Annotated in this window: 54 protein-coding genes and 2 tRNA genes (1 of these 56 running past the window's edge); 31 read left to right on the plus strand and 25 right to left on the minus strand. The window is 38.2% G+C overall.

Annotated elements, in window-relative coordinates; translation table 11 throughout:
• The first annotated feature begins 532 nt into the window (after positions 1–532).
• The 4 genes from J2756_RS09410 to J2756_RS09425 are packed head-to-tail and all read left to right on the plus strand — an operon-like array spanning position 533 to position 3,179.
• Positions 533–781 (plus strand): FeoA family protein, encoded by a 249-nt coding sequence (locus tag J2756_RS09410; RefSeq protein WP_209585023.1) that lies wholly within the window; start codon positions 533–535, stop codon positions 779–781.
• Complete coding sequence (locus J2756_RS09415; RefSeq protein WP_209585024.1) at positions 759–2,480, plus strand: ferrous iron transporter B; 1,722 nt, start codon at positions 759–761, stop codon at positions 2,478–2,480. The genes J2756_RS09410 and J2756_RS09415 overlap by 23 nt, the downstream gene beginning before the upstream one ends.
• A 27-nt stretch (positions 2,481–2,507) precedes the next feature.
• Positions 2,508–2,684: a hypothetical protein gene (locus tag J2756_RS09420; RefSeq protein ID WP_209585026.1), complete on the plus strand. Its 177-nt coding sequence runs from the start codon at positions 2,508–2,510 to the stop codon at positions 2,682–2,684.
• A 39-nt stretch (positions 2,685–2,723) separates the two neighbouring features.
• Positions 2,724–3,179 (plus strand): metal-dependent transcriptional regulator, encoded by a 456-nt coding sequence (locus J2756_RS09425; RefSeq protein ID WP_209585028.1) that lies wholly within the window; start codon positions 2,724–2,726, stop codon positions 3,177–3,179.
• A 136-nt stretch (positions 3,180–3,315) separates the two neighbouring features.
• On the opposite strand, the gene J2756_RS09430 is transcribed toward J2756_RS09425, so the two are convergent.
• From J2756_RS09430 to J2756_RS09445, 4 genes are all read right to left on the minus strand, one after another.
• Positions 3,316–4,287 carry an alpha/beta fold hydrolase gene (locus J2756_RS09430; protein ID WP_209585029.1) on the minus strand — a complete coding sequence of 324 codons (972 nt, stop codon included), beginning with the start codon at positions 4,285–4,287 and terminating at the stop codon, positions 3,316–3,318.
• A gap of 266 nt (positions 4,288–4,553) precedes the next feature.
• Positions 4,554–5,027 carry an HIT family protein gene (locus J2756_RS09435; protein WP_245316020.1) on the minus strand — a complete coding sequence of 158 codons (474 nt, stop codon included), beginning with the start codon at positions 5,025–5,027 and terminating at the stop codon, positions 4,554–4,556.
• 212 nt (positions 5,028–5,239) lie between these two features.
• On the minus strand, positions 5,240–5,995 hold the full coding sequence (locus J2756_RS09440) for a ZIP family metal transporter (RefSeq protein ID WP_209585031.1): 756 nt from the start codon (positions 5,993–5,995) through the stop codon (positions 5,240–5,242).
• A gap of 154 nt (positions 5,996–6,149) precedes the next feature.
• Positions 6,150–6,689: an FHA domain-containing protein gene (locus J2756_RS09445; protein ID WP_209585033.1), complete on the minus strand. Its 540-nt coding sequence runs from the start codon at positions 6,687–6,689 to the stop codon at positions 6,150–6,152.
• Positions 6,690–6,883: 194 nt separating this feature from the next.
• On the opposite strand from J2756_RS09445, the gene nucS reads away from it, so the two are divergent.
• Together nucS and J2756_RS09455 are read left to right on the plus strand one after the other, a co-directional pair.
• A complete protein-coding gene (gene nucS, locus J2756_RS09450; RefSeq protein ID WP_209585036.1) occupies positions 6,884–7,642 on the plus strand; it encodes an endonuclease NucS in 759 nt (252 codons plus the stop codon).
• A gap of 70 nt (positions 7,643–7,712) precedes the next feature.
• The gene (locus J2756_RS09455) at positions 7,713–8,666 is read left to right on the plus strand and encodes an ABC transporter substrate-binding protein (RefSeq protein ID WP_209585038.1); all 954 of its coding nucleotides are present in this window, start codon (positions 7,713–7,715) and stop codon (positions 8,664–8,666) included.
• A 100-nt stretch (positions 8,667–8,766) separates the two neighbouring features.
• Here the strand turns inward: J2756_RS09455 and J2756_RS09460 are convergent, their stop codons facing one another.
• Positions 8,767–10,260 (minus strand): MFS transporter, encoded by a 1,494-nt coding sequence (locus J2756_RS09460; RefSeq protein WP_209585040.1) that lies wholly within the window; start codon positions 10,258–10,260, stop codon positions 8,767–8,769.
• A 234-nt stretch (positions 10,261–10,494) separates the two neighbouring features.
• On the opposite strand from J2756_RS09460, the gene J2756_RS09465 reads away from it, so the two are divergent.
• Positions 10,495–11,268, plus strand: coding sequence for a metallophosphoesterase (locus tag J2756_RS09465; protein ID WP_209585042.1), 774 nt, complete (start codon positions 10,495–10,497; stop codon positions 11,266–11,268).
• An 8-nt stretch (positions 11,269–11,276) separates the two neighbouring features.
• Here the strand turns inward: J2756_RS09465 and J2756_RS09470 are convergent, their stop codons facing one another.
• The 6 genes from J2756_RS09470 to J2756_RS09495 all read right to left on the minus strand — a co-directional run bounded on the left by J2756_RS09470 (position 11,277) and on the right by J2756_RS09495 (position 15,311).
• On the minus strand, positions 11,277–11,828 hold the full coding sequence (locus J2756_RS09470) for an FHA domain-containing protein (protein ID WP_209585044.1): 552 nt from the start codon (positions 11,826–11,828) through the stop codon (positions 11,277–11,279).
• A 199-nt stretch (positions 11,829–12,027) separates the two neighbouring features.
• Entirely contained in the window at positions 12,028–13,194 is a 1,167-nt protein-coding gene (locus tag J2756_RS09475) for a vWA domain-containing protein (protein WP_209585046.1), read from the minus strand.
• Between the two features lie 81 nt (positions 13,195–13,275).
• Positions 13,276–14,148: an AAA family ATPase gene (locus tag J2756_RS09480; protein WP_209585048.1), complete on the minus strand. Its 873-nt coding sequence runs from the start codon at positions 14,146–14,148 to the stop codon at positions 13,276–13,278.
• A 104-nt stretch (positions 14,149–14,252) separates the two neighbouring features.
• Positions 14,253–14,474 carry a hypothetical protein gene (locus J2756_RS09485; protein ID WP_209585051.1) on the minus strand — a complete coding sequence of 74 codons (222 nt, stop codon included), beginning with the start codon at positions 14,472–14,474 and terminating at the stop codon, positions 14,253–14,255.
• A gap of 93 nt (positions 14,475–14,567) precedes the next feature.
• Positions 14,568–14,984, minus strand: a complete 417-nt coding sequence (locus J2756_RS09490) for a TIR domain-containing protein (protein WP_209585054.1) — start codon at positions 14,982–14,984, stop codon at positions 14,568–14,570.
• 27 nt (positions 14,985–15,011) lie between these two features.
• Positions 15,012–15,311 carry a ferredoxin gene (locus tag J2756_RS09495; protein WP_245316021.1) on the minus strand — a complete coding sequence of 100 codons (300 nt, stop codon included), beginning with the start codon at positions 15,309–15,311 and terminating at the stop codon, positions 15,012–15,014.
• Between the two features lie 186 nt (positions 15,312–15,497).
• Between J2756_RS09495 and J2756_RS09500 the strand changes: the two genes are divergently transcribed.
• A complete protein-coding gene (locus J2756_RS09500; RefSeq protein WP_209585056.1) occupies positions 15,498–16,340 on the plus strand; it encodes a carbon-nitrogen hydrolase family protein in 843 nt (280 codons plus the stop codon).
• Between the two features lie 72 nt (positions 16,341–16,412).
• Here J2756_RS09500 and J2756_RS09505 read toward each other — a convergent pair whose 3' ends face one another.
• Positions 16,413–16,997, minus strand: coding sequence for a HEAT repeat domain-containing protein (locus J2756_RS09505; RefSeq protein ID WP_245316022.1), 585 nt, complete (start codon positions 16,995–16,997; stop codon positions 16,413–16,415).
• A gap of 436 nt (positions 16,998–17,433) precedes the next feature.
• Between J2756_RS09505 and J2756_RS09510 the strand changes: the two genes are divergently transcribed.
• The 9 genes from J2756_RS09510 to J2756_RS09550 all read left to right on the plus strand — a co-directional run bounded on the left by J2756_RS09510 (position 17,434) and on the right by J2756_RS09550 (position 31,121).
• Positions 17,434–18,177 carry a metallophosphoesterase gene (locus tag J2756_RS09510; protein ID WP_209585058.1) on the plus strand — a complete coding sequence of 248 codons (744 nt, stop codon included), beginning with the start codon at positions 17,434–17,436 and terminating at the stop codon, positions 18,175–18,177.
• 40 nt (positions 18,178–18,217) lie between these two features.
• The gene (locus J2756_RS09515; RefSeq protein ID WP_209585060.1) at positions 18,218–20,797 is read left to right on the plus strand and encodes an ATP-dependent helicase; all 2,580 of its coding nucleotides are present in this window, start codon (positions 18,218–18,220) and stop codon (positions 20,795–20,797) included.
• Positions 20,798–21,357: 560 nt separating this feature from the next.
• Positions 21,358–22,335 (plus strand): peptidoglycan-binding domain-containing protein, encoded by a 978-nt coding sequence (locus J2756_RS09520; protein ID WP_209585062.1) that lies wholly within the window; start codon positions 21,358–21,360, stop codon positions 22,333–22,335.
• A gap of 359 nt (positions 22,336–22,694) precedes the next feature.
• Complete coding sequence (locus tag J2756_RS09525; RefSeq protein WP_209585064.1) at positions 22,695–24,104, plus strand: M48 family metalloprotease; 1,410 nt, start codon at positions 22,695–22,697, stop codon at positions 24,102–24,104.
• Positions 24,105–24,247: 143 nt separating this feature from the next.
• Positions 24,248–24,955 carry a class I SAM-dependent methyltransferase gene (locus J2756_RS09530; protein WP_209585067.1) on the plus strand — a complete coding sequence of 236 codons (708 nt, stop codon included), beginning with the start codon at positions 24,248–24,250 and terminating at the stop codon, positions 24,953–24,955.
• Positions 24,956–25,074: 119 nt separating this feature from the next.
• Positions 25,075–26,796 carry an ABC-ATPase domain-containing protein gene (locus J2756_RS09535; RefSeq protein ID WP_209585070.1) on the plus strand — a complete coding sequence of 574 codons (1,722 nt, stop codon included), beginning with the start codon at positions 25,075–25,077 and terminating at the stop codon, positions 26,794–26,796.
• Between the two features lie 258 nt (positions 26,797–27,054).
• Positions 27,055–28,191, plus strand: coding sequence for a TIGR04083 family peptide-modifying radical SAM enzyme (locus tag J2756_RS09540; RefSeq protein ID WP_209585073.1), 1,137 nt, complete (start codon positions 27,055–27,057; stop codon positions 28,189–28,191).
• A gap of 406 nt (positions 28,192–28,597) precedes the next feature.
• Positions 28,598–30,880: a DEAD/DEAH box helicase gene (locus tag J2756_RS09545; RefSeq protein WP_245316023.1), complete on the plus strand. Its 2,283-nt coding sequence runs from the start codon at positions 28,598–28,600 to the stop codon at positions 30,878–30,880.
• A 166-nt stretch (positions 30,881–31,046) separates the two neighbouring features.
• Positions 31,047–31,121, plus strand: a tRNA-Glu gene (locus tag J2756_RS09550).
• A 126-nt stretch (positions 31,122–31,247) separates the two neighbouring features.
• On the opposite strand, the gene J2756_RS09555 is transcribed toward J2756_RS09550, so the two are convergent.
• From J2756_RS09555 to J2756_RS09565, 3 genes are all read right to left on the minus strand, one after another.
• A complete protein-coding gene (locus J2756_RS09555; protein WP_209585075.1) occupies positions 31,248–33,689 on the minus strand; it encodes a histidine kinase N-terminal 7TM domain-containing protein in 2,442 nt (813 codons plus the stop codon).
• Positions 33,690–33,903: 214 nt separating this feature from the next.
• Positions 33,904–34,299 carry a tRNA (N6-threonylcarbamoyladenosine(37)-N6)-methyltransferase TrmO gene (tsaA, locus tag J2756_RS09560; RefSeq protein ID WP_209585076.1) on the minus strand — a complete coding sequence of 132 codons (396 nt, stop codon included), beginning with the start codon at positions 34,297–34,299 and terminating at the stop codon, positions 33,904–33,906.
• A 94-nt stretch (positions 34,300–34,393) separates the two neighbouring features.
• Entirely contained in the window at positions 34,394–34,774 is a 381-nt protein-coding gene (locus J2756_RS09565) for a hypothetical protein (protein ID WP_209585078.1), read from the minus strand.
• A gap of 251 nt (positions 34,775–35,025) precedes the next feature.
• Between J2756_RS09565 and J2756_RS09570 the strand changes: the two genes are divergently transcribed.
• The 5 genes from J2756_RS09570 to mcrD all read left to right on the plus strand — a co-directional run bounded on the left by J2756_RS09570 (position 35,026) and on the right by mcrD (position 39,811).
• On the plus strand, positions 35,026–35,751 hold the full coding sequence (locus tag J2756_RS09570) for a TetR/AcrR family transcriptional regulator (RefSeq protein ID WP_209585079.1): 726 nt from the start codon (positions 35,026–35,028) through the stop codon (positions 35,749–35,751).
• Positions 35,752–35,855: 104 nt separating this feature from the next.
• Complete coding sequence (locus J2756_RS09575; protein WP_209585081.1) at positions 35,856–36,662, plus strand: metallophosphoesterase; 807 nt, start codon at positions 35,856–35,858, stop codon at positions 36,660–36,662.
• A 243-nt stretch (positions 36,663–36,905) separates the two neighbouring features.
• Positions 36,906–37,316 carry a hypothetical protein gene (locus tag J2756_RS09580; RefSeq protein WP_209585084.1) on the plus strand — a complete coding sequence of 137 codons (411 nt, stop codon included), beginning with the start codon at positions 36,906–36,908 and terminating at the stop codon, positions 37,314–37,316.
• Between the two features lie 264 nt (positions 37,317–37,580).
• Entirely contained in the window at positions 37,581–39,002 is a 1,422-nt protein-coding gene (locus tag J2756_RS09585) for a DHA2 family efflux MFS transporter permease subunit (protein WP_209585086.1), read from the plus strand.
• Between the two features lie 374 nt (positions 39,003–39,376).
• Positions 39,377–39,811: a methyl-coenzyme M reductase operon protein D gene (gene mcrD, locus J2756_RS09590; RefSeq protein WP_209585088.1), complete on the plus strand. Its 435-nt coding sequence runs from the start codon at positions 39,377–39,379 to the stop codon at positions 39,809–39,811.
• A 118-nt stretch (positions 39,812–39,929) separates the two neighbouring features.
• Here mcrD and J2756_RS09595 read toward each other — a convergent pair whose 3' ends face one another.
• From J2756_RS09595 to J2756_RS09605, 3 genes are all read right to left on the minus strand, one after another.
• The gene (locus J2756_RS09595) at positions 39,930–40,631 is read right to left on the minus strand and encodes a S24/S26 family peptidase (RefSeq protein ID WP_245316024.1); all 702 of its coding nucleotides are present in this window, start codon (positions 40,629–40,631) and stop codon (positions 39,930–39,932) included.
• Positions 40,632–40,648: 17 nt separating this feature from the next.
• Positions 40,649–41,137: a tetratricopeptide repeat protein gene (locus J2756_RS09600; RefSeq protein WP_209585090.1), complete on the minus strand. Its 489-nt coding sequence runs from the start codon at positions 41,135–41,137 to the stop codon at positions 40,649–40,651.
• Positions 41,138–41,243: 106 nt separating this feature from the next.
• Positions 41,244–41,780: a zinc dependent phospholipase C family protein gene (locus J2756_RS09605; RefSeq protein ID WP_245316025.1), complete on the minus strand. Its 537-nt coding sequence runs from the start codon at positions 41,778–41,780 to the stop codon at positions 41,244–41,246.
• A 333-nt stretch (positions 41,781–42,113) separates the two neighbouring features.
• Here J2756_RS09605 and J2756_RS09610 point away from each other — a divergent pair, with 333 nt between their 5' ends.
• The 4 genes from J2756_RS09610 to J2756_RS09625 all read left to right on the plus strand — a co-directional run bounded on the left by J2756_RS09610 (position 42,114) and on the right by J2756_RS09625 (position 45,483).
• Positions 42,114–42,635 carry a DUF308 domain-containing protein gene (locus tag J2756_RS09610; RefSeq protein ID WP_209585092.1) on the plus strand — a complete coding sequence of 174 codons (522 nt, stop codon included), beginning with the start codon at positions 42,114–42,116 and terminating at the stop codon, positions 42,633–42,635.
• Between the two features lie 898 nt (positions 42,636–43,533).
• Positions 43,534–43,842: a hypothetical protein gene (locus J2756_RS09615; RefSeq protein ID WP_209585094.1), complete on the plus strand. Its 309-nt coding sequence runs from the start codon at positions 43,534–43,536 to the stop codon at positions 43,840–43,842.
• Between the two features lie 185 nt (positions 43,843–44,027).
• Entirely contained in the window at positions 44,028–44,642 is a 615-nt protein-coding gene (locus J2756_RS09620) for a DUF4013 domain-containing protein (RefSeq protein WP_209585096.1), read from the plus strand.
• 130 nt (positions 44,643–44,772) lie between these two features.
• On the plus strand, positions 44,773–45,483 hold the full coding sequence (locus J2756_RS09625; RefSeq protein WP_209585098.1) for a hypothetical protein: 711 nt from the start codon (positions 44,773–44,775) through the stop codon (positions 45,481–45,483).
• A gap of 99 nt (positions 45,484–45,582) precedes the next feature.
• On the opposite strand, the gene J2756_RS09630 is transcribed toward J2756_RS09625, so the two are convergent.
• Positions 45,583–46,377 carry a potassium channel family protein gene (locus J2756_RS09630; protein ID WP_209585100.1) on the minus strand — a complete coding sequence of 265 codons (795 nt, stop codon included), beginning with the start codon at positions 46,375–46,377 and terminating at the stop codon, positions 45,583–45,585.
• Positions 46,378–46,579: 202 nt separating this feature from the next.
• Complete coding sequence (locus J2756_RS09635; RefSeq protein WP_209585102.1) at positions 46,580–47,056, minus strand: DUF2124 family protein; 477 nt, start codon at positions 47,054–47,056, stop codon at positions 46,580–46,582.
• 381 nt (positions 47,057–47,437) lie between these two features.
• Between J2756_RS09635 and J2756_RS09640 the strand changes: the two genes are divergently transcribed.
• The 5 genes from J2756_RS09640 to J2756_RS09660 all read left to right on the plus strand — a co-directional run bounded on the left by J2756_RS09640 (position 47,438) and on the right by J2756_RS09660 (position 50,405).
• The gene (locus J2756_RS09640; protein ID WP_209585103.1) at positions 47,438–48,502 is read left to right on the plus strand and encodes an ABC transporter permease; all 1,065 of its coding nucleotides are present in this window, start codon (positions 47,438–47,440) and stop codon (positions 48,500–48,502) included.
• On the plus strand, positions 48,495–49,160 hold the full coding sequence (locus J2756_RS09645) for an ABC transporter ATP-binding protein (protein WP_209585105.1): 666 nt from the start codon (positions 48,495–48,497) through the stop codon (positions 49,158–49,160). Before J2756_RS09640 ends, J2756_RS09645 begins: the two co-directional genes overlap by 8 nt.
• Positions 49,161–49,457: 297 nt before the next feature.
• Entirely contained in the window at positions 49,458–49,766 is a 309-nt protein-coding gene (locus tag J2756_RS09650) for a hypothetical protein (protein ID WP_209585108.1), read from the plus strand.
• A 41-nt stretch (positions 49,767–49,807) separates the two neighbouring features.
• Positions 49,808–50,089 carry an ArsR/SmtB family transcription factor gene (locus J2756_RS09655; protein WP_209585110.1) on the plus strand — a complete coding sequence of 94 codons (282 nt, stop codon included), beginning with the start codon at positions 49,808–49,810 and terminating at the stop codon, positions 50,087–50,089.
• 25 nt (positions 50,090–50,114) lie between these two features.
• The gene (locus tag J2756_RS09660; protein ID WP_209585112.1) at positions 50,115–50,405 is read left to right on the plus strand and encodes a hypothetical protein; all 291 of its coding nucleotides are present in this window, start codon (positions 50,115–50,117) and stop codon (positions 50,403–50,405) included.
• Positions 50,406–50,533: 128 nt separating this feature from the next.
• Here the strand turns inward: J2756_RS09660 and J2756_RS09665 are convergent, their stop codons facing one another.
• The 5 genes from J2756_RS09665 to J2756_RS09685 all read right to left on the minus strand — a co-directional run.
• Positions 50,534–52,615: a hypothetical protein gene (locus J2756_RS09665; RefSeq protein ID WP_209585115.1), complete on the minus strand. Its 2,082-nt coding sequence runs from the start codon at positions 52,613–52,615 to the stop codon at positions 50,534–50,536.
• A gap of 465 nt (positions 52,616–53,080) precedes the next feature.
• Positions 53,081–54,268 carry a PD-(D/E)XK nuclease family protein gene (locus tag J2756_RS09670; RefSeq protein WP_209585117.1) on the minus strand — a complete coding sequence of 396 codons (1,188 nt, stop codon included), beginning with the start codon at positions 54,266–54,268 and terminating at the stop codon, positions 53,081–53,083.
• A gap of 42 nt (positions 54,269–54,310) precedes the next feature.
• Complete coding sequence (locus J2756_RS09675) at positions 54,311–56,659, minus strand: ATP-dependent helicase (RefSeq protein ID WP_209585118.1); 2,349 nt, start codon at positions 56,657–56,659, stop codon at positions 54,311–54,313.
• A 253-nt stretch (positions 56,660–56,912) separates the two neighbouring features.
• Positions 56,913–56,995: transfer RNA gene (locus J2756_RS09680), tRNA-Leu, on the minus strand.
• A 138-nt stretch (positions 56,996–57,133) separates the two neighbouring features.
• Positions 57,134–57,671, minus strand: partial view of an AAA family ATPase gene (locus tag J2756_RS09685; RefSeq protein WP_209585120.1) — the final stretch only. 2,147 nt of this gene lie beyond the right edge of the window; only the last 538 of its 2,685 coding nucleotides appear in the window; the start codon falls outside the window, past its right edge — the gene reads right to left on this strand; it ends in the stop codon at positions 57,134–57,136.

The raw sequence follows: 57,671 nt of genomic DNA on the forward strand, positions 1-57,671 counted from the left end.
TTTTTGATTGTACTGTAGACGGGAGTCTATGGGAACTCTTTAACGCTGCCGGCCATACCCTTTAAAATTATATTACTAAAATAAAACACATTTTTCTAAACTTTAAAACAATTAAAATACTTTATTTTATGTTAAAAATTATTTTTAACCCCATTTAAATTATCCAGGTGATTTAACACCTGTGATCCACTTCATAGTATCTATCATTTGGTAGTGCTATGAACGTGGAACCCCCTTTAATTAATATAATTTATTTTAAAACTGAAACTTAACTTCAAGATTTGAGGATCCATTTTTTTTTATTCACTGATTTTTAATTATTAATTCACCAAGTATTCTGTAGATCAAATTTTAAATTAAGCCACTTACAGATACCTGCTATTTTCTTACCCTAATAAAAACACAAAATTTATATATCATAAAAATGTTAGGTTTACCTAATGGGGTTAGGTTTACCTAACACTTGTGATTTGAATTAGATTACCCAGTAGAATTATCAAATTTATCAAAATTATATATGGAAGGAATGGTAATGATCTCACTTACAAAACTCTCAGTAGGCGAAAATGCAGTTATAGTGGAAATAAAAGGCGGGCTTGGTTTCAAAAAACGTCTTGAATCTTTAAATTTAAGGAAAGGTAAATCTCTTCGTAAGATATCTTCAGCACCCTTCCATGGACCTGTTGTAATTGAAATTGGAGGATGTAAAATAGCCATAGGTCAAGGAATGGCTTCAAAGATACTGGTGGAGGTTGCCCATGAAAATACTTTTAATGGGTAATCCCAATGTGGGTAAAAGTGTTGTATTCTCAAGACTCACAGGTGTTCATGTAGTATCCTCAAACTACCCTGGAACAACTGTGGGTTACACCAAGGGAAAAATAAATGTTGGAACTGAAGAAGCAGACATGATGGATGTCCCGGGCACCTACTCATTAACTCCATCCTGCAAAGCTGAAGAAGTTGCAAGGGACATGTTCTTTGATGAAAAACCTGATCTCGTTGTGAATGTCCTTGATTCAACCAACCTTGAGCGAAACTTGTTTCTCACACTACAGATACTTGAGTCTGGAATTCCAACTGTGATAGTTCTCAACATGTGGGATGCAGCAAAGAGGAAAGGAGTTCACATAAATCTGGAGAAACTCACAAAATCACTTGGAGTTCCTGTTATACCTGCAACAGCAGTAACTGGTGAGGGAATAAATGAAACAGTATCCAAAATAAATGAAGTTTCAAAGGGTATGGATAGTTACAAGCCTAAGATCACTTCCATGAATGGTGATGAGAGATGGGCATTTATAGGCAATATCTTGGATGATGTTCAGAGAATAGAGCACAGACATCCAACCATACTTGAAAGGTTAGAAGACGCATCTGTACATCCAGTTTTTGGATTTGTCATTGCAGCCGTAGTTCTTTACATAACCCTAGAAGTTGTTGTGGGATTAAGCAACATGATGATAACCTACATCATGGATCCCTTCTACTACAACTACTACGGACCATTCATAACCAATCTGATTTCAGGGTGGTTCCCAAACAGCATAGTACAGTCAATTCTTGTGGGAACAGGATACCAAGATGCAACATCCTTTGGAATCCTAACAACTGGGGTGTACGTGGAATTTGCAGTTGTACTGCCATACATACTGTTCTTCTACTTCATGCTGGGAGTTCTTGAGGATTTTGGATACCTTCCAAGACTCGCAGTGCTCATCGATAGTTTGATGCATAAAATAGGGCTTCACGGATACTCAGTAATACCAATAATACTCGGATTCGGTTGCAATTTTCCTGCAGTCATGTCAACAAGGATACTTGAGGGTAAACGTGAAAAATTCATAGCTGCAACATTGATAGCAATTTCAGTACCATGCATGGCCCAAACCGCAGTTATAATTGGCCTTTTAGGTCCCTACGGTCTGCAGTATATTGCAATAGTTTATGGAACCCTCTTCTTAATATTCATATTTGTGGGAATGCTCCTTAACAGACTGATCAAGGGTGAAAGTCCTGAGGTGTTCCTTGAAATACCTCCATACAGAATCCCACACCTTAACACCCTCCTGAAAAAGACATGGTTCAGGGTTAAGGCTTTTGTAATTGAAGCTGTACCCTTTGTTTTCCTTGGAGTTCTTGCAATCAACCTCCTCTACATATTCGGTATTATGAATGTTATTATTGCAGCACTTTCCCCTGTACTTTCAAACCTCTTTGGACTTCCAAACGATGCAATAGGTGCCCTTGTAATGGGACTCTTAAGAAAGGATCTTGCAACTGCAATGCTTGCACCATTGAACCTTGGAATCAACCAGCTGGTTGTTGCATCAACAGTTCTTGCAGTGAGTTTTCCATGTATCGCAACCCTTGTTATCCTCCTGAAGGAAATTGGAATTAAAGATACTCTGAAAACACTTGCACTCATGATGGGCATGGCGCTGGTTGTTGGAACCATACTCCACCTTATACTTGGATAAAAAAAATCGATATTATATGGTGATCAAATGAAAATTCTTGATTTATTGAAAAGATCCCTTAAAAAAACCCTTAAACACGACTGTGAAAGTTGTGGAATGTGCAGTAATGACTCTGTTCATGTAAAATGGGTTACTAAAGAATCTGACAAGGACAGAGATGATGATGCAGAGGATGCTTCTGCAGATGAAGGGGAAAATAATTAAATAGAGAACAAGATAATGAATGAAGAGGAGGTTAATTAGATGAGCAGTTCTCTGAAACTTACCAAGAGTATTGAAGACTATCTGGAGGTCATGTACAACCTTCAAAAAAACAATGGAACCATAAAAGTTAAGGATATTGCATTGAATCTTAACGTTAAACCTCCGAGTGTTGTTGAAGCAATCAAAAAACTTTCTGAAAGTGAACTTGTCTCATACGAACGTTACGGGGATATAAATCTCACCAAAAAGGGGTTTGAGATAGCAGAGAATGTTATACACAAACATGATATAATTAAAAACTTTTTAAATATCCTAGGTGTAGATATGGATACTGCAGATGAAGAAGCATGTGCAATGGAACATATTTTGAATTCTTCAACCATAAACAAACTTAAAAAATTTGCAGATTTCGCGAAGATGTATCCTGAAGCTCCAAATTTTTTTGAATCATTCCATCACTACGAGAAATATGGGGAATTACCTGATAATGATTGATTCAGATTTCAAAATCTATCTCAATCCTCATTTTTATTAATCCCCTATTTTAAACAACTTTTTATCAATACCTTACTGAAACAACTCTTTTAATAAAAAAAAATAAAAATATATTAATATATTCTCATAGGAACATCTAAAATTGAGATAAAAAATTTTCAATGGGGGTTTCCATTTTTTCAACTTCATTGATACCCAGATGGCCCAGTTTAGATTTATACAAAACCAGTTCTGAATTATCTATAGCTTTTGAAAGTGGAATAGCATCCAATTCTGGTGGGAAGAAATTATCCTCTTCAATACCAATAATAAGGGTTTTTGCTTTGATCTTAGATAACTCTGGTTCCAGGTTGTAGGAAATTGCAGCATCATTCCTCCAGACAACATCGTTGGCATCCATTTTTCTACCTTCAATTCCCTGTTCATTAAAAGCATGGAGCAACTCAGCATTATCACTGAACTCATGATGATAGTAAGAATCTGAGAAGACAAATAAGAACTCGAGCTTGTTAACCTTTTCAAGTGCATCTTCTGGGTTGTGAATGTACCTGCCCCTTTGATAATCTGGATCTTTCTGGATTATGGAGTTGCAAAGCTCAGACATTAACAGATTCCTGCCCTTAACAGATGGACCCGTTACAATGGGTACAATAAAATCCATAAAATCAGGGTGTCGCACTGCCCATTCAAGACTCTGAAAACCGCCCATGGATGTTCCAACCACACCTTTAAGATGTTTGATGTTTAATTTTTCATTTAAAAGACGGTACTGTGCATTAACCATATCTTTCACTGTGTACCTCGGAAAATCAGCACCCAAACCCGAGTTTGATGGTTTGGACGATCCTCCAGATCCCAGGGAAGTTGTGCAGATTATGAAATATTTATCAGTATCAATGGCCTTCCCAGGCCCCATAATGGGCTTGAAACGCTTTACAGATCCGTAGTCACCAGAGGATCCATGGATGAAAAGTACTCCATTGGTTATATTACCATGGGCATCCTTCCTGGCAGTTCCAAAACTGGCGTACTCCATCTTCAATTCTTCCAAAACATCTCCAGATTTGAATTCAAAGTCTTTCAAGTATTCAAATGACGGTTTTAACATGGGAATTCCAGCTCTCCTCTAACTTCATTATTAACCTTTAATTTTAAAAGAATTTTTTTAAAAAAATAGTTACAGATCCTTTTTAATCAAATTTCAACCATTTTTTTTACTATGAACTAAAAAAATATTATAAAATAGGGTAAACAGTGTATCAAGTTCATATTAAGAATTTTTACATTTTAATTGATATAACACAACATTATTTTTTTTATAAAGCTTTTTATAGGTACTGCCCATTTACTGTTGGATATAACTTCAATTCAATCTCAAAGATTCTCCCTTATTTTGTCTGAAATAATTTTTCTGGTTTGGAGAGATATGTTCTTAATGGGTTGGGGTTTCATATGGCCGAAGTATACATCTTCAAATGTTAAACCATTCAATTTCACTTCATGGTTGTAACGAGGTATTAAATGCCAGTGAAGGTGTGGTTCTGGGGGGTTCTTCAGGTAAGATGCATTCATCAAACAGCCCCAGTTGAACATGGTGGCATTGAAGGCCCCCTTTAAAGTATGTTCCATTCTTTTAACCAGAAATGCGAAATCCTGCCATTCCTCCAGTTCAAGGCCTGATAAATTCTCTAAATGTCTATTCAACGCCAAAACACAGGTTCCAATGAGACTCTGGTTGGGTGCTAAAAAAACTATCCAGTGACGAGTTTCTAAAAGAAGATCCCCGAAGTTCTCCTTTTCCAGAATTTTACAGTACTTGCATTCCATGTTAGTAGTATGTGAATTCATGTAAATAATTTGAATGAATTTTGAACTCATAATTGACTTCAATGAACGCCTTCTTCAAAATCCAATGAAACAATTTTTCATAAATAAAAATCATCATTAACTCCAAATGTAGCACAGTTAAAAAGGTAGATTTGAAAATAATTTTATGAGAAGTTTCAATCTTAAACCAATTCAAACCTTTAAATTTAATTCATAAACTTTAAAATCAAGTTTTAACCTAACTTCGATAGAATGAAGGAAATTATGAACCCCAGTACCGTTATCATACCTGCAAGGTTATGTGTTTCTGAAAAAGCTTCAGGAATCATGGTGTCAACGAGCATGGCAAGGATACCACCTGCTGAAAGAGATAAAACAATTGCTATAACTCCAGGATCGAAATGACCGAATATGGTGTAACCTGCAAGGGATGAAAAACCTGTGCAGATGGTTACTCCAATCCAGAGGAGAAATACAGGCGCTGCACGCCAGCCCATTGTTTTGAGTCCTGCAGAACTTGAAAGACCTTCAGGTATGTTTGAGAGAAATATTGCAACAACTGTTGCAGTGCTCACAACACCTCCCTCGATCATGGTGAGTCCTATGGCTATGGATTCAGGTATTCCATCGATGATGGAACCCACTGCAATTGCAGGGCCGCTGCTTTCAAAACCATTTCCTGATAACATCTTTTTATCGGAACGTTTACGATGCTTGGCACCGCTGCGTGCAAGGTAGATATTTGCAGCTGTAAAAATGGTTGCTCCAAGGAGAAATCCAAGGATAACATTGTAAACTCCTCCAACAGTGTAGGCTTCACTGAGAAGTTCGAATGAAACTGCGGACATCAGAACTCCTGCACCAAATGCCATTATGGCTGCGATGATACGCTGTGGAATTTTGAAGAAGTACCCTGCAACAGCACCAACGAGCAGTGCTGAGCCTGCAAACAAACCCCATATTCCTGCCATCATCCATGTTGGAAACATTTTATTAACCCTTCACCATTCATTACTTAAGATTGAATCTAACTCAATGGATTATTGTCAGAGGATTCTTATAATTTTTCTTATTTAACACAGTTAATGCAAAATAATCAGAGTGTACTTTCAAGGAGTTATATATTTAAATAGAAACTTTGAATTAAGTTAAGGAATTCTCCTCCAGATAATGGAGATTCAAAACCTTTGCAACACATATTTCATCTCCATCTCCCAGTTTTATTTTTCCAAGACCCTTTATGTTACGTCCATTGATCATGGTCCCATTCTTAGTGTGGAGATCCTCAATGTAAACCCCATCATCAAACTTTGTGAGCCTGAAATGAGTTTTTCCTATAAATAAAAGCTTTTCAGATGAAACAAGACCTAAAAAATCTTCCCTTCCAAGTACATGTTCATAGTTTTTTATAACGACCTCATTTTTATTATCCAAAACAAGCTTTGCAAGTAGATTTTGGGGTTTTATCAATACTGTATCTTCTTCCATTTTCGGCTTTGATTCAAGCCTTCTTTGAAGGTATATTAAACCAAAACCAATTATAATTGCTGTTATAACTGCATAAAAGAAGCTTTTCAGAGGATTTTTAGACCAGTTGTAGAGTATGCTGCTTAACAATATCAGTAAACTAATTACAAGGAGTATGTAAATTAAGATCATCTTCCAATGAGATTTTGTCTTCAAATTTAACACCTGAAGCTCTTAATGACTTCATCAGAACTTTTAAGTAATTTATAAGCACTATTATTATCTATATTTGGGGGATTATATATTTGATTGGACTGTTTTTTGACCTGGAAATACTGAATAATTATTAAAAATAATGTAAAACATATTATAGGTGAGGTATTTCTGTCAGTTCCGTTAAAAATGATTCTATGAAATTTTTATCAGAGAAAAATCCAGATATCCAGCGCACATTTGAAATCATAAATGAAGGAATATCAAAAAGAGCTTTCATAGTTCTAATGGCATGTTGCAAGGTTTTATATCAGGGCAGGGCCCGGAGCCGTTTGGGATCCGGTGATAGATTCATCATAATCAAGCCAGACGGATCATTCATGGTTCACCAGGACAGAAACCTGGAACCTGTAAACTGGCAGCCACCTAAATCCAACTGCAAGGCAAATCTGAAAAACGGCATCCTCCATATCACAGGCTCAAGAAGAAACCCACCTGAAAGTCTGGAAGTGGAAATCCACTCCACCTACATGGCATCATATTTCATTGGGGAAGATTCCAAGGAACTGGAACTTGCAGGTTACGAGGAAAACATGAGGGAAATGGTTTTTGAAAGCCCAGAACTCATTGAAGAAGGGTTCAGACCAACAAGCAGGGAATATCAAACAGAAAACGGATTCATTGACATACTTGGAAAGGATAAAAATGGCACATTAATGGTTCTTGAACTTAAAAGCCGACGTGCAGGTGTTAACGCTGTGAAACAGCTGAAGAAGTACATGGACTGCTTCATGGATCACAAGGAATTCGTCAGGGGCATGCTGGTTGCACCATCGGTAACAGACGATGCAATGGAACTATTGGAGGAATACCAGCTTGAATTCAAGGAACTTAAACCTCCAATGGAACTTGGTGGGGGTAAAAATCTGACTCTGGACTTTTTCAGCTCCAGTTAACGCATCTTATTTTAATAAGATGAAAATAGAAAGATTTTATCAGATTTTATAAAAAATCAGGTTGGTTCACATGGAAAGGTATATAATAATTTTATTTGCAACGATCTTAACAGTATGCCTTGTTGGGGGCACATATAACTATTACACAGTTTCAGAGGAAACTATCACTGTAGGCTACCTTCCCACTAACCATGATTCTGCACTCTTTGTTGCAGATGCAAAGGGAATGTTTGAGAAGGAAGGAGTAAATATGCAGTTGGTTCCATTCAGGGATGGTTCAAGCCTTGTAGATGCATTAAATGATGGAAAGATCGATATTGGTTACTGTGGAGTTACACCAGTTACAACTGCCATCAGCCAGAAAAAACCCATAAAAGTTGTTGCAGCGGTGAACGAAGAAGGAAGTGGCATAGTTGTTGCTAAAAATCTTAGTGTGACTTCTGTCAATTATCTTGAAGGGAAAACAATTGCAGTACCTAAGAATGGTTCAATACAGGATGTTCTCTTGAATTATCTCTTTTGGAAGAATGGTTTAAACATTAGTGAAGTTAAAATCCATGAAATGGAGGTACCACTCATGCCAGGAGCCTTGAAAAGTGGAGAAATTGATGGATTTATAGCGTGGGAACCCTACGTGTCCATTTCAAACCTTTCAAGTACTGGGAATGTGTTTATGTATTCGGGTGACATATGGAAGAACTATCCATGTTGTGTTGTTGTTGCAAGTGAAAGTTTCATAAATAAAAAGCCTGAACTTCTCAGAAAATTCTTAAGGGTACATATGGAAGCAACAGATTACGTCAACAACCATAAAGATGAAACAGCAAAAATTGTGTCAAAAAAATTAGGAGTTAACCTTAAAAGTGAGGAAGTAGCTGTGGAACATGTTAAATTTGTGGCAATCCCTTCAGATCAATTTGAGACAGACACATTAAAGATAATAGACATTCAAAAACGTATTGGTTATATTAAAGACAATATTACACCAAATGAAGTATTTGATCTGCAGTACCTTCCTACATAACTATCCTTAAAATTAGAATTCAAGTTTAAACTTTTTTTTTATCTTCTTTTTTTATTTTAGATATATTCAAAAATTATATTCAATATCCTATTGGTGGATTTTAGAGATCTTCGGGTTTTGATGGAACCTCTGAATTTTCAATTTCTGAATTTTCATGGGACAGTAGTATGAAGATCAATATTAAAATACTTATCACAACCCCCATTAGGAATGCATCATGAAAACCTGTTAAAAGAGTGTTTACAGGTGCACTCATCTGAAAGGCACCATTTGAGGTCATACCTTCAATATTTGAAGAATTAGTTTTTATAGTTGCTTCAAAGACTGTTTCGAACAATACAACACCCATTACAAGGCCCAAATATTTGCCTGTGTTCAAGAGGCTTGAAACAGAGCCCATTTTTTCAGCTTTACTGTGGCTCATTACCTGTTTGGTATTTGCAGGTGAAAATATTCCCTCTGAAAGTGATCTAACAGCAAGTGCAATGAATATGAACACAATACCAATAGTCTGGTTTAGAAGGGTAAAAAGAATCAGTGCAACAGTCAGTGTTATGCCCGCTATGATTGTGGGGATACGTGAACCAAACTTATCTGATATGCGGCCGGAAATTGGGCCTGCAAAGATGATGAGCAGGGTTGGTGCAAGGATCAGAAGACCTGCAAAATCTGTACTGTAACCCATAACAAGTTCCAGGTAAAATGGCAGTAAAAAAATCGTTCCAGTAAGGACTGTGCTTATCAGGAAAGCTGCAGTTATTGAAAAGCTAAGCTGCAAATTTTTTAAGAGTGAAACATCAAAGAGAGGACAGGCCTGCCTGGACTCCCACACAAAGAATATCACTGTAATGATAACTGAAAGTGAAAATGTGCCCATAATAAGTGGAGAAGTCCATCCTATTGTTTTACCAAGTTCAAGTGGCAGGATCAGGTTCATAACTGCAAGAAAAACCAGAAGTGAACCTGCCAAATCAAATTTGGGCCGTTTTTTGGTTATTTCCTCATGGGGAATCACAGTTCTAACCATGTAAATTGCAAAGATTCCCATTGGTACTGTGCTGAAAAAGATCCAGTGCCATCCCATATTTTCTGTTATAAAACTTCCAACACCGTATCCAAGTGCAAGTGCAAGGGTTGTTGCAAGTGAGATGTATCCAAAGGCCCAACCTCTTCTATGGTGTTCGAAATTGGATGATACAAGTGCTGGGGTCATTGAAAGCATCATTGCGGAGCCCACACCCTGAAATATTCTTGAAGCTATGAGCTGAAAAATATCAAGGGATATGCCACAGAAGTAAGATCCAATTGTAAATAATAGGATTCCATAAAGAAAAACCTTTTTATAACCTATGTAATCTCCAAGCCTTCCAAATATCAAGAGAAAACTTGTTAAAATAATTAAATGGGCCACAACAACCCATGAAACCATTCCAGTACCAATATCCAGATATTGGGAGATTGTTGGAAGGGATATGGTTACAATTCCTGCGCTGAAGGACCATATAAACATGGGTAATGCAAGAGTAAAAATTGTTAGCCTTTCACGGGTTTTGGAGTTTTTTACATTATTTTTACCATAATCCACGTTTCCCACACAATCTCTCCTTCTATAAACTCCCTTAATCTTTATTATATTTAATATAACCTATGTAAATTTCAAGTAAAGCTAATTCATATACTTTCATTGAAGAAGATAGGATATATTTTTTTAATTTAAATCCTTGAATCCCCATGAGGGTTATAGGTATGTGATCTTATTCTCAAAATAATAATCCAGTTTCCAACAATTCCTACAAGTACAAATACTAAAAAAACACAAATTAATATTATGGGTCTGTACAATGGAAAACTTATAGAACTACCTAAAAAGGGCCGTGCACTTATTGTAACGGACTTACATGGTAACTTAGAGGATTTCAACAGATTTATTCAGATATGGAAAGATTTTAAGGATGTTAATGATTACTTCATAATAACCGGCGATCTCATACATGCCATGGGTGCTGAAGACGACAGATCCCTGGAACTTCTGGATTATGTGAAGTCCCACTGCGAAACCTTCAGAAACTTTCACTTACTCCTTGGAAACCATGAATGGGCAACCATTTCAGATGTTTCAATTTACAAGGGCGGAGTTAACCAAACCCTGAGCTTCGAAGTTCTCCTCAAGGGAAAATTTGGAGCTAAGTGGAGGGAAAAATTGGATGAATACACAGATTTCCTGGAAAAACTTCCAGTAGCAGTTAGAACTCAAAACAAAGTGTTTATAAGCCATGCAGGACCTCCTAAGGATGTTAAAAGTGTCAAAAACCTTGTGAACATTGCAGATGGGGGTTACCTTGGAAATACTAATCTATTTCAGATACTGTGGAACCGCTATGGAGATTACTCCAAAAAAGATTTGGACTGTTTTTTAAAGGTTGTAAATTGTAATGCCATGATAGTGGGCCACACACCAGTTGATGGAATTAAGTTGATTGGTAAAAAACAGTTGATAGTTTCCTCAAGCTACAGCAGGGGTAAAAAGGCTTATGTTGAACTGGATCTTAGAGAAAAAATAGGAGATGCTGAAGATCTGTTGAAAATGGTCAGATACATATAATACATAATTCAGGGGATCAGATTTTTTTCATGGTACTCAAGATCTAATATCTTTGCAACCACTATATTGTCCCCATCATTTAGTTTAACCCTTTCACGACCCTTAAGTTCATGTTCATTTATTTTTGTACCATTTTTAGTGTTTAAATCTTCTATAAAAAAGCCTTCTAAGGTTCTAATGATTTTTAAGTGTTCTTTACCCACAAACAACAGATTGTCTGGAGATGTAACCCCTAAAAAATCTTCTCTTCCAAGAACTGTTTCAGCACCCCTTATTGAAATCTTTTCAGAATTTGGAAGCATGAGCATCCCATGAGTTCTTTCAGGGACTGTGAAACGTGTTAATGTGTTCTTCAAAATTTTAGGTTCTGGTGAAAAATGTTTGTATATCTTTTCAACAGCCAAACCAAGTATTAAAGCCATTAATAATGCAAATAGGATGTCCAGCCACTGATTCTGGAGCCAAAGCACCACTGAATTTGTGTTAAAAACTGTGAATATCAACAAAACTGCAGTAAAACTGGATAATAACAAGTTCATGGATAGATTAAGCAGTGACATTAAAGACACTCCCCAACATTTCTTCAAATACCTGGTTTTATTTATAAATATTATGATTATTATTTTTTACCCATGAATTTCTTGAAGATCAGTTTTCACATAATTCAAGCTTTAAAAATTTTTAAAATTGAATTTAAAAATAGATCATACGGTTTTTTTCATGTAAATCTTCATGGAATTTAGGAATGGTGTTTTCAGTTCATATGTTCATCACAAGATCTGCAAGCTGGCTGAGATTCCTCACTTCGAAAAAATCAGCTCCAGCATCTTCGTAGTAGGAAACACAGCTGTCAACAACGTTCCACTTATTACGGGCTTCAGGGTTAAGCACAATAACTCTCTTCGCCCTTCGAGCTATCTCTTCAAGGACATCTGCACTTAAAGGTTTTTTACCGGATTTTGGCCCGGCCCAGTCCCTGCAGTCACTTAAAATCAGGACATAGGATTTATTGTTAATGTTTGCCTGGTTCTGGAAGCTTTTAAATGCAGTGTACATGTTGGATGTGCCATGTATCATGCTGCTTTTCTGCCTCAAATCCTGAACCTTAACGAATGCATCAATCAAATTGACCTCTTCAAGGGCAGATGTTGTTTCAAGGGTTTTGTTGTCGAAATCAAATATTCTAGCACGATTGAAGGATGTTTGAGCTGCGTAGACCATGCAAAAAAACCAGCTGCTTATCCAGTCACAGGAACCACTGACATCGTTCAGGAAGATGTGTTCATTCTTTTTGATCTTGGGTTTGCTCCTGACAAGATCTATAAGTGTTCCACCGTACTTGAGGTTTTTACGCATTGTCCTGCGGATATCTGGCCGCATGTTACGGGATTCATTACGTCTGCGGGCTCTTTTATTGGCTATTTTCCTTCCAAGCTTCTGACATAGATCCAGAAGTTCTGGTTCAAATGAATTCAGCTTGGTTATGTCCCTTTGAAGAAGTTCAGATTCATCAAACTCATTCTTGAGGTTTTCATCCAGAGGGGGCATGTAATCAAAACCATCAAGAGCAGATTTTTCAGCCTCCACCTTTTCAGGTTCCATCACCTTGAAGGAGTAGTTATAGGCCTTCAAGAACCTTTTTGAATTGTAACGCTTTTTGGATGAGTTTGTGATTTCTTCTTCACTTTCTTTAGTTGTATCTGATTCTCCTGGATGAAAAAGAGAATCAAAGGCTTTTTCAAAGGTTGGAAACTGTCTTCTGTCCTTCAAGTATATGGCTGCAAGCGCATCCCTCAATACGTCTTCATTTTCATTTGAATCCTTTTTTAAAAGTTTATAAGCTTCAATTGCAGTTTGCGTGCTTCTCACACTTGCAGGAATGCCCTTTTCCCTTAAAAGTCCTGAAAATTTGACTATTTTATCCATAAAAACCTGTTCCAATCATTTTTTTTAGGATCAGAATATTCACTTTCACGGGATGAAAGAGAAGGTATTTTTTCAGCCTATTCACTTCTTGGAGTGGAAGAGCTCCTTCAAAACCTTTTTTTTATCATCTTCACTTTTTAGGACAACACCAACAGTTTTTTTAAGTGTTGCATCGTTTCCATCAGAACTTCCAAATGCCCTAACAGTTTTAACCCAATCCACAGTGGCCCTGATGGATGGTTTTTTAGTGAGGTTAAGCTTTCTGATACTTTGAATCATTCTCACAACTTTTTTCAACATTTCTGGTGATGCATCAGGCACTCTGGACTTTACAATTGATAATTCTCTCTCAAAAGAAGGATAATCTATGTATAAAAACAGGCATCTATCCTTGGTTTCATCAAGAAGCATCCTCTGGGAGTTGGATGTGAGTATAACCATGAGGTCGTTCTGCAGGCTGAAAGTTCCAAGGTCGTTGACTGTGATCTGGCCCTCTCCAAGTGCCTGAAGGAGAAAACTTTCAACTTCCTCATCAGCCTTATCGATCTCATCTATAAGGATCACTGAAGGTTTTTCATTCATAAAGGCAGACAAAAGAGGTCTTTTAATGAAAAATTCACCACTGAAAACATCATCATCCCTATTGGTTCCTTCAGTTTTTGTTATTTTGGACATTTCAAGGTGTAAAAGCTGTTTCTGATAGTTCCACTCCCCAACTATCTGCTCGAAGGTGATCCCCTCGTAGCACTGCACCCTAAAAAAATCCCTTCCAAATGCCCTTGCAACTGCTTTGGAAAGCTCAGTTTTACCCACACCTGGCGGACCCTCAACAAGCACTGGTTTTTTAAGTTTTAAGGCCAAAAAAATAGTTGTAGCAATGCTGTCGTCAGGAATGTAGTTACTTTCATTTAAAACCTGTTTTAAGGTTTCTATAGTTAGATCTTCATCTTTCATAGTTAATCATCAATTTATGAACAGATACCTATAAATGATTTCTCCTTGGATATACTGCCACGATTTTCTATTCCTATTTAATTCAGAAACAATTCAATGAGTGATTAATTAAATTCTTTTTCGAGTTTAAGACTAAGTTCACGGTTTTTATCTTCATCCTGAAGCCAGATCTTAACTTCCCTCCAGACCTCATTGCACCTGTCAGAAGCATCCCTACCAATGGCCCTGCGAACTGCAAGGTCAACTTCTTTTCTCTCTTCCTTTGAACCTGGATTTATTCCAATTTCTCCCAAAAATTCCTTCATATGCCTTATGTAGCAGCTCATACCTATCAAATCCCCCTTGCTTTCAATGACATGATCCTTCAAAAAATAAAGAAATAAATTTTATAATAACGTCATGGTAAAATCAAGTAACCATCAATCATCGTATTCATCATAATCATCGTAAGGTCCGCTTTTGCGTATATTATCCACCACACAATGGGTGTTCCATCCAACAACCCCTGAAGCCATTGATTCAAGGTTTCCAGGCACATCTTCCATACCCCATGGTCTGATAACAACCACGGGTTTTTCAAGTTCCATGGCCACATCCATCTGCATCTTGATAAGCGCACTGTTCTTGGAGTAAAGACCAGATAGAATTACAACCACATCAACAGGCTCAATCTGTTTGTAAATATCATCTTTCAAGTTTTTTCCAGGAACGGAATAGTTTTCCCACTGAAAATCATAGGAATCATTGAGTTTATCAATGAATCTTGTGTACTCCTCATCTTCCTCAGAGATATGACTCACGAATATTTTATAAGTATTCAATTCTTCTTCAAACACAAAGGAAACCTCCGTTTAACCACATTTCTAAATCACTTCAGCCCCATCTTCATAGACATGGATACACATAACAGGACAGCTTTCTGCAGCATCAATACAGCAGTCTGCATCTTCAAGTTCAAGTTCTTCAACTTCGGCCTTTTCGGAACCTTTAATATGTGCAAAAGCATCTTCAGCCAATTCAAAGTATTCTGGACACAGATCTTCACAGGTTCCACATGATGTGCATTTGTTTCTCTCAATGGTTACCTTAAACATGTTTGTATCTCCATTCTTTTCATGAAATTCAGTTGGAATTAATTCAGAATTCTTCAATTCAATGCACATTTAATACATCTCTAAACAAGGTTTCTTTAGATAAATTAAATTCATGTATCAAATGTTATAAGAACCTACAACTTTATATTAAAATGAAGTTTTTAATACTTATTTGGGTTCGCCTTGAACTGATTATGTGTATTAAAACTATTGATAAATTTATCATTAATAAAATTCTGTTAACCAGGAGATACCATGAAAAACCATTTTAAACTCGCAGTGTGCCAGATGGACGTGTTGGACAACAAAGAAGTGAATGTAAAAAGAGCTGTGAAGATGATAGAATCTGCTGCCCAAAATAAGGCTGAAATGGTTTTACTGCCTGAAATGTTCAACTGCCCCTACGACAACAGCAAATTCAGGGAGTATGCAGAGTCAGTTGAAAAGAGCAGCACTCTTGAGAGAATATCGGAGGTTGCTAGAAACTCTGGAGTGTACGTTGTTGCAGGTTCCATCCCTGAACTCGATGATGGAAAACTCTACAACTCCAGTTTCATCTTCAACAGAAAGGGCGAAATAATGGATGTTCACAGGAAAATGCACCTCTTTGACATCCATGTTCCAGGAGAAATAAGCTTCAGGGAATCTGAAACCCTGACTGCCGGAGACAGGATAACAGTGGTTGAAACTGATCTCTGCAAAATTGGGGTTGTTATATGTTATGACATAAGGTTTCCAGAGCTTTCACGTTTAATGGTGGATAAAGGAGTTGAATTAATCCTGTTACCTGGAGCATTTAACATGACAACTGGTCCTGCCCATTGGGAAGCTTTGATGAGAGTCAGAGCTGTTGATAATCAGGTTTACCTTGCAGCTGCCTCTCCCGCAAGAAACGAAGAACTCTCATACGTTGCATACGGCCATTCAATGGTTGTTGATCCATGGGGAAAGATATTGAGTCGGGCTGGTTCACATGAAGAGATAATATATGCAGAGATAAACTCATCCAGAATTAATGATGTTCGAAATCAGCTTCCCCTTCTAAAAAATAGGCGTGAAGATATTTACCAGATTACTGAGGTTTATAATCCAAAATAAGGAATAATGTTTAATGTAATATTGATGTTTAATGAAGTTGGATAAGGATGGATTCAAGAAAATTAAATCCATTCATTTACCTATCTTCTTCAAGGCTTTGTTTGCAACCTTCTTGAAATCCTTGTCACCGGTTGCAGCACGTCTGGCCTTTTTAATAGGATCTATGGCTCTTTCATCACCTATATCTCCCAGGGCCTTTGTAACAGCAACTCTAACTCCCCAGTCCTCATCGCCCAGGAGTTCTATCAATGGTTCTGTGGCAGTTTTATCCCCTATTTCGCCAAGGGATTTGGCTGAAAATTTTCTGGCACTCCAATCTTTAGATTTAAGGGCTTCTATAAGGTCAGAAACAACACTGTTGTCACCTATATCTTTTAGAATGAATGCAGCGTACTTCTGCATGTTACCAGAATCATCCTTCAGGGCATCAAGCAGAGGCTTAATTGCAGGTTTTCCTATTTTTCCAAGGGATTTGGCTGCATGAAACCTTACATTTGGGTTTTCATCGTTGAGGGATTCAATTAAAGGATCCAAAGCATCGTTTCCACAGTTTCCAAGGGCTTTTGCAGCTTCAATTCGGATTTCTGGGTCTTCATCATTTAATTTTTCAATAATCTCTTTGATTTCCATGTTACTTGAGTTATCAGAATCTGGCATTAAAATCACCAACATTTTTCTTGTGTATCTTATTTTATAGAATATATGGAGTTTCTTATTAACTTGATATCCATTTTAACTGATTTAATTGGATATCCCTTTTATACATTTACCTTAACTGGGCTTGATCTTAAAACTAGTTTTATGTATTTACTCTGTTATTTGGTAGTATAATACCATTTTCATGATCCCCAACTGAAATCAAGATGAATTCATTGTAAATTTATAAAAATAAACATCATAAAAATATCATAAAAAATAGTTTTCACCATCAAGTACATAATTTATAAATAAAATTAGAAGTAGAATATCTGGATAAAAAAATAAAAAATTTTACCTGTATTCCTTTGAGGATCTATGAGAACAAGATAATAAGATGTTAATGAAATTGAATTTTAAGGATAAAATCAACTAATTTAAGGAGAAAACAAATTAAATGGATAAAAACTATATTTATGGGGCTGAAATCACAGATTTAGCTCTTTTAATTCAGGACAATTTGATTTTATCAGATCTGCACTTTGGATACGAGGAGGCCCTTAATGCAGAGGGTATAATGGTTCCGAGGTTTCAATATAAGAAGATCCTGGCTCGACTTGGGGAGATCATTGAAAAAACCCGTTGCAGTCGCGTGATAGTAAACGGTGACCTGAAACATGAATTTGGAAGGATCACCCGCCAGGAATGGAATGAGATATCAAGCTTCATAGAGTTTCTCAAGGACAACTTCCAGGATGTTGTGCTCATTAAGGGCAACCATGATAACTTCACAAGGTTCATAGCTGAGAGAATGGATTTGGAAGTTTACGAGAGTTTTTCACTTGAAAACTTTTTAATACTCCACGGCGATAAGGTTCCAGATGATCTGGAAAAAATCAATGAAGAAACACTCATAATAGGTCATGAACATCCATGTATAGGTATTAGGAGTGGAGAACGTCTTGAAAAGATTAAATGCTTCCTTAAAGGCAGATTTAAGGGTAAAAATCTGGTGGTGATGCCCTCTTTTAACTTCGTAACTGAAGGATCGGATATTCTCCATGAAAAAGCATTATCCCCATTTTTAAAGGATAAGACTGTTGATTTCAATGATTTTGAGGTTTTTGGAGTTGAAAATTTTGAAGTTCTCTACTTTGGAAAGATAAGGGACATAATACGGGTTAAGGAACAGTTTTACTGAAAGATGTGGTTGATTTAAAAAATTCTAGACTAAAGATAAAATGATAGAAAAACAGGATAAAACCTACAAGGACAAGGAAATTTACAGAATACTGCATCCATGGGTTAATAAATGGTTCAAATCCAAGTTTAAAACCTTTTCAGAGGCCCAAAGGCGTGCAATCATGGACATACACAACCGTGTGAATGTTCTGGTTTCCTCACCAACAGGTTCAGGTAAAACCCTAACAGCATTCCTATCGGTTATAAGTGAGCTAACTACCTTGGCAGAGAGGGATGAGCTGGAAGATAAGGTTTACTGTATCTACATTTCACCTTTAAAGGCCCTTGACAATGACATCGAGAAAAACCTTGAAGAACCCCTTTCTGAAATAGAGGAAATATCTGGAAGGAAACTCGGTATCAGAAAGGCGGTTAGAACAGGGGACACAACCCCTTATGAACGTTCTAAAATGCTCAAGATACCTCCCCACATAATGATAACAACTCCAGAAACACTTTCAATCCTCCTCTGCGCTCCGAAGTTCCGGGAAAAGCTCATGGATGTTCGGTACGTTGTGGTTGATGAGATCCATTCCCTTGCAGATAACAAACGTGGAATACATCTCAGTTTAACACTTGAAAGGCTTCAAAACCTTGCAGGACACTTCACACGTATTGGGCTAAGTGCAACTGTCCATCCACTTGAGAAGATTGCAGGTTTTCTTGTGGGATATGAGTACGGTGAGGTTCGAAACTGCAAGGTGGTCGATGTTAACTACCTTAAAAAGCTTGACATGAAGGTTTTAAGTCCTGTTGAGGACATAGTGGAGGAGGATCCAGAGGAGATAAATAGATCCCTCTACGCACTTCTTGATGAACTCATAAGCTCCCACAAAACAACCCTGATCTTCACGAACACACGTAGTGGAACTGAAAGTGTTGTTTTCAACCTTAAAAAGAAGTTTCCAGATAAGTACAGTACAGATAATATAATGGCCCATCATTCATCCCTTTCCAAGGAGCTGCGGCTTGAAGCAGAAAACAAACTCAAGGAGGGTGAGCTTAAAGTTGTTGTGTCTTCCACTTCATTGGAATTGGGGATAGATATAGGGTTCATTGACCTGGTTGTCCTTGTAAGCTCCCCTAAATCTGTTTCCCGTGCACTTCAACGCATAGGGCGAAGCGGCCACAGGCTTCATGACAAATCCAAGGGCAGGATAATAGTTGTTGAACGTGACGACCTGGTTGAGTGCTCCTTGATACTGAAAAATGCAGTGGAGGGAAGGATCGATGAGATACACATTCCATCCAACTGTCTGGATGTGCTCTCCCAGCAGATCTACGGAATGGCAATAGAGAAGAAATGGGTTATTGATGAGGCATACACACTTATCAAGGGCAGTTATCCCTACCGCAACCTTTCAGAGAATGATTTTGTAAGTGTACTTAGTTACCTTGCAGGGGAGTACACGAGCCTTGAGGAGAGGTATGTTTACGCTAAGATATGGGTTGACTGGGACACCAAGATGCTGGGTAAACGTGGAAAACTTGCAAGAATGCTTTACTCCACCAACATAGGCACAATACCTGACAGGTCCTCTGCAAGGGTTAAATGTGCTGGTGAAGTTGTTGGACATATTGAAGAGGATTTCATGGAAAAACTCCGGAAGGGTGACACCTTCGTTCTTGGTGGGAACATATACCGCTTCAATTATGCCAGGGGAATGACGGTGAATGTAACACCCTCATCTGGACCTCCAACCATTCCTTCATGGTTTTCTGAACAGCTGCCCCTGGCATTTGACCTTGCAATGTCCATACAGAACTTCAGGGCAATGATGGAGGTTAAGTTCAAGGCAGGAAAGAGTAAGGAGGAGATCATAGATTTCATACACGAGTACCTTTACGTGGATTACAATGCTGCAAATTCAATTTACAGCTACTTCAGGGAACAGTACCTCTATGCTGTGATTCCAAGTGCCAGAACACTTCTTGTAGAGTTTTACACAGGTTTTGGTGGAAGAAAATTCATGGTTTTCCATTCTCTCTTTGGAAGACGGGTTAACGATGCCCTTTCAAGGGCTGTGGCCTACATCATTGCCAGAAAATATAAGAGGGATGTTATGATATCTGTTTCAGACAATGGATTTTACCTGAGCTCTGAGGGTAAGATCGGTGGACTCGATGCCTTCAATGAACTCAAATCTGAGAACATTGAGGAGATACTTGTCAAAGCCATTGATAAAACTGAAACCCTGGCAGGGAGGTTCAGGCACTGTGCAGGCAGATCCCTCATGATACTGCGCAGATACAAGGGACAGGAGAAGAGTGTATCGCGTCAGCAGGTGAAGGGTAAGATCCTCCTGAAGTTCGTTAAGGATCTTGATGAAAACTTTTCCATACTGAGGGAAGCCAGACGTGAAGTGATGGAAGACTTCATGGATGTTAAAAATGCTAAAAAAGTCCTTGAGATCATAGAAGATGGTAGAATGAACATAAAACAGATAAACACAAGAATACCATCTCCATTTGCATTTAACCTGGTTGCCCAGAGCTACCTGGATGTTCTGAAGTATGAGGACAGAATGGAATTTATAAGGAGAATGCACCAGGCAATAATTAAGGAGATAGGAGATTGAAAAAGGTTTTTTAATTTTTTAGTTGATTTGTTGAGATCATCTAATGATTTAAGATCATCTGAATGATTTAAACTAAAGGATTCAAAGTTTGATCCCGTGGATTCACATTATTAATTCATAATGCTCCTAATAATAAAAGACCAGTTTTTCAAGGATCATTTATTAAATTAATCATCTTCATTGAGTTTTTATTCATAACTAATGAAATTCACGCTTAAAATATCCCAATCCCTCTGATTTACTTCTAATAGCAAAAATCTCTCTTATTGGTTATTTACTTATTCTTAATCCTCATTTATTTGAATTTAAGAGATATGTCCGATTTATAAATCCTTTAACTCGGGCTTATTTTGTTATAAGTGCCATTAATTGTTTTTATTTTTTGAATTTGGTCATATTTTGTTCCCCAATCCTTAAATAGGGCATGAATTAGTAAGATCGGATTAGGGGTACGATGAAAAGGTTTAAACTTGCTTTTTTTCCTTAAATAGCTTCTAAACGTGCCTATTTTTTAAAAATAAACCGTAATCTTTATATATAATGCCAAAGTGAACATGTGTTTGTCCGGAGGCGATTGTTGTTTTTTTCAACAATCTGGACACGGAGGCGATAAAATTAAGCGAAAAACCACATATGCAACAATTTTTGCATTGTGTGTGATGTTCAGCACTCTGCCATTTGCAGGGGCTGCTGACACCCAGAATACCAATGTAACTCAAAGTACAAATCAAAATACAGTCGGAACAAATGCGGTTACCGACAATGGCTTGAAAATAGGTGCAAACGGAGACCAAGTTGTCACACTACAGAAATGGCTCAAAAACCAGGGATACTACACAGGAAACATCGATGGATCCTTCGGTTCCTACACCAAGTTAGCTGTTAAATACTTCCAGACAGATTCAAACATAACTGTTGATGGATGGGTGGCTAATGAAACTGTAGGTGCAATGACGCAACTCACAGGAACAAATCCATTCTCAGTAACATCAGGAACTTCAAGTAGTTCTACAGCAAGTTCTACAGATTCAACCAGTTCTACAGCAAGTTTCAGTGATTCAACATCCAGTGATTCAGACAGTTCCACAGACAGCTCTTCAGATTCAACACATGAGTTAAGGAGCGGTAGTGCATCAGCAAGTACCACAACTACAACCAGCACATCCAGTACAAAAACTTCAACCAAAACCGAAACTACAACAAGTACAAGCTCCAGCTCAGGATCCAGTTTATCCGAGATCCTTGCAAGCGGTGCAAAGTACGGCTACAGTCATTCAGCAAGTACAGCATCTGGAATGGTAAGTGGTGGAAGTGGTGATTGTTGGGCAATGAGTGCTTACCTCTACAGCAAACTTTCAGCTGCAGGTATCCAATCAAGGATAGTTCAGTACTCAACAGCATACTCATCCAGACACAGATCAGTTCAGCTCTACGGAAGCAGTGGATGGTACGATGTTCCATACGGAAGCTACGGTTACAGTACCATGTTCAAGGCCACCTCAAGCAAGCCAGGAATGACATTAATAGCAAGCAGTTAAACAGTGAACAGTAAGTACACTGTGCAGAAGCATTTTTGAATATTTCACCGCTTTAAAATCAGTTTGCGGAAGCACAGTCAGATAAGAGGAGTTTGTAGGTTTTATACCTATAAAACTCTCCCTTTTATTTGGAGTTCACATGATAAACACAATTCTTTTAAAAAAATAAAGAAAACTTATTTTAAAAAATTCAGATATTAGGAAATTTATAATACCCTCCTTTTTCAGAATTATTAATTGATAATATTCATGGATTAAAATAAGATAATGTAAAAATAAATGAAGCTATGAAACGATTGATAATATCCATATCCTAACATATTGTTGTTATGCCTAATAGTTGATCAGAGGTTTTATCAATGTCTGAAAACAGGTCTTATCCATTGGATATTGAAATATCACCAGTTTACATTGATAAAATACTGCATTTTGTAAGATTCTATTATCTACGCCAGCAGCCTGAAAACTTCAGAAACATCCGTAAAACACGTGAAGGGCTATTCTTCACAGCAAGTGATGATAATAGATTATGGAATGCTGATTTTTTCCTTAAAGCATCCAGTCCTATTCATGTTGATGTTGATGCATCTATCAGCACACCTGATTCTGTTTTGGATGAAATAAAAGAGGATCTTCTTTTGGTTGTTAAGATCTATGAGGAACAGATAAACAGATCCACTTTGTACTTTTCATGGGTTGAGGGTGAGGACATCATTCCAGAAGAACTTCCAACCATCAGAAAAAGGCTTTCAATCAGGATGCTGACGAGTAACATGCTCCTCCTTTACATACTCTTTTTTTCAATTACCATTATTCTATTCCTTTTATTTGGGGTGTACGGTGTTTTTGCGTTTATCTTCATCCAGTTCTGCATAGTTCTCCTGTCTGATAAGATATTCATGCGAACAGGCCACTGGAAAATCACCGAAAAAAATCCATACGTGCACGTAGTCCAGTACAACCTTTCCAATGGAGAATTTGATGAATTCCAGAAAAAATTCAGTAAAAAGATGATCATGAACATGAAAAGTGAGATCTACAAAAGATCCCTGGCAGTTGGGAAGGAACCAAGCTGTGAACTTGGAGAAGAAGTTTTTGAAAGCTACGGCATGACCTGTAATCCACAGCACAAATCAAGCAAGGTTGTAAATGTTTACAGCATAGTTAAGACTGCAGTTGACAGATTTGGACTTCCAATGCCCAGCATTGTTATTTCCAACAACATGGTTCCCAATGCCGCAGCAACAGGTCCCAGTCCCACGAGGGGAGTGGTGCTCATAACAACGGGTCTCTTAGTGCACCTTGAGGAGGATGAAATACTAAGTGTGATTGGTCATGAACTGAGCCATCTCCAGGGCAGAGACCCTTTAATACTTTTTGGAATTATAGCAGGGGAGTTCATACTACGTTTAACAGTTCTACTCCCTGTTGTAGTTTTATCACCCTTTTTATACCTATTCATTGTGATTTGGTCTATATACTTCGTTGCCAAGTTTTTTGAAGCCCGAGCTGACCTGGTTTCTGCTATGAAAATAGGTCAGCCTGAAGTTCTTGCAGAGTCCCTGCGTAAAATCGGTTACGCACGTCTGGCCCATGAGAGGAAACCTTCCAGTAGAATTCCAAGTTGGCTGCGACTTGATACTCATCCACCACTCTACTTCAGGATAGACAGGCTTGAAAGAATGAAGGATCTGGAGAAAATCAAAAATCCACTGTTAACATCAATAAAGGATGTATTTTTAGGCTTTAAATCAGCCTTTGGACTTTGAGCACATTCAGATAAGGATTTGGTTTTTCTGTTGAAAAATGACATATTGATCCTTTTTGAAGTTTCTCCAGTGACACACAGCAGATCCCTTGAGTTCATAAAATCAGCCCATAACCATTTCCATAACCATGATCAATTTATACCATGGATTCTGAAGCATGGTGGAAACAGTTCAAGGGAAAGGAAACTCCTTCCACAGTACATCTAGATGATTCATTTTTTAAGATGGTTCCAAAAGGTTCTAAAGTTCTTGATTTTGCATGTGGCTGGGGAAGAATGGCTTTTAAGTTGCAAGAAAAGGGATATGATGTTGTTGGTTTTGATATCAATGAGGATGCTGTGGAGAATGCTCGTAAAGCTTCAAAAAAATTCAATCAGATACACAAAAACAGGGTGAGTTTTGATGTTGCAAATGCACGGGATCTGCCCTATACTGAAGGATCATTTGATGCCTGCTTGATACAGGCCTTCATGACGGCACTGGTTGATCCAGAACACAGGGAAATGGTTCTGAATGAAGCAAGCAGAGTTCTAAAGGAAGATGGAATTCTTTACCTTGCAGATTTCGGGCAAAGCTGGGACAATTCCCTTTACAGAGATAGGTACCTGAAGGATTTTTCCCTGACTGGGGAAATGGGAACCTTCATTGTAACAGAGGATGGCAATCCTGAAAGCCCTGAAATTTTCAGAGCCCACCATTACACAAGAAAAGAGTTAATGGAACTTATCGAGCCAAGATTTGCGGTTGAAATGTTTAAAGAAACAGTTTTCACAACTTATCATGGAAATAAAACCACAGGATTTGTAGTAATAGCTCGAAAGATTGATTTTTTAGGTATGGAATCATTTTAATTATTGTTACTGTCCTTAAAAATTAAATCACTCCAAATTAAATCATCACCGGTACGATGAACAGATATTAGTTAAAAATGGGATTTGAAGGTTAAGGTAATATTGGGAGAAACTAAAACATGCAAACGAAGGAAAAACTTCTCCAAACACTTAAAAGGATAGATGGAAGGGGATACAAGGCCTACAATGATATAAAGGGGACTTATGATTTTGGAAGCTTCATATTACATGTTGATCATGTTCAGAGAGACCCCTTTGCAGGCCCCTCACTTTTAAGGGTGGAAGTCTCAAGAAAAGATGCTTCATTTCCATCTGAACTTCTTAAAAACAGCCAGAGAAAAATTGCACTTGAGGATTACATAGCACGTGCCTTTAAAAGTGCAATAGATCATCATGTTAAAGGAATCAGGGGTAGTGGTAAGAGTGGAACCTTCCGCATTGACAGTGGAGGTCAGGAAGTTCTTGAGAAAACTTGTGTAAACCTGGCTGATGGAGATCTGGAGCTACGATTTCAGTTGGGGCTTCCAGCACAGGGCAGAAGGATCATGGGAAAAGCAGCTGCAGGTATGTTCATGAACATACTTCCAGCCCTTGTTGAATCATCCTGCTTCCACAGCAACTTTCCACATGATGATGTTGAAGAACACGTGAAAACCTATGAGGATGCAGATTACATAAGGGGAGCACTTTCAGGTATGGGTTTGGTTGCATTTATTGCAGACGGATCCATACTTCCCAGGGAGAGTGGAGTTTCCCAGTATCCAATGAAAGATGCAGTTGCCTTCAAATCACCAGATTCAATGAGAGTAACCATTGAAACACTCAACCATGGGCCTATTGCAGGTATGGGGATCAGGGAAGGTGTCACAATTGTTGTTGGTGGGGGATACCATGGTAAATCAACCCTGCTCACTGCCCTGGAGAGGGGTGTTTACAATCATGTTCCTGGTGACGGCAGGCAGTTCGTTGTGACAGATGATTCTGCAGTTAAAATAAGGGCAGAGGATTCAAGGTACATCGAAAGGGTGGATATAAGTTCTTTCATACATAAACCACCCGGAATCATGGACACCTCTGAATTTTCAACTGAAAATGCCTCGGGATCAACATCCCAGGCAGCCAACATCATCGAGGCAATGGAAATCGGATCAAAGGTTCTCCTCTTTGATGAAGACACATCAGCCACGAACTTCATGATACGCGACCAGAGAATGCAGCAACTGGTTTCAAAGGAAAAGGAACCTATAACTCCCTTCATCGACAGGATAAAGGAACTTTACAGGGACCATGGAGTGTCAACCATCATGGTCATGGGTGGATCCGGAGACTACTTCGATGCAGCAGACAGTGTACTGATGATGGACAGCTACACTGCACACGATGTAACAGAAGAAGCAATGAGGGTTGCAAATGATATTCCTGTAAAACGTATAAAAGAAGTTAAATCTAGCTTCAAATTTAAAAAACGCTGCCCAAAACCTGGGAGTATAAAACCCTTCAAGGGAAGGAAGCTGAAACTCGATGTTAAGGGTGTTTCTACAGCAATTTTAGGCATGAACACAATAGATCTCTCTCAGGTGGAGCAGTTGATTGACCCGAGTCAGACTCGATCCATAGTCCATGCAATCTATCATGCATCAAAGAAGCACATGGATGGTAAAAAAACACTGAAGGAGGTTTTAGATCTTCTGGAGAAGGATATAAATAAAAATGGGCTTGATGTGCTCTCAGCCCATCCTGGAAGGTACCCTCCAAACCTTGCAAGACCACGTAGATTTGAGATCGCAGCTGCAATTAACCGTCTCAGAACCTTGGAAGTGAATATGGATGGGAATGGATAATTTTTATTTTGAAAAGTCCATTCAAATCCCCAGGAACTACTTTCAGGATTTTTTCATATTTTTTTTTATTAGAACCTTGGAATAGAATTATTTAATAAAAAATTTAAATATGTAACTTAGAATATTAATTCTGGAAATAATTCAATTTCATTAAATTTTCATTAAAATTCTTGAAAGAATTTATTAAAACCATATTTGTACTTAAAACTACGATATAAAAAGAAATAGAACTCATTTATATAAAAAGACGGTGTTCAAATGGCCTTTCACGTTATGTTAATACCTTCAATGAACTGCCCCTCAAACTGCAACTACTGCTGGGGTGTTGATAAAGAATCAGAAAATATGAGTATTGAAACTCTAAAAGAAGTTGTTAAATGGCTTGAAAACTTTAGGGAGGAACCTGTGACCTTCACATTCCATGGGGGTGAACCACTCCTTGCAGGATTCGAATTCTACAGTGAAGCCCTTCCACTTTTAAGCAAAAGATTAGCTCATCTTAAACCTGCATTTGCACTTCAAAGCAACCTCTGGCTTTTAACACCAGAACTGGCCAGGCTTTTTGCTGAGTACAACATTCCTGTTGGTTCCAGTCTGGACGGTCCAAAGGATCTAAACGACTTCCAGAGGGGAGAGGGGTACTATGAGAAGACTATGAGGGGTTATGAAATTGCAAAGGCCAACCATCTCAGTGTGAGTTTCATATGCACATTCACATCCCATTCAATCAAACTCAGGGAGGAGATATTCAACTACTTCCTTGAAAATGGTTTGAACATGAAACTCCACCCTGCACTACCATCACTGCGTGCTGAAGACCCTGAAAAATGGGCATTATCTCCAGAGGAGTACGGTGAACTCCTGATATACCTCCTTGATGAGTACCTGGAACATGCAGATGAAATTGAGGTTAAAAACATAGACCACCTTGCCAAGGCAGTGTTCATTCGAAGGGGCACGGTCTGCACCTATGTGGACTGTATGGGGGACACATTTGCTGTGGGTCCAGATGGGGGCATATATCCCTGTTACAGATTTGTTGGAATGCCAGAATATGTTATGGGCAACGTCCGTGACCATCCAAGCATGGAAGACCTTGCAGAGTCAGAGGCATGGAAGGTGCTCCACAGATTCAAGGACTACGTTGATACTGAATGTTCCCACTGCAAGTACATCAAATTCTGCAGGGGAGGATGTCCATACAACGCCCTGAACAGGGAAGGGGAGATTGAAGGGGTTGATCCTCACTGCACAGCCTACAAAATGATATTCAAGGAACTGACAGACAGGGTGAACAAGGAATTCCTCTCCTCTTCACTGCCAATTCCAGGCATGTCCAGGCCGAGCGGGAATTCCAAGCCGAGTGTCATGTCCTTGATGCTTAAACGATCCTAATTATTTTGGAGGACCTGTTTGAAACTTCCAGTTTCAGACTTTTTTTATTTAAAATCTTCATTTTTAATACATGTTTCAGGATACCCTCATTCCTTTTTTTATTCATTTTCATGGTTTAATTTAAAATAGGATTAAAAAAAAATCTTAAGATTACAGTTTCTATAATCTTCCTTTAACCATTTTTTTATTTTTTAAGGATTCTTTTTTAATGGATACTGATTTTGAACTTTTATGAAGTATTATTATCCTATTTTTTAATAAAATTATTACTTATTGGCTGTTTTAAAGTTTTAAATAATTGTATACATAAAATGAAAGTGTTCATGGATACAAAATTTCAGAGCACCATGGATGATCATTTTTTTCAGAGTTTATACAGTTATATCACAGTTTGGGGACAGATAGGATGGGTAACAGTGAAATGGTGGGGAAGGTTCTTCGGAGGTTGAAGTCCGACATCCGATACCACAACAGGGTGGAGCATATTGAAGTTTTACCTCCCCAGGAACCTGTTTATCAGAAGATAGAAGATCTGCCTGATAATCTCATGAACTATCTCCACAAGAGGGGTATAAAACTTTACAGACACCAGTGCAGAACACTGGAATCCTTGAGGAAGGGGAAGAATGTTATAATAACCACTCCCACAGCTTCTGGAAAGACACTGGCCTTTAACCTTCCTGTTTTTGAGACTTTAAGTGCAGATGAAGATGCAACGGCCCTTTACATCTACCCTGCCAAGGCCCTTGCAAACGATCAACTAAAAACTCTCCAGAAACTTGAAAAAGAGTGTAATATTCCTATCAATCCAAATATCTACGATGGTGATACAGATAGAAGTAAAAAGCCTTGGATAAGGGAGAACTCCAGGATAGTGTTAACCAACCCCTATGAACTCCATTTAGTACTGTCCTGGCATTTTCAGTGGGAGAAATTCTTCAAAAACCTTAAGTACGTTGTGATCGATGAGGCGCACCAGTACAGAGGAGTTTTTGGTTCCAACGTTGCATTTCTCATAAGGAGGCTTCGCAGGATATGCAGCTTCTATGGATCCAATCCACAGTTCGTTCTTTCATCTGCAACACTGGCCAATCCTGAGGAATTCAGCAGTAAATTAACTGGAAAAACCTTTGAACTGGTATCTGAGGATGGATCACCCTGTGGTAAAAAACACTTCATTCTCTACAACCCCTACTTCAAGGGCAAAACCAAAACATCATCCCACCAGGAAACCAAGAATTTACTCCTGTTATTTGTCCTAAACGATCTTCAAACTCTCTGTTTCACAGTTTCAAGGAAAATGGCAGAATTGGTGGCCTTGTGGTCCAAGAATGAGATGGAGGAGATCCAGCCGGATCTTACAGGGAAAATAACATCCTACAGGGCAGGCTACCTTGCAAAAGAGAGGAGGAGAATTGAATTAGGTCTTAAAAACGGGATTTTGAAGGGTGTTACAACAACCAACGCCCTGGAGTTGGGTATAAATATAGGATCCCTTGATGGTGTTATAATATCAGGTTTTCCAGGAACCATAATGTCCACGTGGCAGCAGGCAGGTAGGGCCGGGAGGGGAACAGATGAATCCATTGTTGTGCTGGTTGCATTTGAAAACTCCCTTGACCAGTACCTCATGAAACATCCAGCATCCATCTTCGACAAACCCCACGAACACGCCATAATAGATCTGCACAATCCTAAAATCGTTTCAGGCCACCTGATGTGTGCATCAGATGAGATGCCCCTAAGGGATGGGGACATTGCCATGTTCGGCGAAGATTCTGAGGGATGCATTGAAACCCTTCAAAATAAGGGTATGGTTAAAAGGAAATCTGAGGGATGGGTTTACTCAGGAGATAAGGTGGCTGCTTTCAGTGTGAGTCTTGACAGCATATCCTCGGACATGTTCAGGGTCATGTTTGCAGGAAGACTGCTTGAAGTTCTTGACAGGGAACAGGCTTACAGAGAAGCCCATGAAGGAGCAGTGCTTATAAACCGGGGAGAAACATACCTGGTTCAAAGTTTTAACCTTCAAAAACGTATAATAACTGTTGTTAAGAGGGATGTTGCTCACCATACACAAGTGGTGAGGGATATAGATGTTGAGATTCTTGGTGAAAGCGTCAGGAAGAATATGGGTGACTTTTCAATCTTCTTCGGTGATCTTGAGGTCAGTGAGTACTACCACAAGTACAAGGTCATGAGCTACGACAAGGTTCTAGCAACCAAACAGCTGGATATTCCGGCTTTAAAATTTAAAACCAAGGGGTTATGGTTCACAATAGATGATGCTGTTAAAGAAGATCTTGAAAGTGCTGTTGAGGGTAAGGATGTTTTTGAGGGAGGTATACATGGAGTGGAACATGCCCTGATTTCAATGATACCCTTCAACATAATGTGCGACAGGTTCGATATGGGCGGACTGTCCACACCGAAACATCCAGGCACAGGAATGGCCACAATATTTATCTATGACGCATTTGAAGGCGGTATGGGGCTTGCAGAGAAAGCATCAGAACTCTTCGAGGAGATCATGATGCGGACCTTTGAACTTGTGAGGGACTGCAGATGTGATGTGGGATGTCCAGCATGCATCTACTCCCCAAAGTGTGGTAACGACAACAAACCCCTGGATAAAAAGGGAACACTATTCATACTCCAGACGATCATGGATATGATGCAAAAAAAATAGTCCAACATAATTAAGATAAACTTCCTGGAAACTATTCTCAGAAACATTTATATGGGTGAATGAAGGTACACTAATAATGTTCACATTTCACAGTAAGGGCCCTAATGGCGTCATAGATTATCTGGAAATGTTATTATCAGCTTTTAATCCTAAAATTTATTCAAAAGCTCCTGTAGTGTAGTCCGGCCAATCATTCCAGCCTCTCGAGCTGGGGACTCGGGTTCGAATCCCGGCAGGAGCATCCTATTCATTCTAAGATTCATTTTTAAGCTTTACTTTAATTTTAAATCCTTTTCAAAGCCCCATTTATTTAAATTACCTATTCAAAAAAAATAATTGTACTGTTAGAGAGGTTTTAGGCTGAAATTCAAACTGGAACTGAGTTTACATTACTTATCCTCTCTTTATATTCAAGTTCCCTGAATTCTATTATGAACTCTGCACCTTCCTGATTTTTAATTTCAAGAGAACCCTCGATCTGTTTTACAAGATTTTTTATAAGCTGAAATCCAAGGGAATCACTTTTGAATGGATTAAAATCTTCTGGAAAACCTACCCCATCATCCTTAACTTTCAAAACATATTTTCCACCATTGGATCTGAAATTCATGGTTATTTTTCCATGGGATCTTGGAAATGCATGTTTCATGGAGTTTGAAACCATCTCATTAACCAGAAGTCCAAGGGGCAGGGCTGTTTCAAGATTCATAAACACATTTTCAAGGGACATTTCAAGTTCTATGCTTTCAGGTGCAGGGGAGTAAGAATTTACAATACTCTGAACCATGTTCTGAAGGTAATCTGATACTTCAAGCCTGGTGAAATCATCAACCATGTAAAGCTTCTCATGTATAATGGCCATGGTTTTAACCCGGTTTTGACTGTCCCTCAAAACAGCTTTAGCTTCAGGGCTTTTAGTGTAACCTGCCTGCAGTGAAAGAAAGCTTGATATTATTTGCATGTTATTTTTAACCCTGTGATGAATTTCCTGTAGGAGTACCTCCTTCTCTTTAAGAGATCTGGTTAACTGTTTTTCAACATCTTTAATCTCAGATATGTCCACTATAATGCCCCTGAAACCTTTGTTTTCTCGGTTATGGTATATTGGGGTTGAATGTAAAATAATGGGGAATCTGCTGCCGTCTGCATGTTTTGCAGTGTACTCATCACCTGAGAGATCGCCCTGGGAAATTTTATCAAATTTATCTATTGAACGCTGTCTATCATTTTCATTTATTATTTCAAGGATGTTCAAACCATTGTTCAGATCTTCTGGGGAATATCCGAACATTTTAAAGGCGTGTTCATTGAAGAAGGTGATGTTGCCATTTTTATTGGTCTCAAAAACAGTTTGAGGAAGCATATCTGCAAATTCCCGGTATTTCTTCTCAGACTCCTTAAGGGCCCTTTCAGTTTCTTTAAGTTCAGTTATATCCATCAACGATGCAACGCTTTTATCAGTGTCTGCTATGACTGAAACTGTTGCTAAAGCATGTTTAATTTTCCCTTCCACATTCTTGAATGAAAATTCATAGTTTCTTGGAGCCAGTCCATGGGGGCTGCGTCGAAGATGGTGGTAGTTTATTACAGTGTTTTTATCCTTTTCTGAGATGAAGTCAAGAAGTTTCATCTTATTTTCAACATCATGAATTTTAAATCCTGTGAGTTCCTGGAACTCTGCATTTGCAAGGGATATTGTTGCATCTGATTCCAGGATAAGTATTGCTGTACCAGTATTCTCAAATATGGTTCTGTAATGGGCTTCAGATTTTTTTAAAGCTTTTTCTGCAATTTTTCTGTCACTGATATCCTCGAAGATGTAGAGCCAGCCTGAAGGAATTCCTTCAGTGTATATCTGGTTGTAACGAATCTCCAAAAACATGTTTTCAGATTTTTGAAGTTCCAGTTCAATTTTACCATCAATCCGATCTTCAGGTGGGCGTATTTCATCCCATATATCCAGTTGATCCCCTACATTTTCACCCACTGAAGATGCAGCCACTCCAATGAGGTTTTGGGCTGAACCATTCACATCAACTATTGTTCCATTCAGATCCAGAACCATAACACCACTTTTCATGTTGGAGAACAGGGTTTCATAGGCTGGTGGAACCAGATCAAAGAGTTTGTAATGGAACAAACTCCAGAATACAAGTATGCCGGTTAATGTGAGTGCAAGGGGTGTGGGATCGAAGTAAAAGGGACTTACACCTAAAGCATAAATTAAATTACTTAAAAGGGGTATTAAAGCGGCCAGAACCATTAGAAAACCCCTCTGTTTGTATATTGAAGGTTCGCGGAAAAGGTTCTGACCTATCACAATGAGTCCCATGATCATGAGGGCGTAGGAATAAATTGATGAGGTAATTGCAGCAACCCCATGTTTGTAAATGATTATTAATCCTGCTGAAGTTTCTAAATAACCAAAACCTGGCCATACAAGGCCGTGCATTTCATTGGTGAATGCCAGTAACGTGGTTAAAGCCGGGATGATTAAAAGCAGAATTATATGCTGCCTTTTAACTTTTAACTGATTTTTGCTGTAGGTCACTGTGAAGAGGAACCATAATGGAGCTACAGTTGTAATTCCAATGTATGAAATCTTTCCCCAGAATATCTTGGATCCAATGCTTGTTGAAGCAAGTTCAAGTGCACCTGTAAATGACCACAGTGACGCAGCCAGGATAATAAAAAAGAGGTAGATACTGCCGCTGATTCTACGCCTCTTCCAGATATTCCATGCCAGAAAAATGTTTAAACATGTTGTGAAAAGTAGAAGGGCTGTGTATGCTGTGTACTGAAGTGCCATGGTTTAACCTCACTGGATGATATCACTGAAAAAACTGATTTCACACGATCAATAGTTACCAATTTACACTGACCTATGTAAAGTATTTTAGTAATTTCCTACAAATACAGGTTTTATTATGAAAAAAGGTTTTCTAAATGGAGTTCAGTAATAACAAAGTATAGGGAGTATTTGAATCAATTATTACTGGAAGCATGGGGATTTAATAATAAATTTAAATGGAGTCTATTTCTGATGAAAATGGTTTTATATCCAGAACAGGTGAACCATCAAGGGCATCAAGACCCCTAACTGTAATGATTTTCCCCTTTATTTCTAAAAGGTCAACCATGCACATTGCAATGGGATTGGGTCTGGATGGAGAGCGAGTTGCAAAAACGCCCCTTTCTTGTGTTTGGCCTGGAGGAACAACCCTTAAAATATTTCTATCTGCACGGTCAGCCCAGTAAAGTACGATGATGTTTGAATAATTTTCCAGACCATCCAAACCCTCTTGGTAATCCTCAAAAATTGTTATTCTGCTTGTAACCTCTGATTCTCTTCCCTGTCGTGGTGCATCTGCCCTTTCCCTGTACCTGGATACTACAATTCCAATGGGTTTCAGTTCCATGTTTAAACACTCCCTACTTATTTTATGATTTTTTTTTAAATCAAAAGAACCTTATTCATTACCATTATTAAGATTCGAAGTTCATTCATCATCCTTATTCAGGGGGATTTGAATAACCTTCAAGTGTTTCTCTTAATCTTTCGTAGTTATCATCTTCAAGGGGCAGAACAATTCTTTCACCATGATATTCAAATATGAATCGTTTAACAGGATGTCCAAATTCTATTCCAGTCACATCCTTCAAGGAGTACCTTCTGACTTTACCTGTTCTTCTGGTTCTGTAGAAGTTCTTCCTGTACTCAAGGAGTTCTGTGTGTGTTAGTTCAAGGTCAAAGAATGCATCTTCCAGAAATAGAAGAGTTTCAGTCAGATCCTTATCGCAGACAATACAGTTTGAGGCATCTGATGGATTTCCAACACCACACGCCGGGCAGATCTGATTGAAGGAGGTTTCAGGGTTTTCCTTTGAATTCATTTTTCATCACTTTTTTTAGATTATTTTTCCTTGTTTATATGTAATCTGGTAGATGGATCTATTAAATTAAGAGTATGCTCTTTAGTTCAATTCAAGCTTTTTCATTTATGCTATGATACCTAGGGGATCACTATTTTTTTTATTTTTCCATTAAGGGCAGTAAATTTTGAATGAGATTTCTAAAACCAAACTATATCCATAAAAACCAACCAAATCATAATTATTAATCAAACTGAATTAGGTGAATCTTCATGTCAAATATCAGCCGGAGGGAACGGGAAAAAGAGCAGCGTCGAAGGGATATAATGGACTCTGCTGAGAAACTATTTTTTGAAAAGGGTTACGATGATGTTTCAATGAACGATATTGCAGGGGATGTGGAATTGAGTAAGGCAACCCTTTACCTTTATTTCGACAACAAGGTGGCACTTTTTTTTGCAGTTGTGCTTCGAGGTACAGGTATAATGCTGGCAATGATCCAGGATGAAGTTAGAAAATTTAAAACCGGCATTGAACAAATCCATGCCTTCACAGACACCTACTTCAAATTCGCTCAAAACTACCCCAATTACCTGGAACTTTACAACTACTTCAAGTCTGGAAGGTTCCATCTGGAGAGTATATTAACAAATGCTCAGATGAAAGAGATGGTGGATGATTCCAGTTGGGTTATAAATTTCTCAGCTGGTTTTCGTCCTGCAGATATTTCCTATGCAAGTGAAGTTCTAAAACTACAGAATGAAATTTTTGTGACGGTCTTAGAATCCATAAAAACTGGACTGGCTGATGGAACAGTAAACTCCGATGTTGATCCAACTGAAATTGCAGTTTTAGTAATAATGATAACTGAGAACATCCCTAATATGCGTCCAGATCTTAAAAATTCACTTAAAAAAAAGGGTATCCCCCAGGACAAATTCCTAGTTGATACAAAGAATTTGTTGAATCAAATGCTTGGAACTCCTAAATCAGGTTAAAGTCTTCAATACTTCAAATTTAATAGTTCAATTTTGTAATTACTTCAATAATTTAACTTATCTAACATTATTTAATAAATTCAATTATTCAACAAGGTTTTTGTATGTTTAAAAAGTTAATCTTACTAATAATCCTCATTATAGGAGTTGCGGTGGTTTACAGCTTAATAGAACCCTACATGATCGAGACCAAGGAAGTTGTTATCCAGTCTGACCAGGTACCACAGAACTTCGACGGTAAAAAAATAGTCTTTGTAACTGATATTCACTGCAGCCAGTTCTTCAGTGAAGAAAGGGTTCAGAGCCTTGTTGATCAGGTCAACGCCCTTGATCCAGACATGGTTCTCCTGGGTGGGGACTACGTTACAGATGATGCATCATATCTGGAACCCTGCTTCTCCCAGCTGTCTAAACTAAATGCGCCACTGGGTGTATACGGAGTGTTGGGTAATAATGACCCCAAGAATGCCACAATAACTGCAATGGAAAATGCAGGCATCACCTACATTGGAAACAAAGGATTGTGGGTTGAGGAAAATGGTGAGAAGATCCGGATAGGTGGGGTTGAAGATCTTGACACCGATGTTCCATACCAGGGACCCACCATTGGATCTGTAACTCAAAACGACTTTGTGATACTTGTATCCCACAAACCAGACTACTTCCCACTGGCAAACAAACTGAAGATCGATCTGGTTCTTGCAGGACACACCCACGGAGGACAGGTCACACTCTTTGGATTATGGGCACCATTTTATAACTCCAGATACGGGCAGGAATATGTTTCAGGGATCAAAAAGTCTGGAAACAGCACAATGATAATCAGCAATGGAATAGGAACAGTTAATGTACCTGTAAGATTCTCTGCAAAGCCACAAATAGTTGTTGTTACCTTGAAGAGAGTTACTTAATTTTTTTTTGAGGTTCAATCCTGTTTTTTATTTCCTTCTAATTTTCTTTATTTTCATTTTTTTTAGTTTTAAGGATTAATTTTGGTCATTTACTGTATTAAAAATATTTTTAGGTTTTGATCTGCCTTGAAACCAGACTGATACTAAAAACCAAAACTTTATATAAAATGACTAAACACTAGTTATAAAATAACTACTGGTAATCTTATTACTGGTGGTCATTAAACTTGAAGGGGGAAAGATATGAGATCTTTAGAAATAAATGGAAATCTTGACTCAAAAAGGAAGTTGGTCATGACTTTGTACTGGATAAATCGAAAAACAGCAACCATTGAAGGATGTGCTCCATTTCTCATTCAAAGAATCAAAACAGAAAGAACAACCCATGTTGCAGAAGATGGAAAATTTCTAAAATTTTCTGAAGGCGTTTTAGGTGATGTTCTGACAGATATGGATGAATTAAAAATGGTTGAGTTTGATATTAATTTCGGTAACGAGGATATAAAAGCATCCATCCACGAGGACATTTTATCTGTATCCTTATCAAGAACAAAGGAACTTGAAGACGAGATAATTGAAAAATTGAAATATGAATCAGAAAGGAAATATCCCCATGTTTGCTCTAAGTTTTACAGGCGTTTAGGTATTAATTGAATATAAAGTTTTTTAAGATTTTTTAAAGGGTTTAAATACTACGTTTACATCATTCCCTTAAAAAATGGGTAAAACAACCTTCATATCCCCAAATACTACAAACTCCACGGTTATTAAATAACCCATGGTCATATTATAACCGATGGTATGGATGTTGGAATTGATAAGTAGTTAAAATTCCCTTTAAAAAAGTTTAAGAATTTAAAAAGGATTTGAATGCATTGATCATTTGATAAATTCGTTAATAAATTGAGAGGATTTAAAATGGAAGGAACAACACATAAAAAAATAAATTTAGAGGATAAAACCTACAAAACCAAGCATGTGATTCTTGCCATAATTTTTGTAGGCATATTCATGTCAAGTTTGGATGCTTACATGGTCAGCATAGCCCTACCTAACATCACAACCTACTTCAACGTTAATCTGCACCAGTCCCAGTGGGTTATAACAGGGTACCTCCTTGTTATGACTGCCTTGTTCATACCCCTTGGAAAGGCATCTGAATACACTGGAAAGACCCGGATGTTCATTGCAGGATTCACACTCTTCACCATAAGTTCCCTTGCCTGTGGAATTGCCACGAACATGGATCAACTGATACTTTTCCGTCTTTTACAGGCCGCAGGAGCTTCCATGGTTATTGGAGTTGGAGGTGCAATCATATTTCTGGTGGCACTGCCTGAAGAGAGGGGAAGAGCAATGGGATATCTGGGAGCAGTTACATCCATAGGTGCACTCCTGGGACCTGTAATTGGGGGTTCAATCACCCAGTTCCTGGGCTGGCAATATCTATTCTTTATCAATGTCCCAATTGGGATTTTACTCTTCATATTCGCTTTGAAATACCTCAAAATTCCTGAAAAAACATCTGAAAGCTTTGAAATGGACTGGTTAGGGGCCTTAACCTTGATTGTCTTTGTAGCTTCACTCTTGATGTTCTGCAGTGAACTTGCAGATGGAAACCACTTAACTACCTTGTTGGTCTATGGCTTCATTTCCATCCTTTCACTTGCAGCGTTCATAGTGAGGGAATCCAGATATGAAAAACCATTGTTGGACCTATCAGTATTCAAAAATAAACTGTTCACCCTTGCAATCGTGAGCATGATGCTCTTCAACATGGCAATAGCTGCTGCAAATTTCATTGGGCCCTTCTACCTCCAGGGAGCTATGAACTACAAGCCCGCCCAGGTAGGTTTACTCTTTCTGATGGTGCCCCTTTTGATGGTGGGTGCATCTCCACTTGGAGGATGGATATACGATAAACATCACCAAAAATATGCAGCTGCATCTGCTGTACTTATAGGAGCATTTGCATTCTTTTTAATGGCCTATGCATTCTTTAAAATGAATCTGGTTCTTATTGTACTGTCATTCGCTTTGTGGGGTGTTGGAAGAGGATTGTACAATGGACCCAACGGTACCGAGACAATGAGTTCTCTGCCACCTCAAAAATCTGCGACTGCATCAACTGTGATGTTCACAACAGGAAGCCTTGCAATGGCCATTGGAATTTCACTTGCAACCGTGTTCCTAACCTTCCAACTCAGTACTATGGGTTACAACGGGGCTGTACTTGCGGCAGGACACACTTTACTTTCAAATTCCATCAGCACCATCATAATGGCTGCAGGTTTTGCCTGTGTGTTATCTGCACTTGTGGCAGTATTAAGAAACAGATGAATTATTACAAATTTTAATAAATATGTTATTATACTAAAAAACTTTTAAGAAACTAGGGGTAAAAATGGCTGAAACTATATTTAAATGATAAATATCATTTATAATATTTAAATTTGTTCAGGGAGGTGATATTAGAGGTTATCTGGTTCCCAGCTTGTTAAGGAAGGTAAAATCTCTGCCAGTCAATTGGATACCCTCAGCAGACCACTTGTACCAAGGGACGTGTTCATGGAGATATTCAATCAAAGTGTAGAAGAACATTTGAACGTATATAAAGCCAATTTTAGATGAATATTAAATCTTTAGGATTATTTAAGGTGTTCAAAGTTTTTGAAGTAAATTTAAATTCATATCAATAAAAAGAGGTGTTTTTAATGGATATAGAAATTTTTCCCCACAGGTATTTGAGTGCAGACACAACTGAGAAGTTACTGAAGGATCTTGAGGAAATTGAAGGTGTGAACAGAATGGTTCTACAGGGACAGAGGCTTCCCCCTGCTGAAAGTGGACATCCTGATAGGAGGATAATAATCATCAAAGGTGAAGAAATGGATCTGCAGGTTAAAACAGGCAGGGTTTTGATGGAGATCCAAGGTGAGGATGTTGTGGATGAGGTGAGGAACGTTTGTAATGAACTTCTACCCTTTGGCTTCAACATACACTTCGGAACTTTTATCCGAAAAGAAAAAACAGTTACAGACAATCTGAAGTACGGAGAAAAGCTTGATGAACTTCCAGAGAACATGGTAGGCTTAACTGACCAGAATGCACTCCTGAAGGAGAGGGCAACCATAATCAAGCGGAAATAATATTTTTTCACTAAATTACAAACTTTTTATATTTTTTTTAAAATCAAACTAAAAACAGTGAATTCCATAAAAAAATCAGAATAAGGAAGGCTTAAAGCCTTCCAACTTATTTTAAAACTCAGTAAACCTTCACAACACCAATGACGCTGCTTCTTGAAAGCCATGCATCCAGAGGACTCTTGGTTACTGTAACAACTTCGTAGGTTCCATTTCCCATGTCCTGTTGGGTTTCATAGGTATCAACCTCTCTGTTATCACTTTTGAGGTACACTTTACTTCCGCTAATCTTTGCAACCCTTTTAACTATGAGGCCGTAGCTTGGATGTTCTGCTATGACGATGTCTCCAACTTTGATGTTCTTGGTTTTAACTGCAACGATGTCCTGCCCATCCTGAAGGGTTGGGACCATTGAAGTTCCATCCACGGTTGCTGGGAAAGGCAGGGTGTCTGTTCCGAACTGTGAAACTACCGTAACATCTGCAGTGTAATTATATTTTGCTGCAATACTCTTAATATCCTTCTTAAGGCTCTGCACGGTACTGCTTTCGCTTTGAACATCTGCATCGGCTGTGCTGTTCATCCTTGCAATCATCTTGGCTGGAACAGCTGAGTTGTCTGCTGCTGTTGCATGAAGGGATACATCGGTTCCATCTGTTTTAACCACGATGTTCACATGATGATGGGCTGCTTCTGCTGTCTGGTTAGGGGTTACGTTGGATATGGTCAGTTTATCAGTATTTTCTGTTGGGTAGAATGCCACCACAAATGCAGCTAAAACCACCACTATTATTCCTATACTTGCAATTACTTTAGTTCTCAATTTTTACCACTTTCAGGTTATTTTGTTAATTTTTCCTCAAGTTCCATCTTGTTCTCAAGGACAACCCCATTACTGGGATCGATATCAAGGGCTTTGTTGTAATATTCAAGGGCTTCAGTGTAACTTCCAGTCCTGCTGAGTATCATGGCCTTGTTGTTGAGGATGTTAACACGATCCACGTCCTTCAATTTCATATCAAGAATACGGTCCATGCATTCCAGCGCACCCTTGAAGTCTTCCATTTTATAGAGGAGGGCTGATTTATTGTGCCATGCCCTGATGAAATCAGGATCAAGTTCTATGGATTTCTCGTAGCACCTCATTGATTCCTCTTCATTACCGAGGTTCTGCTGGGCAACACCCCTGTCACACCATGCAGATGCAAATTCAGGGTCAAAGGTAATTGATCGTTCAAACTCCTGGTTTGCACCTGAAAAATCTCCCTTATCCATCTTTTTAAGCCCTTTCTTGTAGGCTGAATGTTTATCAGGTCCAAGTAAACCCATTTAATAATCCTCCATGATAATTTTAATGCCTATTACTATATGGTTGAAGAAGTTAAAAAAAATATGCATTTGCTGTGTTATTAAAAAAATAAAGGGTTTCATTCATTTAATAAACACAACTTCTGATGGCTGTGTAGGATGCACTTGCTCCATTGTTGAGATTGTACTGTACGTATGCACGGTTTTTCTTTTTACTCCAGTTCTTCCAGCTTGTTTTTCCCTGAGAGTAACCATTCTTCATTATGGTGTTGAGATTTCCACTTCTGTAGGTGATCTTGGGTTTTAAAGATTTGGCCTGATTTTCGTACTTCGTATGGGCTGAACTGGATTCTCCACTGATGCAGTGGGGTGCTGAGAAGGTGTCAGATATGTAATGTGACGCAACACCAAAACAGTAACTTGCCTGTTTGTATTTACCGGTTCTGTAGTAATATTTACCCTTGTTAAGCCAGTTAGTTGCTCTGGTGTAACTGTATGGGTAACTGTGTGATCTGAAGTCATGAAACTTCTCATCTGGATCATTGGATCCATCCCTCATTGCAGAGAGGCTCAATTTCTTCTGGACGTTGTGTGGCATCCCATAATAGACGCTGTAAGCAATATCGGAGTGTGTTTTCCAGGTCCAGGCAGTGGACGCTGGCATGAAGACAAAAGAAACCACCATAAATATCATTAAAATGTTGAAAAACCTTTTCAATCAAAAAAACCTCCTATAACTTGAATCCAATGAACTAATTACATTTTTTTCCTATATAAATCTTACTTATAATGATATTGGAGGTAATTCAAATATAAACTCATTTAATTTTATAATTAATCCTTTTTAATCCTTTTTTAAGTAATTAATTTGTTTATATGGTTATATTACCTATTTTGATTGTTAATGAATCTGGGATTGGTTTAAATTAATCAATACTTTTTTATAAGTTGCATAACGATATTTATTATTATATTAATCTATTTGGGGGTTTGAAAAATGACTGAAACGAGAAACGTAGTTGTGGGAATTCTTGCAGTGATACTTGGGTTGGTGGTTATAATCTTTCCATTGATCGGTGTCTCAACCCTCAGTGATCTTGCAGGTGTTGGAATAATCTTTCTGGGTATCTGGCTTTTGGCGCAGAGCTTCAAGGCTTGGGAGACAAGTGTGGCAGCAGCAGTAGCAGATCTGATCCTTGCAGTACTTGCAATTCTCTGGGGTGTGATGTTCCTTGGAAACATCAAAGCATTTGCCTTCTTAACCTTCCTGGCACTTTACATCGTTGGCTTCTTCATAATAATAAGTGGATTAACAGCTCTTTTCTCTGATAAAAGCCTTAAGGGAAAGGCCATAGGGCTGCTGGGTGTTCTACTGGGTGTTTTCTTCTTGATCTTCAGCGTGTACCTGAAGAATCCTCTGGTACTGGCTGCAACCATAGGTGCATTCCTTATAGTAGCCGGAGTAGTGGAGATATTTGATCTCCTGGGGGAGAAGACATCTCCTGAAGTCATGCAATGATCCTTCAATTCATTTTGAAGGAGTCATTTTTTTTCTTTTTTTTAAAAAAATAGGGATATAAATTTAAATGACTTTAACTCAGTAATTTAAGTTTAAAAAAAATTCATGATCCTATATATGAAAATTGATCCCGATTGGGTTCCATTTAACATCCCTTTGTTTAAATATGATACCATGAAAAGAATAGTTTTTAAGGGTAACTGACAAATTATATAAAGTTATATAGAAAATAAATCAAATGATAAGTATTGGAGATCATTGTAAGTAGAGTCCTATTTTTCTGATCACCATAACTAACACTGAAAAAGCTTTAAAAGCATTATTCAGGTTAAAAATGCGATTTTGAGTACTGTTTACAGATGCATGTTCCAGTACTCTTATAAAACATCAAAATCAACAAATATTAGGAGTGAATAAAATGGCAAAAGTGAAAGGAACCAATAAAAGATCAAGACCAAAATCAAACTACAAAAAACCTGGAAGCAAAAGGGGAAGAGGAGTTAAAAGGAGATAATTTCTTACTGAAATTATCTCCATAAATTCTCAATTTTTTTTATGGTTCATTTTGTCCTGTAAATTCATTAAAATCTTATTTTTAAGTTGATAACATTTCTGTTCAAGGTTATTTTACTTATAAAAACTTTTAAATTAAGTTTCAATTATTCTCAGATTTAAATTTACTTTTCAACCTTAAAGAAGACTTTTTTTAACTTTTTAAGTTCATTTTATCGATTAATATTACGATGTAACATTTTTTTCTTAATATTTTCAGTTCTGATTATAATAATCATCTATGAAAATTTAAGAGATGAGGGTCATATAATATAACGAAGTAGTGATCTAAGAAGACAAAATCTGAATCTTATGGAATATTAAAACCAAAAAGCTGGTGGTAGATATGGAACATGGGATGAGAGCGGAACACATGCATGGTTCAGGACACAGCCATATGCATGACTACGGGAAAAAGGCATGGATGGAGAAGATGTTCATGAAGGAAATGATGGAACATCTCTCTGAAGAGGATAAAAGGAAAATTGCAGCTGCAAAGTTGGACATGAAGATATCCCGCCTGGAAAAGCAATTAGAGATAATGAAGGAAAAGAAGAAAATCATTGACATGAAAATGGAAATGAAAGCACAGATGAAGGGCCAGAAGATTGAGCTCCTGAAGATGATGCGGGACATGATAAAGTACAAGATGTAAACCAGTAAGATGATATCATTGATACTGGTTTACAATCCTCTCTTTTTTTTTGAAGATATGATCAGTACTCTTTTTCATGGAATCTGAATTTTTTTTCATTGAATTATAACTTGAAATTGTTATTTGGTAATTTCAAAATATTAAGAACCTTTATATTAAGTTATAATTAACATTAAGATGAGAAAATGAATGTAAATAGAAACATAATTGATTCTCTGCGATATCCCCTTAAAGATTGGGTGAAGCTGATCCTACTGGGAATAATTTTGATAATTCCAGTTGTGAATTTTATTGGCTTAGGATACTATTTAAGAATCATAAAATCAACTTTGGCAGGTTCAGATGAACTTCCAGACTTTGAAGGTGTTGGAGAATTATTTACTGATGGTATAAAATTTTTAGCAGTCTGTATGATCTATGCAATTGTACCTTTACTCTTCTATGCACTTTCCTCTGCCTTCCCAGGGTCTGCAACTTTACCAATTATGGCCACAAGTTTTGCCCTAATAATCAGCATATTTGCATATGTGGGTATAGCCAACATGGCTTTTCATGGCAGTGAAATAGGTGCGGGGTTGAGATATGGTGAAATACTGGATAGAATTGCAGCAATTGGGTGGGGAAGTTACATCCTTTGGTGGATAGTACTGACGTTAATCATAACAGTTGCAGGATTTATCATTGGCATGGTTGGAGGCATTCTCTTATTCTTTGTCTTAGGTCTCCCTGTTGTTTTATTGGGATACGGCTACTTAATGATATTCCACGCAAGGTCCGTTGCATTGACATTTGCATCTTGAGAGAATAACAAGAGCTGAAGAACCAAGAAATAGAGTTGAGTTATTTACATGTTTTGTATCTGGAGGTGTTTAAATTAGATATAACTGGATAGCACTGTTTCTAGTACTTGTCCTGTCCTCAGGTTTAAATGTGGGATGTGTATCTGCAGCAGGGAATTCAACTACTGATCAAACCAGTACAAATTTTATTGTGGGTTACTACATAAACCCCAACGTTACACCCATATCAGAAATCAATTTCAAAGACTTAAAAAGCGCAGGAATAACAGATATATACGTTTTAGTAACAAATCATAATTATTTATCAGTATTACCTGAAGCCAAAGAAAAAGCTGATGCTGTAGGGATAAGAACCAATGCCTGGGTATTCCCTGGGTTCAATCATGCATCACAGGTCGCTCAGATGAAAATCGGAGTTCAGTTGGATATGGAAACATATAACATACCTGCACATCTTCTGCAAATTCTGGCCATGAGATTAGCCACCTACGGCGTAACCTTCTCAGTCACTGTTAAACCCGACGGATGGGACGGAAATCAATATTACTACCTGATCGGGCCTTTATGTGACTACATAGTTCCTCAACTCTATGTAGGTGATTACAAATATGGAATAACCGGTTTAACAAACAGTGTTAAAAAATATAACCAGATCTACAACCTTTACAATATCATCTTTCCTGGAAAAATTGTTGCTGGACTTGAAACCTACCAGTCCGATGAGAATGCAACACCTAAAAATACAAGCACACTATCTGCAGAAATCAAAGCTGTGAAACCCTACACACATGGAGTAATCCTATTCAGGTACGGATTATCCAACTTCAATGGTTTAGAATAAGTTCATCAAGGTTAATGGATTTGTGGATGAAAACAGGGCTGGAACGTTTTATGAAGTTTTGATTCGTGTTGTTGGGTTGATAAGAAACTCTTAAAACTTTTACTTTTTATCTTTGATTAACTCCTTCAGTTCATCCATTTCAGCCTGTAATTTGTCCAGTTTTTCATGAATTCCAATTTCCTCCTCTTCTTTGGAGGTACCGATGAGATTTGATGTTAGTGTGGATGTAATAAATCCTATGAAACCTATTCCAGTGAACATTATGAAGGCGGATATGACCTTGCCTGCAGGTGTTACAGGTGTTACGTCACCGTAGCCCACCGTTGTTATGGTCACCAGGGTGCACCATAATGCATCACTCAACCTATGCATGTGACTGTTTACGCCATGTTCAACCAGAAACATTGCGATTGATGCTGAAAACAGTATGGCCAAAATTATGGTGACTCCATAGTCTATTCTTGTTTTATGCAGAAATTCAAATGCATGTGCAATGTTTTTCTTGAAAAGTGCTAAAATTCGGATTAATCTAAAGTAACTGAAGAGGGAACCTGCCTGGGGTATAATGATCACAGGGATCATTCCAATGACGTCGGTCCAGTTGTACTTTAAAAATTCCATTTTATCTTCGGATTTCCGGAGTCTGTTGATGAAATCAGGTATCAATATGAGAACCACTATTAAATCGAAGTACACAACCCCAGTATAAATATCACTTTTTACAGGAACGAAGGTTACAATGGTAAGTAGGAGAATATCCAAAAGAATTAAAACCATCAACGATGCTTGAAAAAACCTTTTCAGTGTTTCAGGTATATTAAACGATTTCTGGGTCTTATTTTCTTTTGCAAACGTTGAACCTGTGCTTATGAACAGCTTTAACATGTCTCTCATAGAAAAAACCTTTTAAATAGTTTAACAAGTCCATTATACTATCCTTATTATTTTTGCGGACTCTTTTTAGTTGATACTTGCTATTGGATGGTTTTAATATTTAAATTTATGAATATGTAACTTTTTTTCAAACTTTGGGTAAAAAAGAGACCTTAAATCATTGAAAACTAACGATCTTCCTAATAAAAAAAAGGAATGGAATTTAAAACTCTTCAACGCATGTTTCCATGGTTGTATCAATTATTGTGTTGAAATGTATCTTCTCGTCCCAACCGCTCCTTTTGAAGATTCCCATGAAGCAGACACCAATTATCAAAGGGTCTTCATCTGAAATCTCCTTGATCATGGCTGTAACATCCTCTGCCGGACATCCGAACTTGGGCATGGCAAGACCGCCCATAACAACCACAACATCTGGGTTTCTGGGATCTGCAGCCTCATCAACCACACTCATGCCAATGTTCTCCTGCTTTTTGATCTTCCTGGCTTCACCTTTATCTGCGTTTGGGATGAAAACCATTTCAAAGCCCTGGTCCCTGATGCTGTAGGATAAGAGTTCAATGAAGGGAGTGCATACAGCTGCTGAACCTGTGAAAACCACCTTGGAACCTTCAGGTAAATCTGCAACAGCTTCACGGAAGGATCCTGTTAAACCAACTATTCCTGTCTTTTTGTCCATTTAGTACACCTCTTGGAGGTTTTGTATGTTGTGGTGGGGCTTAAGGTTTTCTATTTAGCTTTTTTTTCACTCCTTCATGTGTTAGATTCACCTACAATTTTTTCCAGTCACTTTTTCATGATTTTGATACCAAAGATTTGGGAATAAAATGGAAAAACCTGGGGCAAAAATCCAGTTAAAATCGGGTGAATCTCGGAAAAACTATTTTTAAATGCTTGAATAACTTTAATATTGTCAATAGATCGAAGGGGGTAATTTAGATGAGTTAATTAAATACTTTTAACTAAAAAAATGGTTCAAATTTCTTAAATAGAAAAAATAATTAATTTACATCAAAAATTGCATGAAAGAGAAGTAATGGGTATATTTAGGGTGAAAAAAATGGATCTTTATAAATTGGCGTTTAACAACATCCGCAGAAAAAAGCTTAGAAGTGCATTGACAATGTTGGGAATAATAATTGGAGTTGCCACCATCCTAACACTTCTAGGATCAACTGCAGGGTTAGCTTCAGCAGTTAACGATCAAACAAATGAATACATGTACGATGTGATAATATCCTCTGCATCCAGTAGCGGATCTTATTCAATGGATTCTCAAACAGCTTCGAAGGTAGAAAACCTATCTGATCTTCACGGCTTCAGGGAAGTAACTGCTTTTTCAGAGGAAATAAATGGAAGTACAGTAACTGTAGGGGGTACAAATGATTGGAAACAGGTTAAAATAAAAAGTGGAAAACCCGGTGTGGTGATTAACCATGCAGTTGCAGATAAACTTCACCTTGGTGTTGGGGATAAGATCAAGATTAAAAATAAAGAGTTAACCATCACAGGAATATCCAACGAGGAACAGGTGGACGAAGATGTCCTGGGTGTTTACGTAAACCAGACCCTTGCAAAGCAGATGGATGAAAACAGGGTAACTGCCATCTACGCTCGAACAGATGGAGATCCAAAAACTGTTGCAGATAACGTGGAAAACCAGGTAACTGGAGTTTCTGTTAAAACTCGATCAGAAAAGGTGGCTGAGGTTCAGGAATGGGCTGATAAAGCACAGCTTTTCATGGGAATTATTGCAGGTATAGCTCTGCTTGTGGGAATCATAAGTGTGGTAAATACCATGATGATGAGTGTTATGGAGAGAACAAAAGAATTGGGAGTTTTAAAAGCCATTGGATTTACAAACTGGGAACTGAAGGGAAGCATCCTCTTTGAATCTGGATTGTTAGGATTGCTGGGATCAATTGCAGGGGTTCTTCTGGGGATATTAGGTATTCTGTTAATTGCAAAGATGCTGAATTTCACAGATTACATTACAGAAATGATACCTTTATGGTTAGTTGGAGGTGTGATTGTGGGATCTACTCTTTTAAGCATTCTGGCCGGACTTTACCCTGCAAGACGTGCTTCAAAATTGAACGTTGTGGAGGCTTTGAGGAATGAGTAATTTAATGGAATTCAATGATGTATGGAAGACGTATAAGATGGGTGATGAAGAGATAAACGCCCTTGCAGGATTGGATCTTACCCTGAAGAAGGGTTCCTTCACAGCGGTGATGGGGCCCTCTGGATCTGGAAAGTCAACCTTCCTCCACATAGCAGGGATACTTGACATGCCAACCAGGGGCACGTTCCGGATCAATGGGAATGATACAGGTAAATTATCTGTCAAAGAGCAGGCAAGACTTCGGAGGAATGAAATAGGGTTCATATTCCAGAGGTTCAATCTCATGTCCCAGCTCACAGTCCTTGAGAACGTTATGCTGCCCATGATAAAGGAGGACTCCAGAAAAGCTGAAAAAATTCTGGACATGATGGGATTAAGAGGAAAACATGATAAACGGCCGTGGCAACTTTCAGGAGGAGAACAACAGCGTGTAGCAATAGCCAGGGCCCTAATAAATGATCCGTCTATTATTCTGGCTGATGAACCAACAGGAGAACTTGATACCCGGAATTCAGATTCAATAATGCAGATACTTCAAGATCTGAATCAGAAGGATGGGGTAAGCATTGTTATGGTCACCCACAATCCAGTTTCAGCGGATTTTGCAGATGAAGTTATCCACATGCGCGATGGGGATCTTGTTAAAAGGAGTAAATAAATGTACATACTCCTTAAATTTTCTTTTAATATCTAAAAAAAATGAAGCTACGTGGAATGGTTAATCGATATGATTCAACTGGAACCCAAATAATTATTAAAATTTATTTAATCAGTATTAAGATTTGGGTATAAAATGTAGAAAGATGGAGTGAATTTCGGAAAAACTTTTTTTAGTATTGCTACATTATCTATTAACACAGTTTGTGCATCCATTAAACTAAGCACAGATAATTCAATATTAACGGCTGTTATAATATGTATATAATTCTTATAATGGTCTTGAGGTTTTAAAAAAATGTTATTTGGATCACCAGACTTATTAACCAGTGCCATTGTAGTTATAACTCTTGTATTAGGTTTTGGAACCATTTTCCTCCTATGTGGACTGCTTTATATCTACTGGGGAAACTACAGGGACACAAAATCGAGTTACGCAGTGGGGCTTCTATTATTTGCATCGGCGATGCTGCTTCAGAATGTCCTGTTAACTGCAACTTACTTCATCAACGTAGTTAATCACTGGTATGAAGGAATTGTAATGTTTGCGTTTATTGTTTTTGAATTTATAGCGTTATCAATACTTTTCAAAATAAGCTGGGAATGAAGGTTAGGAATAATCAACGATATCAAGGTTAGGGGTCTTTCATGCAAAAAAAGTTTCTATGGTGGTTGATTGTAGGTACCAAGGGTGGTAAAAACCGCGCCAGGATAATTAATGAACTGAAAGAAAGACCTTACAACATTCATCAGCTTGCAGAAAAACTTGAACTGGATTATAAAACAGTTCAACACCATATGGGAGTTCTGGAAGAGTCAGGTGTTGTTACATCAAGCGGGGAAAAATACGGGAAATTGTACTTCCTTTCTGATAAAATGGAAGAGAACTACGGTACATTCCATGAGATATGGGCTCAATTTCAGAAATAAAGTAAAACAATGAAAGGGGTTAAGAATGCTTTATATATCACCAGAATTTTTAAATGTTATAATAATCTCCAGTAAAATACTGAGCATTGGAAACATCTTCCTCTTAACAGGACTCCTGTACATGTACTGGAGAAGTTACCAGGGAATGAAATCCAAGTACACCCTGGGACTGCTTTTTTTCGGATCTTTCTTCCTGTTCCAGACAATTGCCCTAGCAGTGGCAGTCTTTTTTGTAAGATGGTTTGTAACTGCATTTTTCGTAGCGTTACTGGAATTCATTGCACTTGCAATACTTCTGAAGATAAGCTGGGAATGATGAGTTATTCATGGATCTTTTTTTTGGTAATATGGAACCTTTTTTGTAAATAAGGAAATAATAAAAATAAAATGTAATTTATTTTTTTAGGGAATATAAATTTTTTAGGGAATATAAAAATACCATTTCTAATAATTTATCTCTTGATTAAGACATTTTTTAAATTCAACAGCATTTACATGTAGTTTTAATTGTTCAGAAGCGGGAAGGGCGGATCTTTCAAAATGTCTCATGTTGGAGAATATACTCATTTCAATAATAGCTTCCATGGACCTGGCACCATGCTTATATTTAGGGACTTTAATTAAGGCGTTTAATACAGAAGGATCGATATTTGCTTCAGAACCTAAAAAAATGTTTTTAGCTTTTCTCTCTAAAATGGATCGTAGTACCATGGCCCTTCTTATCATGTAAAGGTAATCCTGGTCATGTTTTTTATCAATCCCTATAATATCAATATATCCCCTTAACCTACTTATGAAATCTTCTCCCTTGACTTTGTCTTTATCTTTATCTTTATCAAATTCTTCAAAAGTTTTATTTCTGCCTCCTGCAAAAACAAAAATACATTTACCAATAGGGTGAATAATTTCGCCCTGTTTAAAACTACCATCGTTCATAGGGGATAAAAAGTATTTTAACCAGCCGTAAGGAACACTATCCAGATCAGAATCAAATTCATCAAAGAATACCAGGGGTGTTTTACCTGTTAGGGATGTACTTTGAATGATGTGGAAAGCACTGAACAAATCATCTAACGACTGAAATTGAGATAAATTAAATTCTATAGGTTCTATGTCATCAGAAATAGTTTTTGCGATTTGAATAACGCCAAATGATTTTCCAGAACCCGGTGGTCCAAAAACTGCTATGGAAAGAGGTTCTTTTATATTCTTTTTAGATAAATACTCCAGTATGAGGTTTTTACTGTTATGGAAGGTTTCAATTTCTTTTCTATCAACTGTACGCAGTTCACCAAACTCTGCAATAGGAGATTGTAACAAAACGCTTTTTTTAGATTTCACATACTGGAATGCAGCTTTAGAAACCTCTGTTTCATCTTTCAACTTCTGTTCCATGATTTTCCAGTTAATATCCTCCCTGAATTCAACATCCTGAATTTTTTCTTTATCATTATCAAGATTTAAAAACATTTTTTTAAAGGGAAAATCCATCTTATCTGCCTCATCTTTTATGAAGCCAATTTCAAGAAGGTTACGGCTGGCAATTATTCCTTTTTTAATCCCATCAATCAGTTTATCACCATAATTTTGGGGAGCACTTTGAATTTCATGTATTAATCCAGAAATAAAGGCGCTACGTAATCCTTTCATATAACGGCCTTCGATTTTTTGTTCAAGGGCTCCTTCAAAAACTTCAGGATCAAAAAATAGAGTATACTTAGCTTTTTCTCCATCATATTGACATAATACTGCCCCACTTACCCCAAAACGAACAATCAAATTCTTACATTGACTGATATCCTTAATATCAGGATTACATTCTCCCTTCCTATTTTTTTCCATTTCATTTAAAAAATCATGAGCGGTACGTTCCCATGATAAACTTCTACTTATACGCAGACCTTTTTCCCGTAGATCATCAGCTCTTATTATGACAATTAAATTTGGCTGATTTTTTAGAAATTCCCATAGATCTCCCCGGGCCAAAGGGCGGCTCATTTTAAGTATGAATAAACTATTTTTTCCAGCTAAATTACCAATAGGGCTCCAGAGATTTTCTGAATCCCGGAAATATTTATTATCATCATGTATAACCACTATATCTGGGGGGGTTTGATCAGCAAAACTAAGTTCAGGTTTTATGATTTTTTCCGGGTTTTTAAATCCTGAAAAAGTTTTAACCAGATGTTTTTCGTTATTTTGTGGTAAAATCAATTTTTTATCCTGTGATGGATTATATCTTTCCAAAATACACATACTGTTAATCAGATCTTTAAAATTATCCAGTTCCATTTCATTATTTATTTCTGATTCATCATACTGGATCAATTCAAGGTGATCTTTCTTAACTTCATTAATCATTTTTGCAATTAGTAGGGCCCCACCCATTCGGGCTATAATGTCATATTCTTTATAGATTTCACGATTGGATTGTTCATAGGGATAATCCTTTGAATCACTACTATCCCACTTTAACCAGTCTTTAGTAACATCACCAACAACCATAATCTTAGTTTTTTCAGACATTCCCCACAACCTTCATAATTTATTAATTAATATGTTAATCTTAAGATTTATTTAAGGGGTAAAGGACTATTACCAAAAGAAATGATTCCCATTTAAAAAATTTTAGGCCATAAAGAATAATAAAACTATTAAAATAAATTATATTTTTTCTGTTATAATAGATTACCTATTACTCAAGGGGCATCTTAAAAAAATTTAGGAGATTTAATTTATAGTGCAAGGACAGGGACTCGAACCAGGGTAATTCTGATATGTTTAAAATTATCATCACAAAAAAAGGTTTAGAAACTCTCTTCCAGGGTAATTTCCTGTTTCACAGCTTCATTAACTATCCCTATCTGATCCTTCTTCACGTTGAACTTCTGGTGTGTAGGGGGGTATGTCCACATCCCAGTTGTAGTCCCAGAGCTCTAAGAACATCTGGATACGTTTAATCTTAAAATTATTTTATAAGTTTATTAAGTGTCACGGCACCGTGGGAAAAACCTTACCAGTTTTACTCTCCCTGCAGAAGGTTCTGAAGTCACAGGCATCACAGGTACGTTTTTCAGGGTTAGCCTTCCATGAAGCTTGTATTCCACGGCCATTGACTTCGGATATTACACTCTCCTCAATATCTGCCACAACGGAGTCGAATTCAGTCAGGGATCTCCTCTGGTTGTCGTAGTCAACAGGTATGATTCGCACTGAGCGGAGCTTTTTCAGGGAATCTGAGAGTGAAGGTGGTTTTTGATGAATGTTCCATTTCAGTATGTTCTCAAGGTCATCTGCGTAGGGTTTTATGTCTGTTTTACCCTCTTCAACATCCTTTTTAAGTTCCTTTAGGTCTTCCTTGAAGAGTGAGAGTTCGTTGAGGTAGAAGAGCATTCCAACGAGAACAGGCTGGGATTCAGGCTGCATGGACCGGAGCCAGCTGTAGGTTAAAACCTGCCAGTCATGATGATCCCACGAAGGAGAGGCCAGTGCAGGGCGCTTCATACCCTTGTAATCAACTATTATTTCGTATTCAGGTTTTTCAAGTTTTTCAAGCTTGTACTGGAATGCAGGGTTGTTGTGAAGGTACCTGATGATTAAATTGTTATCTGAGGCTTCGTCTATCTTAACTGAACTCAGAACATCGATAACACCGGTGATTCCATAGTAGTTGGAACGGCTTGCACCCTTCTCGTAACGGGGCATGTCCCGTATACCCTTTAGTTTAACCTCGGAGTCATCTATCAAAGGGAATAAATGCGGGCCCCATGTGTTTATGGCTGCCTCTGCACGTATACTTGCAGCGAGTTTGTGGGGATGGTCGTGGTCCTGGCAGAGGCCCAGACCCTCATCACCTTCATTGAATGGGCAGAAGAGGTTTGCAGGTGGTTGAAGCCCCCTTGAACGCATTCTCTTATCAATTTCCAGTTCAATATCCCTTATCTGGGTCTTCCAGTCCCATGGGAAGTCCTTCCAGTCCATCTCATTCCACCTGAGAAAGGCGTCCTCCATAACCCCGTGGATGAAGTTACCGAACCACAGCTGGATTGGCATGGAAGGTGGCAGGGTTCCCTTGTTCTGGTAGCGGTACTGCAGGCCGCAGGTAAGGTATGAGAGAAGGTCACCTGTTAAACTGTATTCAGGTATGATGTATGGTTTGTTTCGGGTTGAAAGGGTCATTGTTAACCACATTTTATTACATTTTTAAGGTTTTTATTTATTTTATATGTGTATGATGTTTTCAAGGCCTGGCCAGTGCCATGATCCGTCTCTGGTCCAGCCTGTGGCCACGTTTGGTATTTCCCTGTGTTCCTTCTTGGTATCGTAGCCTCCCTTGACAGGGTTTATCCCCACAAGGAGAAGCACATCCTGGGGTCGGCTGAATGCAACGAAGTAATGTCTTATGAGATCATCAAATGCCCTGTCCTCACCTTTTCTTCTGGAGCTTTCAAGGGGTGAGGAAACACGCAGTTCATCCTCAAGGTTGCAGGATTTACCACCCTCAACAGGGAATCGTTTGAAGGCGTTCTTGTGATGGTCAGTTCTGAAGTCTGAACCTACATCAACCACCACAAGTGGGAACTCCAAGCCCTTGGACTGATGTATGGACATGATGTTGATCCTGTTATCAGGCAGTGTTTCAAGGAGGTTCTCATCCACATCAATAGCACCAGTTGCAAGGGGGGTGAAAACATTCCAGTAAAGCTCCTTAATGGACTTTGCTTCCAGTTCTTCCTCAAATATGATCTCACCACCGAAGCTTGTGAAGAAGGATGTCTGGGCTATGGTACGTGTAACAGCCTCCAGGTAAACCAGTCCCTCAACATCATCCTGCATCTCGGGTATCCAGGTCACGAGCTTGTAGGCAAGCTCCAGAAGTGAAACATCATGCTTCCAGGTTTTACGTCCTTTAGGGGTTCTTGACCTCCAGGCATCCACGAAATCCCCAAGTGAAAATGGATTCAAAGGCTCAGGATTGGATTCAACATACTCCAACGCTGTTTTCCTCCATGAACCGAACCTGTGAACTGCTGATTTTGGAAGTTTCTCAATGGAATCCTGAACTTCACAGTCAGGGTCAATACATTCCAGTAACAGGCCACATAGTACGCTGGCCTCCCAGGTGCGCTCCAGATTCTGACCCCTGGGGTTGAAGACTGGAATACTTGGATTTAAACTCAACAAATCCTCCCGGAGGTAGTAGGGTAACCGTTTCTTTTTAAAGGCATTCACTTCAAGGGGAGAACTCAAAAGAATGGAAACATCAGTTGGAGAACCCTCAGTTTCATCACATCTTATCTCATAGTCCCTTCCATTGCACTGGAATTTGAAGCCGTCACTGTAAACAGCATTGTGTATGAATTTTGAGAGATCCTCTGAGAGTGTTTCCACATCATCCCTGAACATGCCCAGCACTGGGAAGTCACAGAAATCCCCAGCTCTTGCAGCTTCTATTGGAGGTTTACCCTCAACACGAACACCCTGAAAATCCTCATCCAGAACAGCAAACTCATTGCAGAAATCAACAATGGAACAGGTTGAACGGTAGTTCTTGGAGAGATTTATGAGTTTGGGTTCAACTTCAAGATGTTCCCGGCATCTTTCCTTGAAGTTGGTGAAGAGATCCACTGTGGCTCCCCTGAAACGGTATAGGGACTGGTCGTCATCTCCAACAACTGTGAAACTTCCTCCGTTGCAGGCCGCAGCATCTGCGAGTTTGAAGTATATCTGCTCCTGCAGAAGGTTGGTGTCCTGGTACTCATCCACCAGTACGAGCTTCAGGTTTTCAAGGAAGCTCTCAAGTTTCTTTTCATGGAGTTTGTCCAGGAAATCAGCTTCAAGGAGTGAGAAATCAAAGAGCATTCTCTCCTCAAATTCATGGATGTAATCTTCAATGGCCTGACAAGCCACCTTGATTCCAGGATCGTCCCCTCTGCTTTTGAACTCTTCCCAGAGGACCTGGTCATAGTAAACCCTGTCCTTGATTTCAAGGAGGAGTTTACTCATCTCAGCGGTGTTGAAACCGAACTTACCGCCCCTGATGTTGATGAGGTATTCCCTTAATGCTTCATTATGGTGCCTCTCATCTGTGAAGAGTCCCACCCTCATCATCATGGCCCTTGCAACGAAGTCCTCAACAACCACGGGTGGTGGAGAACCAGGATCCCTGTGATTCTTCAAAACCTCCTCACAGATACTGTCAAGGGTTCCAGTCACGATCTGGTTGAAGTCCAGATGCCTGAGACTCTTTTCAACATCACTGTTATCTGAAAGGAGTTCCTGGCGGATGATATCACCCCAGCTCAGGATCCTTGATCTAAGCTCTGCTGCAGCTTTACGTGTGAAGGTGGTTGCAAGTATGCTTCCAGGATTAACATCATCCACGTAGATGAACTTCAGGATCTTCAAAACCATAACAGTGGTTTTACCACTACCAGGACCTGCAACTATGAACTGAGATTCATTCTCAGGGGCTGAAATTGCCCTGTGCTGATCAGGGTTCATATCAGGACGGATGTCCCTTTTCAGGTTTTCTATAACTATTTTCTGGAACTGGGGGAAGCTTATCATGTTAATCCATTTTTCCACACTATTTTTTTCTAATAACGTGATGAGGTGTTTCTAAATCTTTGAACTTGACACCCCAAAGGTTACAATTTTGCTATTAAATGGTTTAACATTCCAGTTTAAATATGTAATGCTTAAAGGCGGAGGTTAAGCCTGAAAAATAGGATTAATGGATGGTTTATTATTTTAAAAAAAGTTTCTTTTAATCTTTGAAAATTAGTTATAAAAAATTTATATTTCTAATTAAAAGGTTAAGTGCGGGGTCAGGGACTCGAACCCTGGTAGGTCTGCACCAGCAGGTCTTGAGCCTGCCCCCTTTGGCCGCTCGGGTAACCCCGCCTGGAATATAATGTATTGAGATCTTTATGATTTAAAGTTATTTATTATCAACAAAACTTTTAGGAATACTTTAAAATAATATTTAAGAGGGAATTGAATAGGTTATAGCTCCATAGGCCCTCAAAAATTCTATTTTTCCTAAAGATTTTCCATGGATATAAAGGTTGCATCACTGAGTGAGTTGTACTTGTCAACATCACAGGTAACAACGAAGACCTGCATATCCCTGGCACTTTCCTCAAGCACCTCCAGGGCATGGTGCATCCTTAAGGGATCTGTGTTCACAAGGGGGTCGTCAAGTACCACCAGCTGCCTATCCTCTTTACTTAAAAGCCTTCCCAATGCAAGTCTGAATATGCACCATATCTGTTCCTGGGTACCAAATGAAAGTGCATCCAGTAATGCCTCAGCTTCACGACCTTCAGGTGTTACAGAACATGGTTTCAACTTATTATCAAACTCCAATGAGTACATGGGACCTAATATCTTCTCAAGATCATCTGTCACAAGTCTCTTTATTGGATCAGTTAGGGAAACGATGGTGTTTTCCTTGTAGTGCATGGTCAGATCGTAGAGAAGTTCAATGGCAGCTGCATCATTTTTCATATCTTCAAGGGTCTTCTCCTTCTCATTGATAGATTCCTCAAGGGTGTTCATGTCGGTGAAATCCTGGGTG

This window comes from Methanobacterium aggregans, from assembly GCF_017874455.1.
GTDB lineage: Archaea > Methanobacteriota > Methanobacteria > Methanobacteriales > Methanobacteriaceae > Methanobacterium_C > Methanobacterium_C aggregans.

What these genes read in the sequence shown, in the direction of transcription:
- J2756_RS09415 (WP_209585024.1), top strand. Translation starts at nt 759, where the DNA reads ATGAAAATACTTTTAATGGGTAATCCCAATGTGGGTAAAAGTGTTGTA.
- J2756_RS09465 (WP_209585042.1), top strand. Translation starts at nt 10,495, where the DNA reads ATGGGTCTGTACAATGGAAAACTTATAGAACTACCTAAAAAGGGCCGT.
- J2756_RS09670 (WP_209585117.1), bottom strand. Translation starts at nt 54,268, where the DNA reads ATGACCCTTTCAACCCGAAACAAACCATACATCATACCTGAATACAGT.
- J2756_RS09500 (WP_209585056.1), top strand. Translation starts at nt 15,498, where the DNA reads ATGAAAAACCATTTTAAACTCGCAGTGTGCCAGATGGACGTGTTGGAC.
- J2756_RS09570 (WP_209585079.1), top strand. Translation starts at nt 35,026, where the DNA reads ATGTCAAATATCAGCCGGAGGGAACGGGAAAAAGAGCAGCGTCGAAGG.
- J2756_RS09615 (WP_209585094.1), top strand. Translation starts at nt 43,534, where the DNA reads ATGGAACATGGGATGAGAGCGGAACACATGCATGGTTCAGGACACAGC.
- J2756_RS09610 (WP_209585092.1), top strand. Translation starts at nt 42,114, where the DNA reads ATGACTGAAACGAGAAACGTAGTTGTGGGAATTCTTGCAGTGATACTT.
- J2756_RS09640 (WP_209585103.1), top strand. Translation starts at nt 47,438, where the DNA reads ATGGATCTTTATAAATTGGCGTTTAACAACATCCGCAGAAAAAAGCTT.
- J2756_RS09555 (WP_209585075.1), bottom strand. Translation starts at nt 33,689, where the DNA reads ATGGCACTTCAGTACACAGCATACACAGCCCTTCTACTTTTCACAACA.
- J2756_RS09525 (WP_209585064.1), top strand. Translation starts at nt 22,695, where the DNA reads ATGTCTGAAAACAGGTCTTATCCATTGGATATTGAAATATCACCAGTT.
- J2756_RS09540 (WP_209585073.1), top strand. Translation starts at nt 27,055, where the DNA reads ATGGCCTTTCACGTTATGTTAATACCTTCAATGAACTGCCCCTCAAAC.
- J2756_RS09600 (WP_209585090.1), bottom strand. Translation starts at nt 41,137, where the DNA reads ATGGGTTTACTTGGACCTGATAAACATTCAGCCTACAAGAAAGGGCTT.
- J2756_RS09650 (WP_209585108.1), top strand. Translation starts at nt 49,458, where the DNA reads ATGTTATTTGGATCACCAGACTTATTAACCAGTGCCATTGTAGTTATA.
- J2756_RS09565 (WP_209585078.1), bottom strand. Translation starts at nt 34,774, where the DNA reads ATGAATTCAAAGGAAAACCCTGAAACCTCCTTCAATCAGATCTGCCCG.
- J2756_RS09665 (WP_209585115.1), bottom strand. Translation starts at nt 52,615, where the DNA reads ATGTCTGAAAAAACTAAGATTATGGTTGTTGGTGATGTTACTAAAGAC.
- J2756_RS09535 (WP_209585070.1), top strand. Translation starts at nt 25,075, where the DNA reads ATGCAAACGAAGGAAAAACTTCTCCAAACACTTAAAAGGATAGATGGA.
- tsaA (WP_209585076.1), bottom strand. Translation starts at nt 34,299, where the DNA reads ATGGAACTGAAACCCATTGGAATTGTAGTATCCAGGTACAGGGAAAGG.
- J2756_RS09480 (WP_209585048.1), bottom strand. Translation starts at nt 14,148, where the DNA reads ATGAAAGATGAAGATCTAACTATAGAAACCTTAAAACAGGTTTTAAAT.
- J2756_RS09435 (WP_245316020.1), bottom strand. Translation starts at nt 5,027, where the DNA reads ATGAATTCACATACTACTAACATGGAATGCAAGTACTGTAAAATTCTG.
- J2756_RS09485 (WP_209585051.1), bottom strand. Translation starts at nt 14,474, where the DNA reads ATGAGCTGCTACATAAGGCATATGAAGGAATTTTTGGGAGAAATTGGA.
- J2756_RS09440 (WP_209585031.1), bottom strand. Translation starts at nt 5,995, where the DNA reads ATGTTTCCAACATGGATGATGGCAGGAATATGGGGTTTGTTTGCAGGC.
- J2756_RS09515 (WP_209585060.1), top strand. Translation starts at nt 18,218, where the DNA reads ATGATAGAAAAACAGGATAAAACCTACAAGGACAAGGAAATTTACAGA.
- mcrD (WP_209585088.1), top strand. Translation starts at nt 39,377, where the DNA reads ATGGATATAGAAATTTTTCCCCACAGGTATTTGAGTGCAGACACAACT.
- J2756_RS09430 (WP_209585029.1), bottom strand. Translation starts at nt 4,287, where the DNA reads ATGTTAAAACCGTCATTTGAATACTTGAAAGACTTTGAATTCAAATCT.
- nucS (WP_209585036.1), top strand. Translation starts at nt 6,884, where the DNA reads ATGAAATTTTTATCAGAGAAAAATCCAGATATCCAGCGCACATTTGAA.
- J2756_RS09455 (WP_209585038.1), top strand. Translation starts at nt 7,713, where the DNA reads ATGGAAAGGTATATAATAATTTTATTTGCAACGATCTTAACAGTATGC.
- J2756_RS09475 (WP_209585046.1), bottom strand. Translation starts at nt 13,194, where the DNA reads ATGGATAAAATAGTCAAATTTTCAGGACTTTTAAGGGAAAAGGGCATT.
- J2756_RS09545 (WP_245316023.1), top strand. Translation starts at nt 28,598, where the DNA reads ATGGGTAACAGTGAAATGGTGGGGAAGGTTCTTCGGAGGTTGAAGTCC.
- J2756_RS09655 (WP_209585110.1), top strand. Translation starts at nt 49,808, where the DNA reads ATGCAAAAAAAGTTTCTATGGTGGTTGATTGTAGGTACCAAGGGTGGT.
- J2756_RS09505 (WP_245316022.1), bottom strand. Translation starts at nt 16,997, where the DNA reads ATGCCAGATTCTGATAACTCAAGTAACATGGAAATCAAAGAGATTATT.
- J2756_RS09530 (WP_209585067.1), top strand. Translation starts at nt 24,248, where the DNA reads ATGGATTCTGAAGCATGGTGGAAACAGTTCAAGGGAAAGGAAACTCCT.
- J2756_RS09410 (WP_209585023.1), top strand. Translation starts at nt 533, where the DNA reads ATGATCTCACTTACAAAACTCTCAGTAGGCGAAAATGCAGTTATAGTG.
- J2756_RS09425 (WP_209585028.1), top strand. Translation starts at nt 2,724, where the DNA reads ATGAGCAGTTCTCTGAAACTTACCAAGAGTATTGAAGACTATCTGGAG.
- J2756_RS09420 (WP_209585026.1), top strand. Translation starts at nt 2,508, where the DNA reads ATGAAAATTCTTGATTTATTGAAAAGATCCCTTAAAAAAACCCTTAAA.
- J2756_RS09605 (WP_245316025.1), bottom strand. Translation starts at nt 41,780, where the DNA reads ATGCCAGCGTCCACTGCCTGGACCTGGAAAACACACTCCGATATTGCT.
- J2756_RS09660 (WP_209585112.1), top strand. Translation starts at nt 50,115, where the DNA reads ATGCTTTATATATCACCAGAATTTTTAAATGTTATAATAATCTCCAGT.
- J2756_RS09675 (WP_209585118.1), bottom strand. Translation starts at nt 56,659, where the DNA reads ATGATAAGCTTCCCCCAGTTCCAGAAAATAGTTATAGAAAACCTGAAA.
- J2756_RS09470 (WP_209585044.1), bottom strand. Translation starts at nt 11,828, where the DNA reads ATGTCACTGCTTAATCTATCCATGAACTTGTTATTATCCAGTTTTACT.
- J2756_RS09645 (WP_209585105.1), top strand. Translation starts at nt 48,495, where the DNA reads ATGAGTAATTTAATGGAATTCAATGATGTATGGAAGACGTATAAGATG.
- J2756_RS09580 (WP_209585084.1), top strand. Translation starts at nt 36,906, where the DNA reads ATGAGATCTTTAGAAATAAATGGAAATCTTGACTCAAAAAGGAAGTTG.
- J2756_RS09585 (WP_209585086.1), top strand. Translation starts at nt 37,581, where the DNA reads ATGGAAGGAACAACACATAAAAAAATAAATTTAGAGGATAAAACCTAC.
- J2756_RS09510 (WP_209585058.1), top strand. Translation starts at nt 17,434, where the DNA reads ATGGATAAAAACTATATTTATGGGGCTGAAATCACAGATTTAGCTCTT.
- J2756_RS09635 (WP_209585102.1), bottom strand. Translation starts at nt 47,056, where the DNA reads ATGGACAAAAAGACAGGAATAGTTGGTTTAACAGGATCCTTCCGTGAA.
- J2756_RS09630 (WP_209585100.1), bottom strand. Translation starts at nt 46,377, where the DNA reads ATGAGAGACATGTTAAAGCTGTTCATAAGCACAGGTTCAACGTTTGCA.
- J2756_RS09620 (WP_209585096.1), top strand. Translation starts at nt 44,028, where the DNA reads ATGAATGTAAATAGAAACATAATTGATTCTCTGCGATATCCCCTTAAA.
- J2756_RS09575 (WP_209585081.1), top strand. Translation starts at nt 35,856, where the DNA reads ATGTTTAAAAAGTTAATCTTACTAATAATCCTCATTATAGGAGTTGCG.
- J2756_RS09495 (WP_245316021.1), bottom strand. Translation starts at nt 15,311, where the DNA reads ATGTGCATTGAATTGAAGAATTCTGAATTAATTCCAACTGAATTTCAT.